This is a genomic window from Methylocaldum sp. 14B, from assembly GCF_002005105.1.
Taxonomy (GTDB): Bacteria; Pseudomonadota; Gammaproteobacteria; order Methylococcales; family Methylococcaceae; genus Methylocaldum.
The window spans coordinates 1-57671 of the sequence record NZ_MSCV01000037.1; the positions used below are offsets into that span (position 1 = coordinate 1).

The 57671-nt window shown below is 55.9% G+C and carries 42 protein-coding genes and 1 pseudogene; 20 read left to right on the forward strand and 23 right to left on the reverse strand.

Features of this window, described 5'->3' with window-relative positions:
• Positions 1-416: 416 nt before the first annotated feature.
• A pseudogene (locus B2A78_RS21370) lies at positions 417-587 on the forward strand (hypothetical protein); the annotation flags it as partial.
• A gap of 399 nt (positions 588-986) precedes the next feature.
• Here the strand turns inward: B2A78_RS21370 and B2A78_RS21375 are convergent.
• On the reverse strand, positions 987-1289 hold the full coding sequence (locus B2A78_RS21375; RefSeq protein WP_077732087.1) for a hypothetical protein: 303 nt from the start codon (positions 1287-1289) through the stop codon (positions 987-989).
• Between the two features lie 351 nt (positions 1290-1640).
• On the opposite strand from B2A78_RS21375, the gene B2A78_RS21380 reads away from it, so the two are divergent.
• On the forward strand, positions 1641-2090 hold the full coding sequence (locus tag B2A78_RS21380; protein ID WP_077732088.1) for a phosphate-starvation-inducible PsiE family protein: 450 nt from the start codon (positions 1641-1643) through the stop codon (positions 2088-2090).
• Positions 2091-2125: 35 nt separating this feature from the next.
• On the opposite strand, the gene B2A78_RS21385 is transcribed toward B2A78_RS21380, so the two are convergent.
• The gene (locus B2A78_RS21385; RefSeq protein WP_077732089.1) at positions 2126-2503 is read right to left on the reverse strand and encodes a hypothetical protein; all 378 of its coding nucleotides are present in this window, start codon (positions 2501-2503) and stop codon (positions 2126-2128) included.
• 1237 nt (positions 2504-3740) lie between these two features.
• On the opposite strand from B2A78_RS21385, the gene B2A78_RS21395 reads away from it, so the two are divergent.
• Entirely contained in the window at positions 3741-3911 is a 171-nt protein-coding gene (locus B2A78_RS21395; protein ID WP_077732138.1) for a rubredoxin, read from the forward strand.
• A 715-nt stretch (positions 3912-4626) separates the two neighbouring features.
• Here the strand turns inward: B2A78_RS21395 and B2A78_RS21400 are convergent.
• Entirely contained in the window at positions 4627-5721 is a 1095-nt protein-coding gene (locus B2A78_RS21400; RefSeq protein ID WP_168175508.1) for a triose-phosphate isomerase, read from the reverse strand.
• A gap of 1085 nt (positions 5722-6806) precedes the next feature.
• Here B2A78_RS21400 and B2A78_RS21405 point away from each other — a divergent pair.
• Positions 6807-7337: an HMA2 domain-containing protein gene (locus B2A78_RS21405; protein ID WP_077732092.1), complete on the forward strand. Its 531-nt coding sequence runs from the start codon at positions 6807-6809 to the stop codon at positions 7335-7337.
• Positions 7338-7467: 130 nt separating this feature from the next.
• Here the strand turns inward: B2A78_RS21405 and cmoA are convergent, their stop codons facing one another.
• Together cmoA and B2A78_RS21415 are read right to left on the reverse strand one after the other, a co-directional pair.
• Positions 7468-8193: a carboxy-S-adenosyl-L-methionine synthase CmoA gene (gene cmoA / locus B2A78_RS21410; RefSeq protein ID WP_077732139.1), complete on the reverse strand. Its 726-nt coding sequence runs from the start codon at positions 8191-8193 to the stop codon at positions 7468-7470.
• Between the two features lie 5 nt (positions 8194-8198).
• Positions 8199-9089 (reverse strand): CPBP family intramembrane glutamic endopeptidase, encoded by an 891-nt coding sequence (locus B2A78_RS21415; protein ID WP_168175509.1) that lies wholly within the window; start codon positions 9087-9089, stop codon positions 8199-8201.
• A 535-nt stretch (positions 9090-9624) separates the two neighbouring features.
• On the opposite strand from B2A78_RS21415, the gene B2A78_RS21420 reads away from it, so the two are divergent.
• From B2A78_RS21420 to B2A78_RS21445, 7 genes are all read left to right on the forward strand, one after another.
• On the forward strand, positions 9625-10125 hold the full coding sequence (locus tag B2A78_RS21420; RefSeq protein ID WP_166642435.1) for an ElyC/SanA/YdcF family protein: 501 nt from the start codon (positions 9625-9627) through the stop codon (positions 10123-10125).
• Positions 10126-10496: 371 nt separating this feature from the next.
• Positions 10497-11348 (forward strand): hypothetical protein, encoded by an 852-nt coding sequence (locus tag B2A78_RS21425; protein WP_077732095.1) that lies wholly within the window; start codon positions 10497-10499, stop codon positions 11346-11348.
• A gap of 671 nt (positions 11349-12019) precedes the next feature.
• Positions 12020-12613: a hypothetical protein gene (locus tag B2A78_RS21430; protein WP_168175510.1), complete on the forward strand. Its 594-nt coding sequence runs from the start codon at positions 12020-12022 to the stop codon at positions 12611-12613.
• Positions 12614-12636: 23 nt separating this feature from the next.
• Positions 12637-12771 carry a hypothetical protein gene (locus tag B2A78_RS26950; protein ID WP_276205414.1) on the forward strand — a complete coding sequence of 45 codons (135 nt, stop codon included), beginning with the start codon at positions 12637-12639 and terminating at the stop codon, positions 12769-12771.
• Positions 12772-12830: 59 nt separating this feature from the next.
• Positions 12831-13895 carry a glycosyltransferase gene (locus B2A78_RS21435; protein WP_168175511.1) on the forward strand — a complete coding sequence of 355 codons (1065 nt, stop codon included), beginning with the start codon at positions 12831-12833 and terminating at the stop codon, positions 13893-13895.
• A gap of 114 nt (positions 13896-14009) precedes the next feature.
• On the forward strand, positions 14010-15179 hold the full coding sequence (locus B2A78_RS21440) for a GNAT family N-acetyltransferase (RefSeq protein ID WP_077732098.1): 1170 nt from the start codon (positions 14010-14012) through the stop codon (positions 15177-15179).
• A 167-nt stretch (positions 15180-15346) separates the two neighbouring features.
• Positions 15347-16504 (forward strand): glycosyltransferase family 2 protein, encoded by a 1158-nt coding sequence (locus B2A78_RS21445; protein WP_077732099.1) that lies wholly within the window; start codon positions 15347-15349, stop codon positions 16502-16504.
• 338 nt (positions 16505-16842) lie between these two features.
• On the opposite strand, the gene B2A78_RS21450 is transcribed toward B2A78_RS21445, so the two are convergent.
• The 3 genes from B2A78_RS21450 to B2A78_RS21465 form a co-directional block, all read right to left on the reverse strand.
• Positions 16843-18231, reverse strand: a complete 1389-nt coding sequence (locus B2A78_RS21450; RefSeq protein ID WP_240502629.1) for a hypothetical protein — start codon at positions 18229-18231, stop codon at positions 16843-16845.
• 77 nt (positions 18232-18308) lie between these two features.
• Positions 18309-19811: an O-antigen ligase family protein gene (locus B2A78_RS21455; RefSeq protein WP_139841052.1), complete on the reverse strand. Its 1503-nt coding sequence runs from the start codon at positions 19809-19811 to the stop codon at positions 18309-18311.
• A gap of 774 nt (positions 19812-20585) precedes the next feature.
• Positions 20586-21458, reverse strand: coding sequence for a hypothetical protein (locus B2A78_RS21465; protein WP_077732103.1), 873 nt, complete (start codon positions 21456-21458; stop codon positions 20586-20588).
• 1015 nt (positions 21459-22473) lie between these two features.
• On the opposite strand from B2A78_RS21465, the gene B2A78_RS21475 reads away from it, so the two are divergent.
• Positions 22474-23919: a lipopolysaccharide biosynthesis protein gene (locus tag B2A78_RS21475; RefSeq protein WP_077732105.1), complete on the forward strand. Its 1446-nt coding sequence runs from the start codon at positions 22474-22476 to the stop codon at positions 23917-23919.
• Positions 23920-24018: 99 nt separating this feature from the next.
• Positions 24019-24756, forward strand: a complete 738-nt coding sequence (locus B2A78_RS21480) for a polysaccharide biosynthesis/export family protein (protein ID WP_077732106.1) — start codon at positions 24019-24021, stop codon at positions 24754-24756.
• 443 nt (positions 24757-25199) lie between these two features.
• Here B2A78_RS21480 and B2A78_RS21485 read toward each other — a convergent pair whose 3' ends face one another.
• A complete protein-coding gene (locus B2A78_RS21485) occupies positions 25200-26249 on the reverse strand; it encodes a hypothetical protein (protein WP_077732107.1) in 1050 nt (349 codons plus the stop codon).
• Between the two features lie 1292 nt (positions 26250-27541).
• Here B2A78_RS21485 and B2A78_RS21490 point away from each other — a divergent pair.
• Genes B2A78_RS21490 through B2A78_RS21500 form a run of 3 tightly spaced genes read left to right on the forward strand, consistent with a single transcriptional unit; the run spans position 27542 to position 31123 of the window.
• Positions 27542-28837 carry a glycosyltransferase family 4 protein gene (locus tag B2A78_RS21490; protein WP_077732108.1) on the forward strand — a complete coding sequence of 432 codons (1296 nt, stop codon included), beginning with the start codon at positions 27542-27544 and terminating at the stop codon, positions 28835-28837.
• Positions 28834-29985, forward strand: coding sequence for a GNAT family N-acetyltransferase (locus tag B2A78_RS21495; RefSeq protein ID WP_077732109.1), 1152 nt, complete (start codon positions 28834-28836; stop codon positions 29983-29985). The genes B2A78_RS21490 and B2A78_RS21495 overlap by 4 nt, the downstream gene beginning before the upstream one ends.
• 13 nt (positions 29986-29998) lie before the next feature.
• Positions 29999-31123, forward strand: a complete 1125-nt coding sequence (locus B2A78_RS21500; RefSeq protein WP_168175513.1) for a glycosyltransferase — start codon at positions 29999-30001, stop codon at positions 31121-31123.
• Between the two features lie 50 nt (positions 31124-31173).
• On the opposite strand, the gene B2A78_RS21505 is transcribed toward B2A78_RS21500, so the two are convergent.
• Complete coding sequence (locus B2A78_RS21505) at positions 31174-32211, reverse strand: polysaccharide deacetylase family protein (RefSeq protein ID WP_077732111.1); 1038 nt, start codon at positions 32209-32211, stop codon at positions 31174-31176.
• A 577-nt stretch (positions 32212-32788) separates the two neighbouring features.
• Here B2A78_RS21505 and B2A78_RS21510 point away from each other — a divergent pair.
• A complete protein-coding gene (locus tag B2A78_RS21510; protein WP_086133894.1) occupies positions 32789-34024 on the forward strand; it encodes an anion transporter in 1236 nt (411 codons plus the stop codon).
• 206 nt (positions 34025-34230) lie between these two features.
• Here the strand turns inward: B2A78_RS21510 and B2A78_RS21520 are convergent, their stop codons facing one another.
• The 4 genes from B2A78_RS21520 to B2A78_RS21535 all read right to left on the reverse strand — a co-directional run bounded on the left by B2A78_RS21520 (position 34231) and on the right by B2A78_RS21535 (position 39628).
• On the reverse strand, positions 34231-35478 hold the full coding sequence (locus B2A78_RS21520) for a PepSY-associated TM helix domain-containing protein (RefSeq protein WP_077732113.1): 1248 nt from the start codon (positions 35476-35478) through the stop codon (positions 34231-34233).
• Between the two features lie 77 nt (positions 35479-35555).
• Positions 35556-38021: a TonB-dependent receptor gene (locus B2A78_RS21525; protein WP_077732114.1), complete on the reverse strand. Its 2466-nt coding sequence runs from the start codon at positions 38019-38021 to the stop codon at positions 35556-35558.
• Positions 38022-38132: 111 nt separating this feature from the next.
• The gene (locus B2A78_RS21530; protein WP_077732115.1) at positions 38133-39098 is read right to left on the reverse strand and encodes a FecR family protein; all 966 of its coding nucleotides are present in this window, start codon (positions 39096-39098) and stop codon (positions 38133-38135) included.
• The gene (locus tag B2A78_RS21535; RefSeq protein ID WP_077732116.1) at positions 39098-39628 is read right to left on the reverse strand and encodes a sigma-70 family RNA polymerase sigma factor; all 531 of its coding nucleotides are present in this window, start codon (positions 39626-39628) and stop codon (positions 39098-39100) included. The genes B2A78_RS21530 and B2A78_RS21535 overlap by 1 nt, the downstream gene beginning before the upstream one ends.
• Positions 39629-40081: 453 nt before the next feature.
• Between B2A78_RS21535 and B2A78_RS21540 the strand changes: the two genes are divergently transcribed.
• The gene (locus B2A78_RS21540) at positions 40082-41314 is read left to right on the forward strand and encodes an amidohydrolase family protein (RefSeq protein WP_240502626.1); all 1233 of its coding nucleotides are present in this window, start codon (positions 40082-40084) and stop codon (positions 41312-41314) included.
• On the opposite strand, the gene B2A78_RS21545 is transcribed toward B2A78_RS21540, so the two are convergent.
• From B2A78_RS21545 to B2A78_RS21560, 4 genes are all read right to left on the reverse strand, one after another.
• Positions 41295-42587, reverse strand: coding sequence for a PepSY-associated TM helix domain-containing protein (locus B2A78_RS21545; RefSeq protein WP_077732118.1), 1293 nt, complete (start codon positions 42585-42587; stop codon positions 41295-41297). The genes B2A78_RS21540 and B2A78_RS21545 overlap by 20 nt on opposite strands.
• Positions 42588-42602: 15 nt before the next feature.
• Positions 42603-45143, reverse strand: a complete 2541-nt coding sequence (locus tag B2A78_RS21550; RefSeq protein ID WP_077732119.1) for a TonB-dependent receptor — start codon at positions 45141-45143, stop codon at positions 42603-42605.
• 345 nt (positions 45144-45488) lie between these two features.
• Positions 45489-46451: a FecR family protein gene (locus tag B2A78_RS21555; RefSeq protein WP_077732120.1), complete on the reverse strand. Its 963-nt coding sequence runs from the start codon at positions 46449-46451 to the stop codon at positions 45489-45491.
• A gap of 74 nt (positions 46452-46525) precedes the next feature.
• Complete coding sequence (locus B2A78_RS21560; protein ID WP_077732121.1) at positions 46526-47047, reverse strand: sigma-70 family RNA polymerase sigma factor; 522 nt, start codon at positions 47045-47047, stop codon at positions 46526-46528.
• Between the two features lie 698 nt (positions 47048-47745).
• Between B2A78_RS21560 and smbP the strand changes: the two genes are divergently transcribed.
• Positions 47746-48081 (forward strand): small metal-binding protein SmbP, encoded by a 336-nt coding sequence (smbP, locus tag B2A78_RS21565; protein ID WP_077732122.1) that lies wholly within the window; start codon positions 47746-47748, stop codon positions 48079-48081.
• Between the two features lie 657 nt (positions 48082-48738).
• Positions 48739-49146, forward strand: a complete 408-nt coding sequence (locus B2A78_RS21575; RefSeq protein WP_077732124.1) for a cytochrome c — start codon at positions 48739-48741, stop codon at positions 49144-49146.
• Between the two features lie 102 nt (positions 49147-49248).
• On the opposite strand, the gene B2A78_RS21580 is transcribed toward B2A78_RS21575, so the two are convergent.
• The 5 genes from B2A78_RS21580 to B2A78_RS21605 form a co-directional block, all read right to left on the reverse strand.
• Positions 49249-50472: a hypothetical protein gene (locus B2A78_RS21580; protein WP_077732125.1), complete on the reverse strand. Its 1224-nt coding sequence runs from the start codon at positions 50470-50472 to the stop codon at positions 49249-49251.
• A 787-nt stretch (positions 50473-51259) separates the two neighbouring features.
• Positions 51260-53716, reverse strand: a complete 2457-nt coding sequence (locus tag B2A78_RS21590) for a TonB-dependent receptor (RefSeq protein WP_077732127.1) — start codon at positions 53714-53716, stop codon at positions 51260-51262.
• Positions 53717-54240: 524 nt separating this feature from the next.
• Entirely contained in the window at positions 54241-55281 is a 1041-nt protein-coding gene (locus B2A78_RS21595) for a FecR family protein (protein ID WP_077732128.1), read from the reverse strand.
• 69 nt (positions 55282-55350) lie between these two features.
• Positions 55351-55908, reverse strand: coding sequence for an RNA polymerase sigma factor (locus tag B2A78_RS21600; protein WP_240502627.1), 558 nt, complete (start codon positions 55906-55908; stop codon positions 55351-55353).
• Positions 55909-56008: 100 nt separating this feature from the next.
• Positions 56009-57241, reverse strand: coding sequence for a PepSY-associated TM helix domain-containing protein (locus B2A78_RS21605; RefSeq protein ID WP_077732130.1), 1233 nt, complete (start codon positions 57239-57241; stop codon positions 56009-56011).
• Between the last annotated feature and the right edge of the window lie 430 nt (positions 57242-57671).

Sequence of the window (57671 nt, forward strand, 5' to 3'; positions counted from 1 at the left end):
AAGTTTTTTGAGGTCGCGCGGCCAATCCGGCGGCGCGGCAGCGGGTGGTCGATCGGGTTCAACGTGAGTGCCTGGCCGGAGTTCGGGAACCGTGCGACTGGGCAGATTTTGAGGACGGGGCGGCCGGTGTGCATTCGTTACCGTGGCCTTGAGAGTTCGGCGCATCCGCCCGCAGCGCCTCTAAGTCAGCTTTCTTCCTGAGTAGTAGCCGTCTTTCTTTCCCCAAAATGCGTGCATTCGAAGGCGTCCAGCCGGATCCTTCACGCAACTCCCTTCCCGCCTTGAAAGTCTCCTTAATCAGGCAAGCGCCGCATGGAAACATTTCCGAGTGGTGACGAATCGTGGCCTTCATAACTGTTCCTAGATGACCCGTTACCTCAGGCCTATGCCCAGTTCGGCCAAGGCGTGGCTGGGTAGGGGATGTGAATGGCGATGGCAAACCCGATGTTCTGATAGGGGCGTCCGCGCAAGACGTGGGCGTCATAGACCATATCCGCGGCAACGATACGGTCAACGGCGGCCCTCACGCCGACCGTGATGTCTGTGCAGCCGATCAGGGCGATACCGTTCTCAACTGTAATCCGTAATGTAGGCCAAGCATTTTTTGGCTGAGAGACAGTGGTAGCCGGAATCGTGAGCTCGGGTGCCGCTGGCCGCCATCCGTTCGCCTTGCGGGATTATCGCTGCCGCTTGGGTCGATGTTTGCCGCCGCAGTGGAAAGTTACATAGTGCCGAATCACCAGATCGTCGCCGGACGAGTGAAAAGGCTTTTCCCTAATTCCAAGCAAAGACGGGCTGAGCTTGTGGCTTTCCATCCAAATCGAAGGGATTGGGAAGATGCTGGAAGTACCGGATGGTCGATTTCTGAATCATTTCAAAATTCTGGATAGAACGCTTACGACTGCCATCGTCCGACTCGCAACCGTAAAGACGTACGTTGCTAACGGAGGGCGCTGGCGTTCATTGCTCCACCGACGTCCTGTAGTTCAAAGCGTTCGTTTCCGGCCGCGCTTCATTTCATCCAGCAGCCGCTCGTTGACGCTTCGCGCGTGCTCGATATTCCAGATTCGGATTGCTTCGTCGAGATCGACTTTACCTTCGTCGACCATTTTGCAGAGCCCGATTCGTAGGGCATAAAGCTTGATGATCAGCGGATCTTCCGGGGTGTCGGCGAGGTGCTTTTCCCATTCGGCCGTTTTTTGCGGATCTTTGCAGTAATTGACCGGACGCTCTTCGGCATGGAGGCAGAGCGGTAGGGTGAATGTCAAAAACAAGGGCCAGTATTTCATGAGGTTTTCTCCACGGGTATCTGGGGTTGTCCGCTATTTGGCCCATCTCGGTGAGAATCAGTAAGAATGGGGGAAAGCGACAGAGTACCGTAAACGGAAGACATCATAAGGGCGGTCTGTCGTTATCGTAATATTCCGGGAGTCGATAACCGGCATCCGGAAGGCAACGGAGTGTTGCCTGCTTATTTCCGCCTTGAATTGTGAACCCGCGGGACCCATACAGAATTGGCGCGGGAGACACTTGCATGCCACTCCGCAATTCTTGCGTCGAACGGCGGATTGGGGTGGCGAATGCACAGTCGACAATATCGTTTAAAACGTTTACGCGCAGTTTCTGACTCGGTGACCTAAATGCAGATCTCTAATAGGTGGAAAGCGACGAAGGAGGAATGGGCGATTCTTTCCTACTACCAGCGTTTCGAGAGTTTGGTTGCGTTTGTCCTGACGATCGTGATCGGATTGACCATTCTGGTAGCGCTGTATCAGCTTACGACCGATGTCGTACTGGGCCTGGTGCGTGGCGTGCTGGATCCGTTCGATCATGACGTGTTTCAAAAAATCTTCGGCGAAATCATGACACTTTTGATTGCGCTGGAGTTCAATCACACCCTTCAATACGTGGTCAGAAGGGAGCAGAGCATCGTTCAGACCAAAGTAGTCGTGCTGATTGCCCTTTTGGCCGTAGTTCGCAAGTTCATTATTCTCGAAGTTCAAGACGTGAGTGCCGGTCATCTGCTGGGTTTGGCAGCGATTACCCTGGTTTTGGGTCTGACTTACTGGCTGATCCGAGAGGCAGTATAAGACGGAGAGGAAGTCCGGGATTTTATTCAGTCTTTTTATGGCGGGCTAAGCACCAGGATAGGCCAGTTGGTATCGGTGGGATAACAATGCCAAATGAGCGATTCTTCTTGAAACTTGGCGAACAGCTGTTCCTCTGCGTATACCACGCCGTCCACACATGAAACATAAGCAAACGGTCCGAACCATTCCGATGGTTCGCCAGCGGCATTCTCAAACGAAATTCGCACCGGCTCTTTGCAATCGTATCGCGTAAAGTGTCGGCCTTGAGTTTCCCAAAAATGATTGCGATAGGCTGCCACGATGTTTCCTTGCGGCCCTTGGTGAATGACGTTGCCGCCGACGCGAAACCAAGGCGCCGGTCCGATCTGTTCGGGCCGACCTCCCGCGCCGCTGTCGAATGTCAATCGAATCATAAGCTTTCTTCTATCGAGCTTTCATAATATAGGCATCGGACGTGGGCCAAAGTTTTTGCTGACAATCACGCCTTGAACGTTTCTTTATCATGGAGTATCGACATGGCAGTTGTGCGGTTTTCAGCGTGCTTCGGTTTAGACGCGTAGCGCAGGCCGCTGACGCATGCGGCAAAGTGCTCACCGCTCGAGTGCAGATATAACGCCTGACCGCTGCTGACGACAGCGCATCTCCTCGGCGTCCGCTGCTCTCAATCTGCCCTCTTTGATCAGCCTCGCAGCATCGCCTTGGAGTTTCGGGCCTGCTTTATTGCGCTCCTCGATTTCTGCTATTTTATGAAATGCGAGCTTCATTTTTTCAGCCTAATTGATGCCGGACAGGCGTGATCTTCGATGAACTCCACTCACTTGGAGTGATCTCATAAATTGACTGTGAAACCAATTAGGGATTACCCATATGAAACCAGGTGCCATAGTTAATGCTACATTCAATAACTGTCATTGTATTGCCAGAATTACTGGTGTTGGCAAAAAGTATGGAGAACCCTTCTTTCATATTATATTAATCTCGCCATGTGTCATGGATACCGGAACTATACCGGCAGGAACCAGAACCTGGGTATGGCCAGAGATGGTTACGCTCGGAGTAAATGATGCCAATTAGGTTTTATCTTTTCCGGTTATAAACAAAGTGGCGATGGGCAAAGCAGCTGCAGATCAGACAAACGGGTTGGCGGTAGCATTGTCCATCGCCGGCAGTATCCAGACTTTTGATGTTCAAGAGACGTGTCGAATGCGTCACAACGCGCGACAAATCGCGCCACCCGCTGTACTCGGTTGGTCATTCGGGCGCTATGTGTTAGGGTGCGATCCATTCTTCTCAATATTCCGTTGCATACTCCATGACTGACGAGTCATCCGAAACGGCACCCGTTCGACTGCGTTGGGAGAAGGAATCCCGGTATTATGAGATTCATCTACAACTGGACCTGTGGGGCGATTGGGTACTGACCCGAATCTGGGGGCGTCGTGGGTCGCCCATGGGCCAGATGAAACATATGCCGTGCCCGTCATACGACGATGCGGTCGCGAAGTTGTCGAACGTCCGCAATCAGCGTAAGCGGCGAGGATATGAGCCGGTGTTGGTATGACTCGTTTCAACCCGCGCGAATCGATATTGCTTGAGTGGCTCATCCTTCTTTTCCGTATCCTGAAACCTTTATTAGAACCGAGAGCTTTCATGTCCGATTTCAAGAAATACCATTGTTTGGAATGCGAACACATCTATGATGAAGCACAAGGCGATCCTGACAGTGGTATTGCGCCGGGCACTCGTTGGGAAGACATTCCCGACGATTGGGAATGTCCGATATGCGGAGCGCCGAAAAGCTTTTTCAAATTGATGGAGTGATCTTCCGTAAACGATTCGCGAGATTCTGCCGATCGGTTCGAGGGGAAGGCTGGCTTCTTGATCGAAGCTGGTATAAAAGAAAGAGCCGATCCGCTACAAGAAGACCCGCAACGGGATTACTCTTTATAGATCATGGTCGTTCTGTCGCGAGCCTTGATCTACCATTTAGATTCAAACTTTCAATTCGAGCTTGATATTTTCTGGTCAAACGCGAAGGCATAGCATGCTAAGACTACGCCAGGCAACGACAGAAGGCCCGCAATACCAGGTATAGGCTTCACGAATATACTAAGCGCTATACTCCCACGGTCCGATGTAATTTCCCAGTTTATCGGGAGCCAGGGGATTATTGGAAGGCAAATATTGTTCCGGCAGTTAATTGGAATCCTGTTTTGTGCGGCTTTCCGATTTTCCAAGGGTAGCCTGTGTAGGATGGGCTGAGCGAAGTGACAAATCGGCAGGATCGCCGATTTGCACGGCAGCGCCGCCCGCAGGGGGGCCGCGCAGGGATGGCGTGGCATGAGCCCCATCGATCGCGAACGATGCCTGTCCTGAGCTCAGTCGAAGGGCCTGTCCTGAGCCCGGTCGAAGGGGGCTTCCCGATGATCAGTACATCCTACGGACTGCATTTGTCGAAAATCGCGCTTTGTGCCGAAGCAATTACTCGGCACCGATATGAGAACTGCCGGGACTGAGTGAGCCGCGACAGCGGGGCTCAATAACAGGGACATTCCAAGCCAAACCGGATGATTTGCGCGAAATCCCATGCTTTTAGACTCGCTCCGCCCACCAAGGCGCCGTCTACCCCTGCAATACTCATGATCTCGGCGATATTGTCGGGTTTCACGTTTCCGCCATACAGAATTCTGATCGTCGATGCGATTTGCTCGCCGTACAGGTCCATGATCAAATTCCTGATAAAGTCGTGCACTTCGCTGATCTGTTCCAGTTTTGCGGGTTTTGCGCCCTCTCCGACGGCCCAGACGGGTTCGTAGGCAATCACGACTTCGCTCGCGGTCCTCGGCGAGACGACCTCAAACGCCAGCCTTAACTGCCGATCCAGCAGATTGAAGGTCTCATGGGTTTCTCTGGCTTCCTTGTTTTCGCCGACGCAGAGAATCACCTGAAGTCCGTGGGCCAAGGAAGCCTGAACCTTTTTCTGTATGACTTCGTCGCTTTCGCCGGCCCGCTCGATCAGCTCTTCTTCCAGAAACCGCTGTATTCCCGTCAAAACGTCTTGGTTTGCTTCCGAAGCCAAGTGTTCGAGGGCCGCGAGAATTTGCCGGTCGCCGTCGTCCTTGGTCCTGAGCAGCTCCAATTCCTGCAAGAGAAAACTTTTGGACAACCGTTTTGCGATACTGGGTCCGAATCCGAAATATTTGCCGAGATTGGTCCGGCGATCCGAATGTCCGATGATGACGCGGTCGACGCCGATCGACGCGAGCATTTCGGCTGAGATCTCTCCGGTAAATGCGCCTTTGGATTCGAAGAACGTGTCCTGTGCCAGCAGGAAGACGTTCCGCCCAAGACCGTATTCCGTCCGGAGAAAATCCGGCTTGATGTAATCGGCTAGCGTAGAGAGTCCGGTGAAGGGAGGAGCTAAGCCGATATCGACGTCTTTTACGCCTTTGCAAAGATCGAAGATTCTCGCGGCGAGCGCGACGCCGGACCGTGGGATCACGTTCATTTTCCAATTGCCGGCCAGGAACGGCCGGATCGCTCCGGGATCGCCGATCTCCGCCTCGATCTTCTGCCATTGATTTGCCGTTCTTTGGCGATAATAGTTCCGATATACGCTTGCCGTTTTCATGATTTGTTTTTCCTTCTGATCCGGTGTCGCGGTCTCATCCGCCATCCGCGTGATGGGGCGCCGCCGTTCGATTTATCATGGGGACTGTGCGCGCATAATACAACTCGACCTTATTGTAGCGTCCGGTCGCATACCGATGAGTTGCTCAAGCGTTCGGCGTGCCGAATCGACAGCGCACTCGCATGACTTACTCCACATTTTTTTCCTTGCGTCTCGCTTTTTCGGCTTTTTTCTCGAAGTTATCCACTGTCAAGACTTGACATGCGTATTCTGTGTCAGTCGTCACTTACAAGCAGTCCATAAGTACTTGATTTGAAGTTGGCGCCTTAAAAAAATGCGTAATATCAATGAGATATATCAATAAGTCATAATGGTGCGCCGTCCTGTAAAGAACTTGGTCAGCTTAATGTAAGGGCTTGAACAGCCGATATCGGCAAGCTTTGTCCACGGACTTATCCACAGGGTTGTCCACGGAAATTGTGGATGAGCGGAAGGCAACTGAAGCTCGGGCCGACGCACGAGATTGCTGTGGGGCGAAACGCCTTAGAGAATTTTCCGATTCGGTGTCAGGGAGTCCAATATGTAGGTCGGCAATCCCTTGCCGACTTATCGGCTCGGCAAAGGACTTTGTGGGAAGGGGCGTCCTGGCGCTCCCAGGACGACCGTTTGCGATTGGAAGGGTCGCGACTAAAGCGACCGTTTGCGATTGGAAGGGTCGCGACTAAAGCGACCGTTTGCGATTGGGAAGGGATTGCCGACCGACGTTCTTCCCGCCCGACACGAATCCGTACACCGGGATGAAAAACGCTCTAATCGATACACATGCGGGTTGGGGTCCCCGGCACTGTTGCCGCGATGGTCCGGACGATGGAATTGACCCTGCCGATAACTTCAAAATCCGTGAGTTTAGATCTGCCGGGATAGGTTCGGCATGGCACTAAAGTGATTGGCAACGAGCGTTTTGAGGCTCTGCGGCGGACCTCTCTCTATCGATCGATCGAGGATTACGTTGAGAGCGGGAGATTGCCATTAAGAATCACTGTCTCAATGGTATTGGGCACGATCCGATTGGAGACAACGGCCTCATGAACTCACCCGCAACTCATCAAGCCCGGATCGTCAGCGCCGTGCCGGGCCGGCTGCGAATAAAATCTCGCGGTACCTATCGCAACCCGGCATTACTGAATCGAATAAAGGGCGATTTGGAAGCAAAGCGCGAGATTTCCGGAGTGTACGTCAATCCGACCACCGGAAGCGTTACGGTCCATTACGATTCCGGCCGCTGCGATAGAGCCGGGATACTCAAGTGGCTTCAGGATATCGATGTCCTCGCGGAAGACCTGATGCGTGCACGTTCCGCAGTTCCGGCAACTGCGGAACCCTTGACCGTGATTGAAGCGATCGATGATTTGAATACGCGTATGAGCCGCTGGACAGGGCTTCCGATCGATCTTCGGACGGTGTTGCCGCTGGCGCTTGCCGGAGCCGGGCTCTGGTCCATTGTTCGGAACGGGCTCATGATCGAAAAGGTGCCCGGCTGGCTATTGCTCTGGATGGGGTTCGACCTGTTCGTCAAAACCCGGCCGCACGACCGGGCACGGTCGCCGAGACGTTGAGCGTATTCCGGGCCGGAGGCATTCGGGCTAGTCGTCCCGGTCGGCTGCTCGAGGGAAGTCGCATTGCGGCTGGAAAGCAGACCGCTGCGTACTCGGAACGTCGGCGATCGTCGCGCCGGCGAATCGGAAATCATTTCAATGCCAGCATCCCGCAGAAGTTGTACCAGCGGAAAAAGACGTCGCACGATTTGAAGCCATTCCGCAGCAATAGCTCGCGATTTTCCTCGAGATGGTAGGGAATCAGGACGTTTTCCAATGCTTCCCGCTTTTGGGAAATTTCGAGCTCGCTGTAGCCGTTGCGCTTCTTGAACTCGTAATAATGCTTGATAAACAGACGGTTGATGGTCGAGTCCTGACTGAGCACTTTTTCGACCAGAATGAGGCAGCCGCCGTCGTTCAATCCGTGAGCGATGCTCGAAATAACGCGGTCACGGTTGAGCGGACGGACGAATTGCAGCGTCAAGTTCAGGATGACCACAGAGGCGTTCAGAATGGGAACGCCGTCGTCCAGGCTCAGGCAGATCAGCTCGTAAGTGTGTGAAATACTGTTTTCTTGCAGCTTTTTCCGCGCCTTTTTCAACATATCGGGCGAGGAGTCCACGCCGATAAAGGCAACTTCTGCCGGAACGACCGGATCGAGCCCGATGAACGTCGTGCCGGTCGAACAGCCCAGGTCGTAAAGATTGGTTCCGGGGACGGCAAAATCTCCCGCGATCTCTCCGATCATGCGTTGAATTTCCGCATAGAAGGGGACCGAGCGATCCAGCATGTCGTCGAAAACCTCGGCGGTATCCTTTCCGAAATCGAAATCCGTCACCATTGGACGCTTTTCTTTGAATAAATCGTCTTTAGTCATCGTATTCAAATGGGCTCTTTCGCTAATCTGCCCGGCGACCGCCGATCCTTTTCAGGGCCGGACCGGCGGCGGATGCGGATCACGAGCAGCACGATCAGGGCGCTCATCCAGGCAGCGGTGAGATAACCGATCATCCCGTCGTAAGACCCGGTCAAAAACGACCAGTATCCGTTCGGAACGCCGTTCGTTGCCGCTTTGGTGGTCTTGATGACGCAGACCCACCCGGCATGTATGCCGATGCAGTAGCCCAAGCCCAAGGGAAAAGCCACCCGAATCCAGGCGAGAAAGACTGCCGCGAGGAATAACGCGAGAAAAGAGGAGGGATCCAGGGTTGGAAGAGTGGCCAGGGCATCCCCTACGATTCGAAAACCTGTAGTCCAGTCGACATCGGCCGCTGCGGGTTTCAAGTCGCTGCGCAAGAAATGGAGTAGGGCGAAATAAAAGGAACTGATGGCGACGGCCGATAGGGTTCCGGCCGCTTTTCGAAGTGCGGCGAACAGAACGCCGCGGAAAATCGTTTCTTCTATGATTGCCACGACCAATCCTATGCCGAGTGCCTTAAGTGCGGTCATTCCGAGGCGATGGGCGTTCGACCAGGCATCCATATCGATCTCGCGAACGTCCAGGGCGATCAACGCCAAGGCATGAAGGGCGAGCATGGCGGCTCCCAACGGAACACCGACCGCGACCTGGCGAGACAGCTCGGACTTGGTTCCCACCCCGATGTCCGGACGGCGCAGGCTGAAGAATTTCGCCGCCGGAATGATGCTGAGAAGGAGAAGCAAATGACCGCTGCGGTTTACCAGGGTATGAAACCCGATGGCACCATCCGTGATCCAAAAGATCGGGTAGGCGAAAAACGCGGCGAGCGAGGCGCAAAGAAGTATGACCAACAAAGGTGCCAGCACCGCTGAACTAACGATTCTTAGGGAAAGCATGACAAAGGATTTGAAACATTGATGCGCTAAAGCCGATGGCGCGTTAAATGGTCGAAAGTCTATCTCATATGGCGCATGGTGGGTAAAACGGCACCGTTCGGTGGGAAGCCGAGCGTTTCCGAACCCCCTGCTGGGTACAAATGCACGAGCCTGCGAGGCGGCGCTCCTTATGTCGCATCGGGCTTGAGCGACGATTCACCAAAGCAGTATTAATCGCGCCGTCTCCACCTCCGGTGCGGGCGGCCTCGATCGATATCTCTGTGCCTGCACAAGGGTGCCTTTAGGAATGGACATGCAAGAAACGGATTTTACGCGGCGTAGGCTATGTCTTGGTCTGATTCACCGACGTTCATGTTGGTTGCCTACCGCTCACGGTTGGATGGTTCTTTTTCTCGTTTCCTTGAGTTCCGCCGCTTTCATCGTTGGTAGGATCCATCCTTTTTTATCGATCAGCGACCCGATTTCCGGGGGCGGCCTTGTGGCAGAGGGATGGATGCCGGATTACGCGATGGAGCAAGTGATTGCCGAATTCGAACGCGGTCGATACACCCGGCTCTACGTCACCGGCGGCCCTATCGAGAGAGGACGGTTGCTCCAGAAATACGGAACGTCCGCCGAGGCCGGCGCCGCCATGTTGGTCGAACTGGGGCTGGATGCGGATGTAGTCCAGCCGGTTCCGGCGCCGCGGAGCAGGACGGATCGGACGTACATATCCGCTATCGCTCTACGAAACTGGTTTGCTCGGAACGGGATTGAGGAACGCTCGCTGACCGTTGTGTCGCTCGGGGTTCACGCCCGCCGAAGCCGCCTGTTGTTCCAGACGGCTATCGGGCGGTCTATCCCCGTTGGTGTCATCGCCGTCGAGGATGAAAGTCACGACCCGATGCGCTGGTGGCGGTCCAGCGAGGGATTTCGAACCGTAACGGACGAGGCGATCGCTTATCTTTACACTACCCTGATTTTTTATCCTGGAAGGGAGATCATGGCTCGGTAGTGTGACTTGCCGTCTCTACCCCGATCGCTCGAGGTCTTTCCCGTTATGAAGCCTCGATGTGGCGTTCGCTCGTCGCTCTCCACATTGCAAAAAGACGTTCCGTTGGTCTCTTACGGTTTTAAAGAGGGCGGCTCTTGTTTAGAATCGATCAAAAAAGGAGTGTCATGAATAAACAGGATGTTTTGAGGTACTGCCTAGTCAGTATCGTTTTGGGAGCATGTTGCGGTTGCTCTTGGGTTGGCGCCGCGACGCCGCGAGCAGTTGATGATCCGACCGCTCTGCGCGCCAGAGGATCGAAAACAACTAATCCATCTCCGGCAACTACGCGCTATGTTCGTCCGTTCGGCCCGAACGCGCCCTGGAACCGACCGGTGGACGGGCTGCCGCGCCATCCCCAGTCCGATGCCTTGACCAATCGCCTGTGGCAATATTCGCCGTCGCGGGTCGGCAATTTCAATCTGTCCTTCAGCGGGTATACCTATCCGGTGTACATGGCCGGCACCGCGAAAGGCTCTTACCCAGTCCGAGCGCCATCATGGAACAAACTCAACGGTACCAAGATCCCCTGGAGCCCGGATTGGAAGCCCGCGACCGGCTCCGATAGCCAGGTGATCATCCTCGACCCGGACAGCGGGCGCGAATGGGATTTGTGGCAGGCGAGTTTCGATGGGGCCGCCGTCCATGTTTCGAACGGCAATCTGGTGCCGGGCTCGTATTTGACCAAGGAAGACGGCTTCAAGCCCTCGCGCGGCTGCGGCATTCCCTACCTCGCCATGCTGGTGAGACCGGAGGAGATTGCCCAGGGCAAGATCGAGCACGCGCTGTCGATGCCGAGCCGGAACACCGCGAAGACCTTCGTGGCGCCGGCCACCAAGTCGGACGGTCGGGTTACCCAGAACGGTATGCCCATGGGCACCCGGTTTGCGCTGAACATCACCGATGCCGAGATCGACGAGTGGGTGAACGCCCTACCGAGCCAATTGACCGGCCAGACCCGTCGGGCGGCGCGGATCATCGCCGTGGCCCTTAGGGATTACGGCTGGTTCATCTCCGACACGGCCGGCGGCGCGCACTTCCAGTTCGAGGACAACGCCACCGCCAAAGCCAAATGGGAGGCGCTGGGCTTGGGGGAGAAATCGATTGGCTGGAAAAACTACCCTACCGATCTGCTCGATGGCTTGCTGACCAAACAGCGTATCTACGCAATCGTTCCTAGTAACTGATACAAGATGTACCGACCGCAGGCTCGGTTGTGGCTGGTGCTCGGACGAAAGAAAGAGAAGGGGAAGCGACGGCCGAGTGTAACACCTGAGGACACGCTGACTCGTGTAAGTAGCCTTTCTTAGGTAGTTGTTCGAGTTTTATATCAGTGGTTTAACCAGCACAATGCACCTACGTATTCGGGTGCACAGGGATGTTTCAAATGGCCGAAAAAGTGACCGGTCTAGACTCTGATCCAGTCGGTATCTCAGTTTATGCTCAAACTCGTTAAGTTGAGCTTTGCATATTGGTTTTGTTTTTAAGGAGCCTTTAGTGGGCTTCTTAGTTTCGAAATAGGTTGTTTTAGTCGCAACCCTCGCCAGGTAGCTTGATAGGTTAACTCAACGAGTAGGGTTATGCCGGAGTCTGCTGTTGGCAACGACGCTTTGGATTTTTCCCAAGGCAAGGAACGTCGGATAGATGCTGTAACCACCCAACACAGAAACAATAAGAAACACCCGTGGGAGTCAGTAATTTGGTACGACTACATTCGGCTTTGAAGGCAGCCTCGTTGTGGGCTATGAGTTATGCGTCCGGGGTGCACACGCAATATACCCGATTTGCGCTTATCGGGCATGCACGCACGGGTTCAAACCTCTTGTTGGACGTATTCCGGTCCAGCTCTGAGGTCGAGATGTTCCATGAGATATTTAGCTCGGATAACCGGATTATCGGGCAAGGTTTTAATGAAGGTATATCTCGTCTATATAACGAATATGCACGCTGCGTCCGCGCGGTCGGGTGCAAGATTTTTTATAACCACTTGACCAACCAAGAATGGACTGAATTCCAGAAATTGAAGGAATTCAAGATCATCCACTTGATGCGCCGTAATCGCTTGAGGACACTGGTGTCCCTGGCCATCGCATTCAAAACCGATATTTGGCTGCAGAGGAATTTGCGGAAAAAAGTTCCGGTTGACCGAAAGAAAGTCCACCTGGAACCGGGAAATTTAGTTGCGCAAATAATGCAGATCCAAAATTGGGAATCCCAAACACGTGGTCGATTCGCAGACCACGATATGCTCGAAATTTATTATGAAGATTTGGTGGACGACTTCGATAACATAGCCTCGAAGGCAATAAACTTCGTAGGCGCCAAACAATGGAATTCAAATAGGATCGCGTATAGGAAGCAGAATCCGGAGCCGCTCCATCAGCTTATTTCGAACTTCGACGAAGTTAGGGGGGCGTTGAAGAATACGCCATGGGAAAGATACCTTGAATGAGTTTTCCGAACGAGGGAGTGACCATGGATATCGTAAAAATTTCGCAGAAGCTGCTGACTGAAATTGGAGCTCAACTCGATATACATCGCTCGGAGAAAGATATTTTGCCGATTTTAGGTCAAAGGAATTTTAGAGCTAATTCGTCAACAGCTTTTTGAAGGCCATGCTTCGAAATGACCCCATTTTGATTGTTGATTTAGCGAAATACTACGGAGGCGTGGATGTACGCGTTACCGCCTTAGCGCGAATGCTTCACGGCGAACGTCCTTACGCCGTCGCGACTTTGAAGGGCTCGGCATTGCATCATCGCCTGGAAGCCGCTGATTTAGTCTCGTTCCCCGTGCCGTTTTCACGGGGCGATCCGAGAATATTGCTCTATTTGTATCGCCTAATTCGAAAAGGCGGGTATAAGGTAGTGGATACTCATAATCCGCAATCCCAGTTTTGGGGGGGATTGGCCGCAACATGGGCGGGTGCAAGAAGTATTTGCACTGTTCACAGTGCGTATGGGCTGGAATACGCCAACACTCTGAAAGGGCGGCTATACGAGCTGGTTTTGCAGTTGAGCTATCGGCTCGGTTTTCACTTTATCGCCGTATCGGAATCGGTACACCAATATCTCGCCGAACTAGGCATTCCATCGACACGAATTTCGCTAATCCACAACGCCATAGAATATACCGAGGAAACATCGGCCGGGCGGGCTGCTCCATTCTTCAAGGAGCTAGGATGGAGTTCCGACGTGTTCGTAGTCACGGTAGTCGGCCGGCTCGAATCCGTAAAAGGTCACAGGTTCTTGTTCGAGGCATTGGCACGCCTGGCGAAGTCCAGGCCTCGGCTACGGTGCCTGGTCGTGGGAGATGGCTATCTGCGCAGCGAATATGAAGAACTGGTAAGGAAGGCGGATCTCGAACAGATTGTCCACTTTGCAGGCTTTCGCAACGATGTCTCCGTCCTCTTAAGCGGCAGCGACGTGTTTTGTTTGCCTTCTCTTTCCGAAGGTCTGCCGTATGCGGTCCTGGAGGCATGCAATCATCGTCTCCCCTTGCTTTTGAGCGGAGTGGGAGGGCTAGCCGAGCTATTCGACCACGGAAAAACCGCGTTTCTTGTTCCGCCAGCGGATGTGGATGCACTGGCGAGAGGAATTTGTTGGCTCATGGATTATCCGGTCGAGGCAAACGGTTTAGGCGAAGCCGCTTTTCACGCTGTGAAGCAGAAGTCCGGTACTAGGCAGATGTACGGGAAGACCTTGGAAATTTATCAATCTGGTTTACCTCTATAGGCACTGAGATATTTCGAGTTAAACCGGTGACTACGAAACGATCGAAATATCACGGGTTTTGCATCATTAACCAATGGAACGGCTAACCGTAAGAAAAAGGCAAGGGATTGCATAATGCGCAGTATTTCGGAAAAGGTAACTATCAAAACGTTCCGAGGGATATCCGGTCTCGAGGAAATCGCAACCGAGTGGGAGTTCATAACGAAGGTCATGGATGGCAAGCGATTTTTTCACCTCGCGGACTGGTACCGTTGTTATCTAAATGCTCTGGAAGACCAGCCCGATACGGTGTTATTCACGGTGGTATATGTAAGCGACAATCCGGAAGCCATTTTCCCACTGAAGATATCATCGCAACGAATATTCGGGCTGAAGATGAGGGTGCTGCAACTCCCGAGCCATCCGCACATGTGCCTCAATGATTTTGTGGTTGCTAAACCCGAACGCGTAAAAACTTACGTGCCTCTCGTTTTAAAACATCTGAAAGAAGTGCCAGGCCTTTCCTGGGACTATATTTATCTCCCGCGTGTCCTTGAAGAATCAGCCGCAGTCACTGCACTAGCTGAACAGTCTAATATCTGGAATGTTCGAAGATCCTGTGGGCAATGCGACTATATAGTTATGCGTCCTTATAATCTAATGTTTCAAGGGTTTTCGAAAACTTTCAGAAATAATATGAGACGAGCAAAAAAGCGTGCCGAAGATTTAGGAAACATAACCTACACGTCTGCATCAAAGCATCCGGAACTCGGCATGGCTTACGAGGCTTTTTTAGATGTTGAAGCCTCTGGTTGGAAAGGTAGAAAAGGATCTGGTACAGCCATAAAACTAGACAAAAAGCTCGAGTCCTTTTATAGGCTGCTAATGGAACACTACTCCCGATCAGGCGGATGCGAAATTCATATTATGTGGCATGATAAAAAGCCTATATCTGTGGAGTTCAGTCTCATTACGGATAGTACCCTTTATACCGTAAAGATCGGTTATGATGAAAACTATTCATTCTGTAGTCCAGGTCATCTGCTTCGCGAATATCTTATGAATTATTATGAGAACAAGGGTGGAATTAGTTTTAATAATTTGATTACGGATGCATCATGGCATAGTGGATGGAAGCCCCAATTTTACAACGTATTTCACTACTATCTATGTAGGCCGACCGTGCGAGGATGGATTGCTTACGTATATCAAAAAGCACTTCTTGAGATTCGCCCGGTATGGTTGGTGTTGAAGCCGAAGTTGAGGAATTTGAATATCATACCCGGGCGATTCGCTCGTGCTTGACTAATAGGCAAAGGAGTCGCAATTCGTTGAGTAAATACGTAGCAAGTGAAACTTCATGTGTCGTATTAGCAAGGTTGTTTAGAGTGGCCGATAGTTCGATGATTTAGGCCATTCATGAACCTTTCGACACTGTCATCAATGCCGTTAGACAAAGACATCAAGGGATTATGATGTTATCAATTTTTTGGTTATGTCTAGGCTTAATTTGTTACGTCTATATCGGATACCCCATCTTAATTACAGCGCTTGCCTCGGTAAGACAACGTCGAATCGACGCAGCGCCGATTCACCCGACAGTCAGCTTGATTGTTTGCGCTTACAATGAAGAGGATATTATAGGCAGGAAAATTGAGAATAGTCTGTCATTGAATTACCCGGCGCATCTGCTCGAGGTGATAGTGGTTAATGATGGGTCGACGGATAGAACGTCATCAATAATCAGTAAATATACCGATAAACCGGATATCACTATTGTTCACTCCCCTGTGCGGGAAGGGAAGGCTGCCGCGATGAATCGGGCCGCCGCTCTAGCCAAGGGTGAAATCCTGATTTTTTCGGACGCACGTGCCATTTATCGTGCCGATAGTCTAAAGCTTCTGGTTCGGAATTTTAATGATCCAGAGGTCGGATGCGTTAATGGCAACAGGCGTTTGCACAAAAACAGATCGCCGATCTTCGGCTCCGAGAAATCGTATTGGGGCTACGAGGCTTACATTAAAACGAAGGAAACTCAATGCGGGTCGACCGTCAGTGTCAGCGGGGCGATGCTCGCCATTCGCGCATCGATATTCGAGCCTATACCGACCAATATGATTCTCGATGATGCCTGCCTCGCCATGCAGACATTGCGGAAAGGATTTCGAGTCATCTACGATCCGGCGGCGCTGTGTTTCCAAAGTTCGGCGATGTCCACGCGCGACGAGGTTTTGCGAAGGCAGCGCATTACAGCCGGACGCTTTCAGATGCTCCTGGATGCTCGGGCATTATGGCCATGGAACGACAAGCTCGCAATTTTCGAATTGGTATCTCATAAGGTCATGCGTCTCTTCCTGCCGTTCTTCAGTGCCGGTGTCTTTCTTTCCAGCGCGGGATTGATGTTTTTACCGGATACTCCCGAAATAGTGATTGCATTATTTTGGGCCCAAATCGCATTTGGTTTCCTGGCCGTTATTGGATGGATCTCGGAAAAGTTCGGTTGGAAGGTAGGGCTGTTGGGGATTTGGTATTACATCGCGAGCGGAAATTTTGCGTCCTTCCGCGGTCTGGTGAGGTATTCGAAAGGTAGGCAGACCGTTCTTTGGGAGAAAGCGCGCCGTACGGAGTGAGGGCAGATTCGTTCTGCGAGCGCTTTCCTTTTCGATGGTGAGTTCGGTCTGCTGATGAAGCGGTTACGACTCCGGCAAGCGGATCGCAGCTTCCAAGGACGTTCGATCAGTGTTGTGGCTGTGGGGCGTGGGGCGCACGGATGCCCTGAGGCCCATCGAGACGGCACGACGATAGTCCGCAGGAAGTCAGGCGCCGACGGATCGTCCATCGAAAGGAGGTGCACAGCCGTCGAGCGGGGTAGGGCGGCCTCGAGACCGCCCATCCGCTGACGACAGCGGGTTTACCCAGCCGAGTGTGTCCACTGTTCCCAAATGCCGGCCACTCCGTTCGAAGGTCTTTATGGGGACGGGATTCGAGCCAGGACCGGCACGCCGAGCTTTTCTTCGACACCTTCCGGTGTGTAAAGCCCGCGTCGCTTCAACTCAGCAAAGTAGGCCACGATGAAGGCAGCCAAAAGCCCAAAAAGCGCACCAACCATTACCTTTAAGAGTCTTGCCGCGTTTAATGGCTTCGGAGATATCGTGGGCTCCTGGAAGACGCGGACATTGGTAACTTTCTTGAGGTCCAGTTCTTCGGAAATCTTGGTTTCCTCGAGTTTGCTCAGATAATCACGATAGAGGCCTTCCTTTACCGCTAGCCGCGTTTCAAGATTAAGCAATTCTCCCTTATGCATATTGATGACCGATAGTTGATCGTTGACCTGCCTCAGGGTCTGCTCGGCATCCTTAATGGTTGTCTGGACGCTCAGCAATTCGGGCTCGAGGTGGGTCGTTTCCAGTTCCAGCGCCCAGTAAGCCTGGTTCGGCTGACGCCGAATCTGCGCCGCTTTTTCCTCTTCGTTCTGGCGCATGAATGCCTTCACGTTATCGATGTCTTGTCGAACTTCACTCACGGTCCTGCTGTTTTCATTGTATCTCCGCAAAAGCTCCTGCTCCTTCAGCTGAAGCTCGAGGAGCCTTTGCTGCGCAAAGTCCACCCCCGTGGACAACGGATCATTCCGCGGAACCCTGTTTTTCAACTTTTGCAGAGCGGCCAATTTATGAGACAGTTCATTAGCCCTCGATTTGGAAAGCCGGAGCGTTTCCTCTACGGCTGACTGTCTTTGCAACAGTAACCGTATCTGTTCGTCGACGTTAATTATCCCGTACTGTTGCTTGAAGTCGCGTAGACTCTGCGTGGCTTCTTGCAGGCCTACGGTGTACTCGGCGAGTTTTTGCTCGAAAAACGGAGCGCGGGACTCTCCGTAAATTCGGACGTGCTTATCGATAAAACTGTTAACGAGCAAGTCGACGACCCGCTTCGCGACAACCGAATCCGGATGGGCAAAATAGACGTGGATGACGCCCGAATTTTTCACGCTTTTGACGGCGAGAGCTTTGTCGAAATTCAATAGCGCCGCATCCATTACGGATTGATCCTGAGGATTTGCGTCTTTAAGTTCAGGGTATAGCGTTTTGATGCCTATCGAAGTGATTACTTTTTGCCGTAAGTCTGTGCTATTCAGAAGCTCCGACTCCGTGTTGAGCAATTCCTCCATTTTGAATTCACGCCTAGAGCTACTATAGGGGCCGCTGAATTCAGGTATGTATTTGTACTCACGACCCAGGTTGAACAACAACGCGGCATGTGCCTCATAAACCGGTTTTTCAAGAATTGCGGTAATTGCTCCAGCCGATAAGGCTACTAAGAAAGCCACCAAAGCCTTGCGTTTATGCCTGATCACCATGGCGACCAAATTAGAATCTCGTATTTGACGATTAGAGAGCATCACTGTTATATCCCTATAGTGAGTTATTGAAAAAGTTAAGTAGAGAGCGAACGCTTACCAGAGTGAGCCATTTCCCACTCGGCTGCTTGCGGTAAAGAAAGGGCAATTCCCATCAGAATCCAAAAATATTTTGGATAAGAGTCGTGCAGAAACAAGCTGCTCACAAGAAAACCGAAAACTCCTATGCTAAAGGCAGTTACCAAAGTTGCATAGTCGTGGCGTCCTGCTTGTTCGAACGTGTATCTTGCCTGCTTCAGGCTCTTGACCATAAACCATAGCAGAGCTCCGAAACTCACCAAACCGATAAGTCCTCGTTCAGCGGCTATCTGAAGATAAAGACTATGTGCGTTTCGATTTTCGCCGCGATTCATAAGGTGTAAGTCCTGGCTATAGCGCTGGAAATTGAAAACATAATTACCGGCTCCAACTCCGAACAACGGGTTATCCGCGAACATACGCAACGCGATTTGCATCTCCGCCTTGCGTCCGTCGACCGAAATGTCTGCGGCGCTGGTTTCGGATGGATCTTTCTCTCCGGAAAACGTGGCGACCATATCGTTTATACGAGTGACATAAGCACTCGGAGCAAGGGCGAGCAGGCAGATTAGTACGGCGAGGCCTGATGTTAACACCTTGGGAGAAACGCGAATGTGCATAAGTGCAAGGCACAGCATTCCGAATATGCCCACAAGTGCGCCGCGAGAGTAGGTGAGACTGATGGCCAGGAGTACCAAAGCGAGCGTAATTGCCGCTAGCGGGCGAAGCAACCGAATGGGTTCGTTTAACAGCCGCTCGATACATAATGGCACTATGGGTAGAAGGATGAGGGCATAGAAATTGGGGTCGGTCAAAGGGCCCGATATCCGATAATCGCCCAATTCCTTTGCGAGCTCATCATATTCGGCATTTGCAAATCCAGCGAACTTGAACCAATAAGCACCAGTAACAAATTGGGCAAAATTCATGGATACTAAGAATAGTGCACCGAATCCTAGTGCCCAAATCAAGAGCCTAAACGAGGCGGCAGTTCGTGATATTAGTATTATGAGAATACAAATCATTCCTTCCCTGATGTTATTGAAGACGAATTCCTGTGCGTCCCGAAAGTAGTCCGAATAGGATAACGACGCCAAGACGAGCAGCATGTATATCAGGACGAGCAGGGCCGGTTTGGCGGCTCCAACGGGTCTATCGCCACCGATGAAGCGAAGCGTGAATGCGGTGAGCAGCGCGGCGCCGTACAACTTAGTCGGCGATGGTGCACCGTGCTCGATGGCGACATCCGAGGCATTCGTATAAATGATGAATGTCAATGCCGCCAAACCCCAGTCGGTACGTGCAAAAGTGAGAACGGCGGCTGGAATTCCGACAAACACGACAATGAACATCAGTGCCAATTGAAGAGCTTCCAGTTGGGAAATCAATACAACCGGCACCAGCGCACTCGTGCCTAGGGCCAAAAGATCCCATTTTTGTGCGGCGATCCGCCGCCCGATCCCTTCAGGTTGGGATAGCCAAGTCCATGGTTTTGCAGACACTCTTTTCTCCTTATGTTCGATCGAAAATTGCACTGTTCTCCCTTAAGGGAACAATTTGCATCGCGAGCCCGTCCGGCTCAGTTTGCTAACAACCGAGTGAGCGCCGGGTCAGTATTACCTGGAAAGTTCGCAGAAGGATTTCCAGGTCGAGTCGGAGACAGGCTCGCTGAATGTAAGCGATATCGAGTTGTGAGCGTTCGTCGAACTCAGTCTTATTTCTACCCAGAATCTGCCACAAGCCCGTGATTCCCGGTATCGCATCCAGGCGTTCGGTTTGCCAGAGCCGGTAGGTTTCGGGGTGGAAAGATGTCGGCCGTGGTCCGACTAACGTCATTTGGCCGAACAAGAGATTAAAAATTTGCGGGAGTTCATCCAGGCTTGTTTTCCGCAATATCTTTCCTACGCGGGTTATCCGCGGGTCATTCTGGATTTTGAAGTCCGGCCACTGTAGTTCGTTCAAGTGCATGAGTTCACATTTGAGCGCTTCAGCATTTGGAACCATGGTTCTGAATTTATAGATACAAAACCGATAGCCGTTCTTACCGGTCCGTTCTTGTAAGAAGAATATGGGATCTCGTGGAGATTCCAGTTTAATGAACAATGAAATAATTAATATTAGCGGTATCCACAATGGACTCGTAAGTATTACAAATAGCATGTCGAATAGCCGCTTGGCTATCAAGTAACCCTGGTTGTTGGAGATTCTTAGTCTTGGCTTGAATCGACCTAACCAGTCGAGATCATTTCCATATCGCTCTCTTAGCGTTGGGGTAATCATGCAGCTTGCTCCTCGGTTTCTTCGACAGGCAGGGGCTGCTTGCCATCCACGATATTTGACTCGGCGGTTTTGATTAAGGCTTCAAGTGTGAACCCATCGCTTGGAAAAGACGCTGCACCAACCGATACGGGAAGGTCCAGATCCTTCTTGGCGCTCGTTTGTATCCGTTGAGCCACGGTATTGCATGCTTCGAGACTTGTTGACGGACACATGATTAACAACCGGGAGTCATGCTCGGTACACATTACGATCATGTCGCTGCGTCGAAACCCGGCGACGATCCGGTTTATCAACTTTACCGTCAGATAGCGCTTCAAGTAGCGTTCGGCAAGCTCATGAAATATCATTTTTCGATAGTGGGATAGCGAGTATTTGTTAAGGTTTTCCTTCACGTCTAATACGATAACGCTAAGCGGATTTCCGGATCGCCTGCTTTGATAAAGATATGTATTGATTTCATTCATGGAGTCCGGGAGCTTGGCGATCGGTTTATGCAGATCTTTCAAGAGCATGCTTTCCAGTTCCTCTGAAACGTAAGCCATCCACCTGGCGACGGCATGGGAGAAATACACCGATATACTCAGAAGAATGGTTTCTAAAAAACCGAAGATGTAATTATTGTATTGGGTATTATGGCGTGCCGATAAAGCGAGGTTTGTACTTATAACTAATAGGAGAGGCAGGTATATGGAATGTTTGGTCCAGAATTTCCAGCCCGCCACGATAGTGAGCACCGACAAGGCGGCTAAAATTTTTGTGGGAGTGGAGATGCTGGCGATCGAACCCGTTCCCGGATCTAAGGTATTTAGGCCGAAAAGTATAAAGACAGTCGTAAGCAGACCAAGCAAGTCCTTTGAAATAGATTTCATTTGCAAACACTCCTTTTCTGCAAACTTTATTCTCTCTATCTGTCCGTTAAGATTCTCCGAATAGTGAGAGGGCGCTGCATCAAGTCCTTGTGCTGCGCGCAATCGCTGTATGTATTTTTACCTCCGATAAATTGAACGATAAGCCGTCAGGATAGCTCCAAGGCGGCGGGTTTGACTTCCGCGCTTCGGCCGGCTGTGCGCAGGCGCTAAATTCACCTTGGGTGCAGCGGAATGAATGTCGACGTCGACAGCTCGAGCGATCGGGACCGCTTCAAAGCCGTCATAATGCAGATCGAAAGTTTTGCTGCACTCCGACAAATTTAGATGAGCTAGAGGACGGTATTCAACATCGTGATGCAGGAACGGCCAGGCAACGAGACCGGCCGGAGAGTAACGCGGCCGCGACAATCCGCCTGCATGGCAGTGCCTCGGGTTCGCGTGAATGGGGGTGCTGTCCATCGCCAGACTCCAAAAGTCGATTATCCTCCCTGGGACGGACCGGGACTGCGCGAAGTCCGGCCGAATGCGTTCACTATATCAAACAGTCGCGTAATCAGAATAGACAAAAATCAACAAAAAATCGGCTTTTCGAAGCTCGATATCACTAAGAATAACTTTGTTTGAATCTTTCCGCTGCCCCGGCAGTCCAACTGGCCGATAGAGGTTCAACTAAGTCATAGCAACTGAGCCGGTTTCGAAACATGCGAGGACGGGCCAGTGTAACAAAGGCGTTAAGCCGCCACTCGCTTCGGTCGAGATAACAGCCAGGAGGAACTCGGCGTGATGCACGCAACGGGCGAAGTGTATCAACAATGCAATAGGGAATCGCATCTCTTGGCGTATCGGCAAGATTTATATTAGAGTACGAAGCGCCAGTCGGTTTGTGTATCGCACGATGAACAAGGAGGGCAAACCGGTAGGGTTCTGCCTTAATAGTGCTGTAAGCAGAGTTGGGACTTATGACATGACGTCATAAGAATGGCCTGCGAACGAATTCGCGACAAGGGATTGAACAATGATTCATGCTGGCAGAAAGACCGTACATGCCGTGGCGTGGAACTACGCGTCTTTTGCACTGAGCAAAGGCGTCGTACTGATCACCATGGCAGTACTTACCCGGCTCTTGCCACCCGAAACCTTCGGGATAGTCAGTCTAGCGACAATCATCATTTCATACTTTTCGCTGCTGCAAGACTTGGGTTTAGGAAGCGCCCTGATACAGCAGCGAAACGATGTACAGGAAGCGGCGAACACCGTTTACGCCGCGAATCTGGTCATCGGAATTCTTTTTTTTCTTTTTACCTTCGCCATAGCTCCGGCGGTTGCCGTCTTTTTTCGCGCACCGGCGGTCGAGCCGATGTTGCGGATACTTGCTTTGACGTTCCTCATCGATCCTTTCGGTTCGGTCCACATTGCGCTTCTTCAGCGGGATTTGGCGTTTCGCAAAAAGCTGATACCGGATCTCGGGCGATTGCTTATCAAAGCAGTTGTCACGATCGTTCTTGCCGTCAAAGGATTCGGGGCATGGTCGCTGATCATCGGACAGCTATCGAGTTCGCTTTCGGGCGTCATCCTAGCGCGCATCGCACTGCGGCAAAAACTCAGGATGCGCATCAAAAAGCCACAGCTTGGCCGCCTTTTGAAGTTCAGCATACCCTTCATGGCATTTAACCTGATTAACGCACTTGTATCGAATATCGAGTTTATCGTTATTGGACGAACCCTCGGAGATGCGGCGCTCGGGATATATTCGATAACTTATCGTATCGTCGATCTACTGATTATGAATGTGTGGGTGGTATTGGCGGGAGCGATGTTTCCCGCGTTAGCGACGATACAGCACCAGCCCCACTTGCTGCGACGAGCATTTCTTTCGGTAACCCAATACGTTCAGGTTTTTATTGTTCCGATCTCTCTCGGTCTCATTATCACAGCGGAACCTATAGTCAAGGTTTTGCTCGGGGCTCAGTGGTTGGGCGCGATTCCGATTCTCCGGTTGCTGCCTGTTGCATTTCTTATTTTCTCGATCGGAACGACAGCGGGTGATATCTATAAGGCAATTGGACGCCCGGCACTGTTGTTAAAAATGGGCATACTACACATCATAATACTGATTCCTTTACTTCTCGTGGGTGTTCAATACCAGCTCGTAGGGGTGGCATTGAGCCTAATCGCAACGGCATTCCTAGTAAAAATCGTTCATTTGTTCGTAATCGTACGGGTGATAGGGGTTACGGTGTCGGAATTGATGCGCGCACTCAGGCCGGCGTTTGTCGGCGGGACCGCGCTCACCATTGTTACCACCCCGCTGGTCTACAGCATCGGCGATCAGCCTCCCGTGGTGCAACTGTTGGTTGCCGGAGTAACGGGAGCCGCCGCTTATTTCGGAACACTATGGCTTTTAGAAAAGGAGGTCGTTATTAAGGGAGCAAATACGATACTCGATGCCGTCAGGCGTTAAGGCAGCGAAAGAATGCTAGATGTCGAGCTTTCGTAAACCAGGTACCGAATTACGTCACGTATTTTTGTAAACCACGACTTATCTAATGGACAGGATGCTATGAACGGAGTCAACCCGATTGCGCGAGGTCGCAAAGCTATTTCCGGTCGTCTGGCAGGGCTGATGACGCTGATCATCATCATGGGCTGCTATGGGTGTACGGTTAACCGGCCCGTCCTTGATCCCAGCGTAGCATTGGCCGAGGTGGAGAGCAGGTATGAGGTTCCGCCTAATTACATCATTCAGCCCGGAGATCAGCTGGACGTGAAATTCTTTTATACCCCTGAGTTCAACGAGTCGGTAATCGTGCGGCCGGATGGCAAGATTTCTCTCCAACTGATCGACGACGTGCAGGCGGCAGGGATAAACCCGGCGAAGCTCGACGAAGTCTTGACGAACGCCTATTCCGGAGAGTTGAAAGATCCTGCCGTCACGGTGCTTGTCCGGACGCTTACCGAGCCGAGGGTCTACTTGGCGGGCGACATCGCAAAGCCCGGATTCATCACGGTAAGAAACAAGATCGGGGTCCTCCAAGCCATAGACGAAGCCGGGGGATTCCTGGAGACTGCAAATATCAACGATGTCACCGTCATCCGAAAAGGACCCAACAACCAACCGTTGACGCATGAAGTCGATGTGGAAAATATCCTCGACGGCGAGTTAAGCGATTCGGATTTTCTGCTTCAGCCTACGGATGTCGTTTTTGTGCCGAAGCGCGGGGTGGCGAAGGTTGCGGGTTTCATGGATCAAATCCGGAAAATACTGATGCTCAACGGGCTCTTCATACCGCTGTTTTGAGGTTTGAGGAAAGGACCAGCAGTATCTGGAACGATTTAGGACCGTCGGCGGACTGTTCCGCCTATGAGATCGCGAGCGACTCGCGCCTCATGACGCATGAGCAGCCTGAGGGAAAGGTTGGCGAAACCGATTTTTCCGGTGTTCGGTTGATCTATGAATGCATCCCGGGGCGAGAAAAATCCCGCCCGAGGATGGATCGACGTGGCCGAGTGTCGAAACCCGGCTGAGGGAGAGTTCGGAGTAGAGCTGGGCCCACCGACGATTATCGCCTCTCGCAATCGAATCGCGGGGAGGCGGATACGGCGACGTGGGTTCAGAACTGCTCGGCTTGGGCTAGCCCAGTCGGTATTTACCCTGCGTGCGGTCTCACTTTGAGAGGGAACGGACGAACTGTCTTATCTCGAGAAAACGCGCACGCAGGGTTTCCGTACCGATAAGCTCGATCAGTATTGGTCGCTAGGAGCTATCGCATAGATACGCTGTTTGGTCAGCAAGCCATCGAGCAGATCGGTGGGATAGTTCTTATAGTTGATGTATTGCTCTCCCAAGCCCAGCGCCTCCCATTTGGCTTTGGCGGTGGCGTTGTCCTCGAACTGGAAGTGCGCGCCGCCGGCCGTGTCGGAGATGAACCAGCCGTAATCCCTAAGCGCTACGGCGATGATCCGCGCCGCCTGGCGGGTCTGGTCCGACAATTCGCTCGGCAAGGAGTTCACCCACTCGTCGATCTCGGCATCGGTGATGTTCAGCGCAAACCGGGTGCCCATGGGCATACCGTTCTGGGTAACCCGACCGTCCGACTTGGTGGCCGGCGCTACGAAGGTCTTCGCGGTGTTCCGGCTCGGCATCGACAGCGCGTGCTCGATCTTGCCCTGGGCAATCTCCTCCGGTCTCACCAGCATGGCGAGATAGGAAATGCCGCAGCCGCGCGAGGGTTTGAAGCCGTCTTCCTTGGTCAAATACGAGCCCGGCACCAGATTGCCGTTCGAGATGCGAATCCGGGAGCCGTTAAAGTTCACCTGCCACAAATCCCACTCCTGCCCGCTGTCCGGGTCGAGGATGATCACCTGGCCATCGGAGCCGGTCGCGGGCTTCCAGTCCGGGCTCCAGGGGATCTTGGTACCGTTGAGGTTACCCATCCCCGCCTGGACCTGGTAAGAGCCCTTCGCGGTGCTGGCCATGTACACCGGATAGGTATAGCCGCTGAAGGACAGATTGAAATTGCCGACCCGCGACGGCGAATATTGCCACAGGCGATTGGTCAAGGCATCGGACTGGGGATGACGCGGCAGCCCGTCCACCGGTCGGTTCCAGGGCGCGTTCGGGCCGAACGGACGAACATAATCGTCGGCGGCACCGGCCGATTGAGCCATGACCAGGGTCGCTGCTATCGACAGGCCATGGACGGCTTTGCGTACGATTCTATGGCTGCGACCGTCGGCAACTCGTTTTTCGGCGCATTTGGCTGAAGGAAGGTAAGAGTTTACAAATTTCATGGTTTCTCCCGTGGGATTTTTTCGCTACAAATTCGAGGCATAGCGGCTCTTCGCGGCCATGCCAGGTTATGTAAGCTTCAGTGCGACGGCTGATCTAAACCGCCGTAATCACCGAGCTTTAGCGTCCCTGGGACCAACTCCATCATTCCTGACAGGTTCAGCGTTGGTCGAACTACCGGCTGTTCAAGCAGTTCCATTCGTTTTCCAAAAGTACGAGCACCCCCCCTTTTAAGCTATGGCTGAATCCCATGTGTCTTAAGTACCGCTTCGAATAACTCAGTGATGAAAAAGGCATCAGCCACGTTTGATGAAGGCAAACGTCGGTGACATTCATTACTGGGTTATTCAAGGCTGATTGAGTAGGCCCGAATGTTTTTCGGGGGAACTGCTCTGGGAGCAGCGTGTTGCCCTACTCACGGGGTCGGATATCCGAGACCGCCAATTACCTAAGGGGCACAAAGGCAAGCATGTTTAACGCTTCAGTTTCCAAGCAAAAAAGCGCAAGTGGATTGAAGTAAAACCAATTTTTGTTGTCGGGTAGTCGCTCGTCACTTGCGTAGCCGATGAAAGCATGTGCCGTGCCAATATCGATCAAACCTAGAGCTGACGCGGGATTGGCTTTTTGGGGGTGTCGCCGACTACGTAGAATTACTTATCAATCGACGCTGATATGCGACAGAGGATCGCTCCTATCCAAAAAGATGTGTGGTTCGATGGAAGAGGACGCGCCGGGCGTATGCAGCGAAAATGGGGTCACTGGAGGGGGCGGAAATGACACCCGAAACGCATGTAAGGGATCGGAAAGTCGAGGGGTCGCCGGAGAGCGACGGTTAAGCACATACCCCTTGCACCATAGAAAGGCGACACAAGTCGTGATTGTTCGTCTTTTCTCATCCGACGACTGTTTGATATAGTGAAAAACGTTTCGGCCGGACCGTTCTCGTTCCCGGCCCATTCAAGGAGGATAGTCGACTTGCGGAGAGTCTGGCGATGGACAGCGCACCGTTTCCGCTTCATCTAAACCCGAGGTCCCATTGGGGGCCAGCATTCGCTGCTCCGTCCGACGGGTGCTATTCCTCGGAGCAAATCGCCATTCCCTCGATCGCGTGCGGAATTCAAGTTGAGGGAAACCGTAATCTCGCTGACTAGCCAAGGTTTTTGATCTTCCGTGTGGGGTTTATCGAGGGCGGAAATCGCCGGGCCTCACGGTTGTTGGATCATCGAGCGACTCATGGCGTCAGTGCTGATACAGGGAAGTTGTCGGTACCTTATATATAAGACAGGGATTTAAGATGAGGATATTTGTCGTCGAGCCTACGGGCCAGGGAGGGTTGGTGCACTATGCCTACGAGTTATGCACCGGACTCGCGAATGCCGGAGCGGACGTCACTTTAGTGACCGCAGATGAGTATGAACTCAGCGGCTGTCCGCATAATTTTCGTGTCGACAAGCGATTGCATCTGTGGAAGATCGTCGATTCGCGCGCAGTGCGAAAGCAGCCGCGAGGAGTCCTGGCGAAAACCTGGCGCCGGTTCTGGTGGACCGGCCGAAGAGTGTTGAGGTTTTCTCGACTACTCGGCCAGTGGATTCGCCTGACGAATTATCTGATCGCCGAGAAACCCGACGTCATTCTGTTTGGACGGTTCTATTTTCCCGGAGTCTCGCTTTTTCTTCGAAGGCTTAAGCGTCATGGCCTGGTTTTGGCGGACGTGTGCCATGAGTACGAGTTTCGCGATCCGAGCTTGTCTCGAATCAATGCCCTGATCGATCGGACGACGGGGTTTTTCGAGAAAACCGTATATAAAGCGTTCTCCGCCGTGTTCATCCACGGGGAAATAAATCGGGATCGGTTCTTGGCCGAGCTCGAAGTGCCTTCCGAGCGCGTCCACATCATCCAGCACGGGGTGTCCAGTCTATTTTTCAGTCAGGCCCAAAAGGTCGGCTTAGCCGAGCGTTATGGCATCGAGGCTTCCGACCGGGTGGTACTGTTTTTCGGCAATCTTCGGGTGAGCAAGGGCGTTCCCGATCTCCTTCGCGCCTTTGCTTTGATCGAGAGCGATAAATATCGAGCCAAATTGGTTGTCGCGGGCTACCCGACGCAATCGGTCGACGTAAACGAATTGCGCAGACTGGCCCGGGAGTTAGGAATAGAGCGGCGCACGATTTTCGATATTCGTTACATACCCAACCATGAGGTGAGCGAATTGATTCAGCTCGCTACGGTTGTGGCCTTTCCGTATCTCAGCGCCACTCAAAGCGGGCCGCTGATGATAGCCCACGCTTTCGGTCGGCCGGTCGTGGCGACCTCGGTCGGCAATTTTCCGGAGGTGGTAAAAGACGGAATCACCGGTCTCCTTGTGCCGCCCGCGTCTCCGCCGGCCTTGGCCGATGCACTTGGAAAGATTTTAGCGGCCCCGGATCTCGCCGAAAAAATGGGCAAGGATGCCAAAGCGCTCGCCGAGAGACGGTACAGTTGGAATTCCGTAGCCAGAGACATGTTGACGGTACTCCAAGACATCGCCTTGGGACCCGCCGTCCGCGGAAAGACAGCTTCATCGGCAAACGACGCACGGACGGTAATACGATGATCAAGATCGAGATCGTTCAATCGGAAGAGGGATTTCTCGCGCTCGCATCGGAATGGAATGCCTTGCTCGACGCATCCGGGCTGGGAAATATATTCCTCACCTGGGAGTGGATATCCACATGGTGGACCTGCTTCGGCCGAGGACGCTATAAGCCGTGGGTCATTACAGCTCGCGACGGAAACGATGGCCGGCTGGTCGGGCTGTTGCCGCTCGCTTTGCAAACGGTAAATCTCGCCGGTCTCCGCCTGCGGCAACTATCGTTCATGGCCGGCGACCGGGTCATCGACCATCTCGACGTGATCGCTAAACCAAGCCATAGCCATGCGGCAATGCCATTCTTCGTCGATTGCCTGGTCGGAAAGTCGGTCGAGCACGATATCGTCCGGCTCGATGCCATGAAAGCCGATTCGGCCTTTGTCAAGGCACTCCTCGATACCATCGAGCAACGGCCTGATGATGCTAGCCACATGGCGATCGACTCGGTCTGCCCTTATCTTTCGCTTCCCGATACGTGGGACGGTTATTGGGCCTCGATCGGAAAACAAAGCCGATATAACTTCACCCGCAAGGCCAAACGGCTTCAGGCCCGAGCGAGCGGGCCGGTCAGCTATCGAAGGGTCGAAACGAAAGCAGAGCTTTCAGATGCTATCCGTGAGCTCGTGCGTTTGCATCAGGCCAGGCAGCAGCAAAAGGGTAACCCCGGAGCGTTCGCGCAGAAGCGGGCGATCGAGTTTCATACCGCGGTTGCCGAGCGTTTTCTGGACAAAGGATGGCTTCGGCTGTACTTGCTTACCGTCGGGAGCCAAGTGATCGCGGCCATCTATTGCTACAAATTCGGCGGCAAATTCAGCTTTTACCAATCGGGCTACGACCCAGCTTGGGCCGAGTGCAGCCCGGGCGCCTTAATCATGCTGCATGCGGTTCGAGAGGCAATCAGCGAGGGTACCGAGGAATTCGACTTTCTTCGCGGCGAGGAGCCTTACAAGTCGTTATGGACCAGCACGGCGAGGACGGACCTGCGTTTACGGATCGCCACGAGCATGCCTGGCTGGCTGATTCTCAGAGCATATCAGCTGGCCTACCAGGGCCGCCGCGCCATCAAGGCGAATCTCGGTTGGGGTAACCGCCATGCCAAAGCCGCATCCTGACCGCATACTGTTCATGATCGATTCTCTTGGTATGGGAGGTGCCGAGCGGATGCTGTTCAATTATCTCCAGCATCTCGACAGGAATCGATACGAGCCCCGTGTTTGCGTGTTTCGGGTCCGTGACGGAAATCCCATTGCCGCCGAAATCGAGAGGTTGGGGGTGCCGGTGGATCTGCTGCCGGCTTCGGGTATCCGCGATTTCATGAATGTGGTGTCTCTCGTGCGCTATCTCCGGCGTCACGGAATCGATCTGGTACATACCCAGCTCGAAACGGTCACGGTACACGGCGGTATTGCCGCCAAAATCGTCGGTCTTCCGACTGTGCACACTCTGCATACATTTGCCTATCCCGAAGCGACGTCAAAAGAAATCCGTAGAAGCGAAGTCGCGTGGTTTGCCCTGAGAAACTTTCACGACAAAATCATCGCGGTTTCTGCGGCGGTCGGCGATTATGCCGTGGCCAAAGGGCGTGTGCCGCCGGAAAGGATTTCGGTGCTCTACAACGGAATCGATACGAGTTCCTTTCGCCGTCGCAATGAAGCAGACCGAGCGGCAGTGCGCAAGACCTTCGGGATACCGGCGGATGCGGCATTGGTCGTCACGGTTGCGGTATTGCGTCGGGAAAAGGGAATCCAATTCCTGATCGAAGCGTGGCCGGACATCCTCGAAGCCGTGCCGAACGCCTATTATCTGATCGTCGGTGCCGGCCCTTTCGAAAGTCAGTTGAAGTCGCTCGCCACGACTTACAAATTAACGAATCGAGTGTTATTTGCCGGTGCTCGCAACGATATTCCGGAGATATTGGGAGGCAGCGACCTTTTCGTGCTTCCCACACTCGACGATGTGCTTCCGACCGTGTTGGCCGAAGCGATGGCGAGCGGTTTGCCGATCGTGGCGAGCCGTGTCGGCGGAGTCCCCGAGATGGTGGAACCCGGCAAGAACGGTTTGCTTGTCGCTCCTGCCGACCAAACGCAACTGGCGGAAGCCTGTGTTCGTCTGCTGCGTACGCCAGACGAGGCGCTGCGGCTGGCGCAGGGCGGACAAGACGTCGCCGAGGCGCGTTTTAATGTTCGAAATCAGGTGCGAAAGCTCGAAAACATCTATCAGGAACTTCTGGAGCGGACAAATTCCTCCTGATAACTTGGTATTCGAGCGCCGCCGTCGGCGAACCTGGTGCCATTCGTCGTTCAGCTGACCTCCGCATTGGAACGATAAAGTACATGGTGCACCTTGCATTGGAACGACATTCGAGTTAGACCGGGGTGGACGCCATAGCGTCTAAGTTCCAGCATTGGCGTATGTGCCGTATTCGGTCCCTGAATGGTTGTTGCTGCTGCGAGGATTCCGAAGTCTTTAAGAATATGAATTATTTTGTAATCGTAATCGGTGGACCCACCGTTCGGGTATGCGAATAACCGGCAAGCTTGGCCCGTCCAGTCGGATATCGAACCAATACTTTCATCGATTTCATCACGTGCTGCCTTAAGCGGAACTCTCGTAAGGATCGAATGAGAAGCCGTGTGAGCCCCAAAATGGATTAGCCCGGAGTTAGTCATGGCAGTTATCGCGTCCCGATCCATGATCCGAAAATCCGATGAGGAATCGAGAAGACTGCTATCAACCTCGAGCTTCTCGATAATTCGCTCGAGCTGTTCCAGAAGATCGCAGTGTTCCAGTTTCTTGAGGTAACACTGTAGTTTTCTCGATGCAATGGCCTTGGCGTTTACTGTGGATAGGTTAAATTTAAGGCCTTGCCATTCAAGAGTCGGCATAAACGTATTTGCGATCGCCTGAATCAAGCGGCAAAACCAAATCGTCTTCGAAGTTCCGACAAAGCCGGTGTTTACGAATACCGTTGCCGGAAAATGGAATTCCCGCAGGATCGGAAAAGCGACGTCAAAGACATTTTGATAACCGTCGTCGAACGTAATGACCACGGTCGGACGGTCGATGGATCCGGATCGCAGCCGCTGAATCGCGTCCGGCAAAGCGGCGACTCGGCAATACTTGGCGAGGTATTCCATCTGCTCTCGAAACTGAGCTTCGGTAATAAAGCAGTAATCCGGCACCGATAACGGCCGCCGCACTACGCCATGATACATTAGTATCGAGAGTTTGTTTTTGTATAACGATCTTGGCAAAAGCCAAGATAATCGAAAAGCAGACTCGGTTAATGTAAGAGAATCCCGCTCGATCGGTTTGATAACTGATTCTGGGTTTGACATATAGCAATCCTGCCATGGCTTTAAAGTCCATTTTAAAGTCACTCTCGTTAGCCGATGATATTCCGGTTAACGATGGATCCCGAGTGTATCAGGTGAATCTCAGCATGATCAATGAAGATGAGGCAATCATAACGGACAGAGGAATATTATGTACAGTAAAAACCACTCGAAAAACGGTTTTGATGATTCAGGAGCGAGCAAGATATGGCCGATGCTTCAACGGAGTATGGAACACGCATCTATGACTCCTGCCGGGACCGATATCTCATGAGCGGACAGTCATGTTACTCGACTAACTAAGTATCATACGGGCTATTTTTGAATTCCGGAAATTATGTAAGCAATACATTACGAGTGATCGGCCGGTGTGACAAAAAGACGATTCCTTGAGATTAAGCCGAGCCGGTTGTGTTTCTACCGAATATCGAGATAAACACCGTTACGCCTGTCGTTTTTCGATGAATACCGCGGTCCGGCCGCAGGCAGCCGGATTTGCCGCGACACGGGCAGGTATCGAGCTCCGGAAGGTGCCGCCAGGTTATACTTCGCGCCATTTTGCGGAATCGGACCTTCAATCGTGATCGCTACGATCGTTATCGTTTTCTCCCTCGTTTATATCGGCATGATTTTGGGCGGCTTGCCTTTTCTCCAGCTCGATCGGACAGGCATTGCGGTGCTCGGCGCGATCGCTCTGATTGCCACCGAGTCGCTCACGCTCGAGGAAGCGGGCAGGGCGCTTCATGTTCCCACCCTGATTCTTCTTTTCTCGTTCATGGTCATTTCGGCTCAGTTGCGGCTGGGCGGATTTTATACGCTGGTGACGGAAAAACTCGGCACGCTCCGGGTGAGTCCAGCTGTGTTCTTGGCGGCCCTGATCGCTGCGGCGGCGGGGCTTTCCAGCGTGTTCAGCAATGACGTCGTCTGTCTCGCGACGGCCCCGGTATTGATCGATGTCTGTGTGAATCGTCGCCTCGATCCGGTGCCTTTTCTGCTCGCCTTATCCTGCTCGTCCAATATCGGCTCGGCCGTCACGCTCATCGGAAATCCGCAAAACATGCTGATCGGCGAGACCCTGAAAATGTCGTTCGTCGATTATCTTCGAGACGCCGCGGTTCCGGTGGGCCTGGGGCTTGCGATAACCTGGCTGCTGATCGCGCTGTGCTGGCGCGGACGTTGGGAGTTCGAGCCGAGCCGGATCGGAGTCGACCAAGACCCGCGTCTCGAACGGCATGCGCGTTTCGATCCTTGGCAGACGACAAAAGGGCTAAGCGTTGCAGCTGCGCTGTTCGCGGCGTTTCTGTTTTCCGGTTGGCCGCGCGAAATATTGGCTTTAGGCGGCGCCGGCGTACTGTTGCTGTCGCGGAAACTTCATTCGAGACATATGCTCGGTCTCGTGGATTGGCAGATCATCCTGATGTTCATCGGGCTATTCATAGTCAACCATGCCCTGGAGATGACGGAGCTGCCCAGGCAGGCCGTGTCGGCCTTGGCGAACGCCGGACTCGACTTGCACGATCTCGGGCCGCTTTATGGCGCATCCTTCCTGCTCAGCAACGTCGTGTCCAATGTACCTGCCGTGATGTTGCTCCTGCCCATGGCCATCCATCCGGACGCGGGGCTGCTCCTTGCCTTGTCGAGCACCTTCGCGGGCAATCTGCTGATCATCGGAAGCATCGCGAACATCATCGTCGTGGACGCAGCGGCACGCCGGAACATCGTGATCACCTGGCGACGTCATGCCATGGTGGGGGTGCCGGTAACCCTGCTTACCATTGCTATCGGTGCCGCGTGGTACTGGTCGAGAATGAGATGATGCCGATGGTCCTTGCTTGGGATAAGGGAGATCGTCCCGTCTTGCATCACGCGCAACGACACGCCGCCGACCTCATTGCGCGCATTCGAAAACTGCAAACTTCCAGAGTTCCGGGAGTTGTGATGTCCGAATGGAAAGCATTGTCGATTACTTCACCCGCTAATCCGGTCGGCTCTCTGAATTCGACGGCAGGTTGAGATCGTTCCTCACCCGAATCCACGGTTCTGTGCCGGTTTCTTGAACTGCCTGGCCCGCCGCTTCTGTAGCCAGCGGATGATCCCGGTGACGTACAGCACCGGACAGGCGAGGCCGGAGAGGAACACCAGGATGCGGCCGGGTAAGCCGAAGACTTTTCCGGAATGCAGCGGCCATTGCCATTGCACGAACACGTCGCCGCCGCTGCCATGGGCGGGATCTCGCACCTGCAGGAGCTCGCCGCTGCGCCGGTCGAGCACCAGACAGCGGGAATCGAGCACGTGGGGGCGCAATTCGGGGATGTCTCGGTAGCAAGCGGTGAAGAGCCCCTCGTCGCTTGGGGAAAACGAATAGAACTGCGGCACGCCGCCCGGATATTCCGACCGCGCCAGGGCGGCTTCCAAATTGATTGAAGGCATATTCGTGCCCGGATTGCCCGATGCGGTGGGCTCCGGCGTCAGGGGCGAAAAGCGTTCCACCAGCCAGCGGAACTGCGCGGGAAGGTTGAAGTAAAGGCCCGACACGAGGAGGGCCAGAAGCACGATCACGGGGTAAAACCCCGAGACCTGATGCAGGTCATGGTTGAAACGTACCGTGCTGGCGCGGCGCTTGATGGTGAATACCCGCCGCCATTTGCCATCCAGCGGCCACCAGAGAATCAGGCCGCTGAGGACGGAAACGACCGACAGCGCGGCCATCGCTCCCACCAGAATGACGCCGAAGTCCTTTAGCAGCAGAGCGTAGTGGAGCTTGAAGACAAAGCCGATGAGGCAATGCCGGAGCGGATTCCGGGTGTGGTAGAAGACGCGCCGGCCTACCGCTTCAGCCGTGTAGGGATTCACGGCGATGTTGAGCGCGGCCGCTTCCTCCGGCGGCGGTGTCGGTGTCTGTTCGGGATAGTAGAAGCTGAACACGTAATTCATGCCCGCACCGTCCGGCGCGTCGAGCCAGCCCGACTCCCAGCCCGGCGCCGCGGCTCGCTCGGCTGCGGCGAGAATCTCGTCCAAGGGCCTGCGCTCTGGTCCGGGCGGGATCGATGCGCGGTACAGGTCAGGGTTCAGGGACTCGTCGATTTCATGCCAGAACACCAGCACCGAGCCGGTGACTCCGATCACCGCCAGGAACAAACCGAGCCCCAGCCCCAGCCAAAGGTGGACTTTCAGCCAAAGCCTGCGCCGGGCCTGGAGACGTCTCAGCCGGCGGCTTCTCCCGCTTTCGCGAACCCTTCGATGGGTGGAGGGGGTGACGGTTCGATTCATGTTCGGTTCCTGTCTCCCGTCTCGTCCGGTTTCCCGGAACGATGAACGAGACGGGATATTCCGGTGGCGGTGTTCGTTCAATACTCCAGACGTAACGACCCCAGGACGGTCAACGGCTCGCCGACGGTGATTCCTGCGCGTGGTGCGCCATCCAGCATGTTGGTCGCTTTGAAGTAAGTCTTGTCCAGAATATTGGTGACATTCACTTGCGCCGTTAGCCGCGTCGGCCCGACATTGAAGCGATAAGCCGCCATGGCGTCCCAGCGCACGTAACCGGGTAGCTGAAAGCTGTTTTCGTTATCTCCCTCCCGCTGACCGGCGACATAGGCACCAGTGCCCAGGCTCAGCCCTTTGACGAATTCGAACGGCAGGTCGTATTTGACCCAGAGGCTGCCCGAGTTCTCCGGAACGTTGGGAAGCCGATTGCCTTCGTTGTCGGGGAATTGGTTGTCCCGCTTGATTCGGGCATCGGTGAACGCATAGGTTCCGATAACGCTTAGATCCTCGGTAATCCTGCCGGCCACATCCAGCTCGATACCCTGGCTGCGCGCCTGTCCCTGTGTCTTATAGAAGGTACTGTTAGCCGAATTCGCCACATCGACCGCCTGGATGTTCTCCTTGGTGAGGTGGTAATACGCCAGGCTGGCGATGAGACGGCCGTCCCAGAATTCGGTCTTGGTTCCGATCTCGTACTGCGTGCCGGTTTCCGGCGTCAGGATCTCGCCGCTGAAGGAACGGCCCAGGTTGCTGCCGATGGACTCCACGAAGTTTCCGTATAGCGATAACCATTCGAAAGGACGGTAGAGGATGCCGACACGCGGGCTGAAAAACTGGGTTTCCAAGGCATCGAACTGGTTCTGGGTGAAGAGCAAGTGGTTCCAGCGGTTGGTGTTCTTCTGATGAATCCAGTCGTAGCGTCCGCCGCCCAGGATATGCAGTTGATCGAACAGGGTGATCTGATCCTGGAAGTACAGCCCGTACCACTCTTCCAGGGATGCCGTGTCGTAGTTGAAGCTCCGGCGCGACGGAAAACGATGGGTGTCGAAATTGAACGCGGGATTTCCCCGCGGGTTGAACGGGTCGAAGCCGTCCATGCCTGGAGGCCAGGGCAAGCAGTTGCCGGACTGTCCGGGGCCGGCGCAACCTTCGCCGAGTTCCTGGCGCCGATAATAATCGCCGCCGAGCAGGAGATTGTGCTTGACGCCGAAGGTTTCAAACTTTCCGTTCAAATCCAGGCTCGTGGCATAGGTGCGCCGGGGATTTTCGACCTGCCACAAGCCGCGATGATATTCGTCGTTGCCGAAATCGACGACCGGTCGATAACTTTCCCGGTAATCCCGGTCATCGTAGATAAAAGTGTGTTTGAGTGCCCAGTCATCGTTGAAGGCATGGGACCAGTTGAAATCCAGCAATATTCCGTCGTGTTGCGTGAAATCGCCTCGGTCGCCCATGAACTGACTGCGCTTGACCTTGGCCGGGCGATCACCGAGGGCGACGATGCCGCTGTCGATGACCGAATTTTCGTGGGTGTATTCCAGGGCCAGATTGAAAGTGGTTCGTTCACCGAGTTTCCAGCTGATCGAAGGAGCGAAAAATACCCGTTCCTGATCCACGAAGTCGCGAAATGAATCCGAATTGAGATAGGCCAGATTGACGCGATAGTTCAAGCCATCGGTCAAAGGCCCGGTCGCGTCTATGGTCGTTCGATAGAAATCATAGGAGCCGAACTGCTGCTGCAGCGCATAGTACGGTTGATCGAGCGGCTGCTTGGTCACCAGGTTCACCATCCCGCCCGGCTGAATACGGCCGTAGAGAACGGAGGATGGCCCCTTCAGAACCTCGATCTGCTGCAAATGCGCCGTTTCGAACGTGGTTCGCCCCAAGCGGACGCCATTGCGGTAAATCTGGGCATCGGCGGTGAAGCCACGGATCGTGAAGTTTTCGCGCAGATCGCCAAAACCGAAATTCTTCTGCACGCCGCTGACGTTTTTGATGGCATCTTCCACGCGCACCACCTGCTGATCCTCCATCACCTGTCTAGTCACCGTCTGGATCGACACGGGAGTCTCCATGATCGGTGTGTCGGTTTTAGTCGCGGTGGAGGTGCGGATCGCGGCATAGCCGGGGTTTTCGTCCTCCGCCGAATCGGTAACGGATACCAGGTCCAGGGCGACGCTGGCGTCCTTCGGCGCCTGCGGGTCCTCCTTCACCGCCACCAGCGTCTTGTCCACCCATTCGTGACGCAGGCCGTTCCGGGCCAGCACCCGCTTCAAGGCCTCGTCGGCCGTCATGCGCCCGCGCACCGCCTGGGTCTTGAGTCCTTGCACCGCGGCGTCGGCGTACATGAGCTTGATGCCGGATGTGTCGGCCACGCTGTCCAGGGCGGCGGACAGCGGCTGTGCGGGCAAATCGAAATCGAAGCGGTCGGCGCCCGCAAGGGCGTCGCGTCCGGCCAAGGCGAAAATCAGCGCCAGAGCGGACGGTTTCGGAAGTGCTTTCCCCCGATGCCCCGGCTTGCGAACGGGGCGGTCGCTATGGACCATGGTCGTCTCCTTTGTTGTGGTTATGGGTCTTGCGACGGCTGATCGTCTTCAAAACTCCTTAACGAAGGAGAGCGGGCAAACCGGACATTTTTTTGTAGAAGGGGGAAGAACTCATCTCCGCGTGGACCGCTCCAGCACAATCGTGTCGCCGCTCGAGCGCTCCGCCCGGACCGGCAAAATTTTCTCGACGGCATTGAGGAAGGGGGCCAGATCGTCGGCATCGAAAGCGCCGCTCAGGGTCTCCCGGCCGAGGGCGGGGTCGGCGATAACGAAGCGCACCGGGTGATAGCGTTCCAGTTCGGCGGCAACTTCGGCCAGCGGGGCGTGCCTGAATACCAGGCGGCCGTGGGTCCAGGCTTCGATCTGCTCCGCGTCCGCCCGTTGCCGGTATCCGAGCCCGGTGCTCTCGCGGTAGCAGTTCCGTTCACCCGCCTTCAGCCGCTGTGTCTTGGCATGGCGCGCATCTTCCAGCTCGACCTCGCCTTCCAGCACGGCTATCGTGACCTGTTCCGGCCATTTGCGAACGTCGAACCGGGTGCCGACATCGCGGATCGACAGATCTCCGGACTCCACCACGAAAGGATGGTGCGCATCGTGGGTCACGCTGAACAAGGCTTCGCCGGATTCCAGCTCGACTTTCCGGCTCCATCTCGACCAGTGCACGGCGATCCGGGTGGAAGTGTTGAGATCGATGCGGGAACCGTCGGCCAGCGTCACGCTGCGCCTTTCGCCCATGGCCGTGGCGTAGCGGGTGGTTTCGACCCGGAATTCATACCACCATCCCGCGGTCAGCACAGCCGTCAGCAAGACGGACAGGAGGAGGGTCGGCAGGGCCGAGGGATGGGGGCGTGCCCGGCGGGCTTCGTCGAGGCCGGGCACGGGAATCTTCCGCAAACTGTCCATGCTGGCCCACACCTGCTCGGCCTCCGCGTAGGCCGCCCGGTGCTTTTCGCTTTGCGCCAGCCAGGCGGAGAACCGGGTACGATCCTCGTTGCTGCAATTTTCCGATTGCAGGCTTACGAACCACTCCAAGGCCTGTTTCAGAATGCGATCGTGAGGTCCGTCGAACGGGGGCATCAGCGGAAATTCCCGTTTAACCCGAACTGCGGATCCTGCATGCGCCGGTGACAATGCAGCATCGCCTTGACCAACTGGCGCTGTACAGTCTTTTCGGAAATCCCGAGACGCGCCGCGATTTCGCCGTAGCTCAAGTCGTCGATCTTCCGCAGCAGAAACACGTGCCGGCACTTTCCGGGCAACGATGCGATGGCGTCCAGCAGGATTTCGCACTGCTGACGGAGCGATGCCAGTTCGTCGGGAGAAAGCTTGGGGCAGGTGAGATCGTCGGCCAGGGAATCGGCGCTGACGAAGGTTTGCCGGTTTTGCCGCAAATAATCGATGGCAAGGCGCTCCGCCGTGCGGAACAGGTAGGCCGGCAGGTTGTCCCCATGCGCCAGCGCGTCCTTGCGCACCAGGCGGAGATAAGTCTCCTGGCTCAGATCCTGCGCGGTTTCCGGACACTGCACGCGGCGCACCAGAAAGGCCACGATCGGATCGCGGTAATCGCGAAAAAGCCGGAAAATCTGGTCGTGGGTGAGGGAGGACATGAATGGCGTCGGATGGATCGGAGGAAACGGTTGGTCTCGGTCCAGGTTAATACCTGGACTGAAAAAGCAAGCTCGATGCCATCCGTACACGGCAGCGCAAGCCCTGTAGGAAAGTCTTTATGCAACAGTGCCATACGAAAATCCCGTGGTTCCGGATCGGGAGCGTGCCGCTATCCGGCGCAGTCCGTATGTGTCATTTGCCGCAGTGGGAATCGGCGGAAAGATCGTGTGTCACGGGGGCAATCCCCCCGACCGCCTCGGATAAAACGGCCGGACCATGCGCCTATTGCCTTGGCGGAGCGCCTGGCCGATGCGCGATTCCCGGAACTTTCCGCAGTGGTACATATCTTGCCCGTAACATTTCCGGCCATAGGGGAGGCATTCGCCCGGATTCCGGTCGATCACTTTCGGTCCCGACAGATCCGCAAAAACCGCAAGACACGAGGACATTACGTGGATTCCAAAGCCATCATCCGGTTCGGATTACGGCAAAATCCGATTCTGACCGTGCTTCTGCTTATCGGCATCATCGGGGCGTTCCCGCAGCAGACGCGGGCTGCGGGCAACGGTTCCAAGCCGCTGATCCTGCAAGCTGCACGGGTATTCGACGGCGTCAATATGAATACCGATTACGCGGTTCTGATCGTCGACGGCAAGGTGGCGGGCGCGGGGCCGTCACGGCAGGTGCGCAATAACGGCGCGCGCATCGTCGATCTTGGCGATGCCACCCTGCTTCCCGGTTTCATCGAGTTGCACGGCCATTTGGCCTTCCAGAACGTGCCGCGCGAAACGGTGCTGCGCCACGGTGTCACCACCGTCCGCGACGTGGGCGGGCCCTTGCTGGCGCCCTCCGGCGGCGACGGGAGGCTACGCCTGTTGACGGCCGGTCCCATCATCACCGTGCCCGGCGGCTATCCCATCCCGGTGTTCGGCCAGCCCGGTCATGGCCATGGGCACGGCGAGGTGGCGGCGCCGGTCGAATCCGTCGAGCAGGCTCGGCAACTCGTGCAACACCTGGTTGCCGGCAGTGCGGCCGTCATCAAGATCGCACTGGAACCCGGCGGCGAAGAGGGCGCGTCCTGGAGCACGGGACATCCGGCGTCGCCGCCGCCGCCCTGGCCGATGCCGTCCCTGGAAATCGTCCGCGCCGTAGTGGAGGAGGCGCATAAGCTGGGCAAACAGGTATCGGCCCACGTGGCGGAACCCAAGGGCGTAGCGCGAGCACTGGCGGCCGGCGTCGACGAGTGGGCCCATGTCCCCTGCGAGCCCATACCCGACGAATTGCTCGACGAGGCCGTTCAACAAGGCGTCAGGATCATCACGACTATCGATACGCTGTCTCATTGCCGCGGGATACACGCGAATGCCGCCAAATTGGCGAGCCTGGGCGCCCAGCTTTACTACGGCGCCGAAATCGCCCATACGGAAATTCCCTGGGGCATCGATGCCCAGGAGCTTCATCTGATGGCGCACCTGACCGGGATGACGCCCCTGGAGGTGTTCCGTACCGCCACGTCCAAAGCGGGAGAAGTCTTGGGTCTCGCTCCGCTCGGCACCCTGAGCGTCGGTGCTCCCGCCGACCTCATCGCGGTCAAGGGTAATGCGCTGGAAAACTTCAAACGCCTGGAATCCCCGGATTGGGTGATGTCGGGAGGAAAAATCGTCGTCAATTACTTCGGCCGGTAATTCGATTCCTCGCCTCCCCCCAACCCGCGGGCCGGGGCGGCTTTTTGGACCGCTTTGCCCGCCGCTTCTGCAGCCAGCGGACGACACCGGTGACGTACAGCACCGGGCAGGCGAGGCCGGTGACAAAGATCAGGATGCGGCCGGGCCAGCCGAAGACTTTGCCTGAATGGAGCGGCCACATCCAGTCCAGAAACGTGTCGCCGGCGGCGGTTCGGGTGTCGGGATCGTGGACCGTCAATATCGCACCGGAATATTGATCCACCGTCAACCGCCGCTCCGACCAAAAACGGCTGAGACCGGGTACGTCCCTTATGCTGATGGTGTAGACACCCGTTTCGCCTTCTGGAAGGCGCAGCCAATTGACCCTTCCCTCGGGATAGCTCCGGCGGACGCTGGCCAGGGCGCGATCCAAACCGATGGGAGAGCGTCCCGCCGCCGGGGATGATTGCGGATTGTCCGTAAAAGACCGGCTGTTCGGCGAAAGCAGTTTGACCGGCACCTTGAAATGATCGGGCAGGTTCATGTACACGCCGGACAGGAGCACCGCCAGCATGATCAAGGCGGTGTAAAAGCCGAAGGTTTGGTGAACATCGTGATTGAGGCGCTCGGGACTGGCAGCCCGCTTGATGGTCAATGCCCGCCGCCATTTGCCGGTCAGCGGCCACCATACGATCAAGCCGGTGAGCACCGAAATGATCGAAATCACGCCCATGATTCCGACGACGACCGCGCCGGTATTACCCGCCAGCAGGGCAAAATGCAACTGGAACATGAAAGGCACGAAGCCGTCCGGAAGCCACCGGCCCCGTTCGATCACGGCCCGTGTTCCGGTCACCTCGGCCGTGTAGGGGTTGACGAAGACATGCCGGAGTTCGGGCGTGGATTCGTTGTCGGTGACAACGCGGTAGAAGAATTGATACGCCCGCCGGTCATGCCGGGGGTAAATGATCGAGCCGATTTGCGCTCGGTCCGGCATCACCGAGCGAGCCGCTTCGACGATGTCGTCCACCGGGCGGAAATGTTCTTGTCCCTCTACCAGATTCGCCAACGCAATGACGCCGGGATTCAGCCAGTCGTCGGTTTCCTCGTAGAAGACGAGAACGCTGCCGGTAATGCCGAAGATCGCGAGACAGAATCCGAGTATCAGCCCCAGCCAGCCGTGGACTTCGAGCCACAATTTTCGACGCGCCTTGAGCCGCGACAAGCGCGCGGCCCGCCATGCGTCGACGCCATTCGGGGATTGCCGTACGACGCTCATCCATCGATTCATCATTCCTCCCTCATTCGATCAAAATTCCAGCCGAATCGAACCCATCGCGGTCAGCGGGGCGCCCGGATAGATGCCGACACGTGGCGGCGCGTTCTGGAAAGGATCGGTCGATTCGTAATAGGTCTTGTCCAACAGGTTGCGGATATTGAACTGCGCGACCAGGTTCGAACCGCCGAGCGGGTAGCGATAGGCGGCAAAGGCGTCCAAGCGGACGTAACCCGGCAAGACAAAGGTATTGTCGTCGTCGCCTTCCCGCTGACCGGCGACGAACACGCCGGCGCCGAAACTCAAGCCGTTCAGAGGTGCGTAGCGGCGGATATCGTACTTGAGCCAGAGACTGCCCGCATGCTCGGGCACGTTGTTCAGGCGATTGCCCTGAAGCCCCGAGTTGTCTTTCGTGATGCGTGCGTCGGTAAAGGCATAGCTGCCGATGAGGCTGAGTTCGTCGGTGATCTGTCCGGACACATCCAGCTCGATGCCTTGGCTGCGCGCTTCTCCGATCGGGGCGACGGCGAACGGGTCGGGGCTGCTGAAATCCCGAGTCAAGATGTTTTCCTTGGTCAGATGATAATAGGCTAGAGTTGTCGTCAAGCGCTGGTCGAAAAGCTCGGTTTTGACACCGGCTTCGAATTGTTCGCCGATTTCCGGATCGACCGTGGCGCCACTGCCCGTAACGCCGTTGTTCGCGCCGAACGAAGTGGTCCAGTTGCCGTAAACGCTCAGCCAGTACCAGGGCTGATAGAGAATGCCCACTCTGGGGCTGAAACCTTCATCTTCGCGTGAGGGAAGGCTGGCTTCGGCCGCTCTGAAGGAATCGCCCCGGCCGCGTCCGGTCGTCGCCCAGTCGTAACGGCCGCCCCCGAGGATGTGGATCTTATCCCAAAGCGTGATGTGGTCCTGGAAATACACGCCGTACCATTCATCCCTGAAGTAGGAATGATTGCTTCCCGCTGGAAAAGGCGTCGCCAAAGCATTCGCATAAAACGAACGATCGATGCCGTAGACCGGATTGTAAATATCGATTTCCAGACCAGGCACGGGATTCATGAAATCTCCCCGGGTCAAGTAGGTGCCTGTCGATCGCAAGAAGTCGAAACCGACCAGGGTTTGATGCCGGGTTCCCCAAAGCTCCAAATTCCCGGTCAGGTCGAGGTTGGTGGTATAGGTTTCCGCGGCGGCAACCTGAGAAAAGATATTGCGGAGATAGGTTCGATTGCCGGCGCTGGGATCGAAGAACTGTTGCACGGTAAAGACATTCGCCGGTTTGACGGAAAAATTGTCGTCATCGTTAAACGAAGCCAAGAACCGGTTACGTATAGTCCAGGTTTCGTTAAAGGCATGGCTTAAAGTAAAGCCGAGATTCACCCTCGACAAGGTATCGATCGGATCGCCCGGATCGATGAAGGAGCGGCTGATGGGAATAGACGCCGGGCGGTCGCCGATGGCGAACAGAGCCCGATCGACCTGGTATTCCTGATACAAGGCTTCGACTTCTAGGGTCATTTCCGTGGCGTCGGCGGGGCGCCAGGTCACGGAGGGCTGCACCAGAATTCGGTCGTTGAAATTGAAATCGCGGAACGATTCATTGTTCTGATAAGCGCCGGCAAAGCGGTAGCTCCAGGACCGATCCCCGGTAATCGCTCCGGTCGCGTCCCATTCCGTCCGATAGAAATCGTAAGAGCCGAAACGCTGTTCCAATGAATAATAGGGCGCATCCTCGGGCCGTTTGGTCACGACATTGATCATTCCGCCCGGCTCGATGCGGCCGAACAAAATGGCCGCGGGGCCTTTCAATACCTCGACGCTTTTCAGATTGGCCGTATCGAACTCGGTGGCTCCTCCAATAGAAACGCCGCTGGCGACGAGGCCGTTACGAAACACCCGATCGTTTCTAAATCCCCGGATTATATAGCCGTTCCCAAGGCCTAAACTCGATTGCGGGCGTACGCCGCTGACGTTTTCCAATGCATCCTTTATGCGCGTGGTTTGTTGATCCTGCATGACTGCGCGGGGTACCACCTGTACCGAAACCGGCGTGTCCATGATGGGCGTGTCGGTCTTGGTGGCGGAGAAGCTGCGGGCTACGGTGTAGCTGCCCCGATCTGTTTCTTCCAGCGCCTCGTCTTTCACCATAACGGGGGACAGATGCACTTCCTGGTTGTCAGCCATGGCCGGACGGATCGGCTCCCGAGCCCGTTCCAGCGTGACGGCCCTAGCCCCGGTATGACGATAGACGAGGCCGGTTCCGGCAAGGAGCTTTCTCAGGGCTTCAGACGGCGGATAGCGTCCGGCGACGCCGGGGGAACGCGCGCCCTTCGCGAGCTCCGCCGGGAAGCCGACCTGCCAGTCTGTGACGGCTATGAATTCGTTCAGCGCGTCTTCCAACGGCTGGGCGGGAATCGAAAACGGCATCGCCTGCTCGCTCCGGGCGGCAGCTTCGGCAGCCGAGGCTCGCGGGGAGAAGGACAATGGCGGAAAAGTCAGCGCGATGCCAATGGCGACTCGAGTGAGCGTCCGTGAGAGGATGACGGTGGACTGATGATTTGTTGTTCTTGTCATGAATGCTCCCAATGCCGGTGTCGTATGCCTGATTCAGGCTCTGGTTACCGAGACGTTTTAGGGGGTGGGAGCACACACCTCGCGACGAAAGAATTTTCATCGCGCATTCAGCGTCTTTGTCGGCAAAGGATTGCCGACCTACATTTTGGGCCGGGATAAGCCGCCGTAGGTCGCGAATCCCTTCGCGACATTGCGCCGCTCGACCCGCGGCTTGGTCTTGATTTCCAAGACGGTATCTATAGTTTCGGCGACCTTGAAATGGGCGATTGCAACCTACGGTCATTTCACGGGCTACGGCAAGCGAAACGCGTTTCCGGCATACCCAGGGGCACGCCGATTAACGCTCTAACGCACTACCGTCAGATAGGGCGAGACGGTCGTGACGCGGGCGCCGGCGATGTCCGCGAGGGCACGGACCACGGCGGCGGTGTCGTCGAGCTTGTAGTTGCCGGTGACGCGGGTCTCCGCAAGCCTCCCGCTGGCGATGACGATGACGCCGGGATGATAGCGGTCGATTTCATTCAATACGTACGCCAAGGATTGATCCTTAAAAATCAGCCGCTTGTTGAGCCAGGCGAAGGCGCGTCCTGGGTCGATGGTCTCCGGCGGCGTGACCGTTTCCTTTGAGATCGATACGCGCTGCCCCGCCGTTACCTTAACGCTTGCGCCTTTCTCGTTGCCGCAGGCGACGATGCCGCTGTCGACGGCGACCGAGGTTGTCTCCCCGGCCAGAACCGCGAACCGGGTGCCCACCACCCGCACGGTCGCGTTGCCGGTGCTGACGATGAAAGGCCGTGCGCTGTCGGGCCGGACCTCGAAATAGGCCTCGCCGGCCAGAAGGCGAACGCCGCGCCGATCGTTGTTGAAATCGAGCACCAGGGTGGAATCGGTATTCAGGACGACGGTGGAACCGTCCGCCAGCGCGATGCGGCGCTGTTCGCCGGCTACCGTAGTGTAATCGGCGCGCCAGCGGTCGATGAGCTCGGATGCAGCCGCAATCCAGCCGGCCAGCAGCAGGACGGAGGCGGCCGAGGCCCAACGGCGGGCCGTTCGCCGCCGGCTTCGGGCGACGACCGGCGGGACCGCGGCGGGAAATCTTGCCAGCGCCTCGGATAAAGCCGGGGAATTCCACAGCTTCTCCACGCGGGCGTAGGCCTCGGTATTTTCGGGCTTGGCTGCATGCCAGGCCAGGAAGGCTTCCCGCTCGGCCGCGCCGGTTTCGCTGTCCCGCAGCCGCGCGAACCATGTCAGCGCCTCGGCTAGCGGCGTGCCGGGCGCCTTGGGATCGTCGTCGCCGTTGGAAGTCATGAAGAGGATAGGGTCCGCGTGAAATGGAGGCGTTATAGGATAAGACGTTCGAGGCGTGCCGGAACACACTGGCGTCAGAAGATATCGTCTCCCAAAACGGATACGAGATGAGCCAGCGCCGCATGGACATTTTTTTCCACGGCGCTGCGGGACAGGCCGATATGGCTGGCTATGCGTTCGTAAGGCCAGTGATGGAGCTTGTGCAGTATCAGAATTTGCCGCCGACGCTCGGATAGGCCAGCCAAGGCTTCGAACAGCCTTTCGACATCCTGCTGCGTTGCGGCATGCTGCTCCGGTGTCGGAGCCGAAGCCGGAATTTCGGCAACGATCTCCGGATCGGCTTCCGGACAATCCGTCCGGCTGCGGACCTTCGCCTTGCGCAAATGATCGAGAGCCAGATTGCGCGCGGTTTGGTAAAGAAAGGCTTTCAGGTAGGTGACGTGTTGGCTCTCCGCCGCGCCCATCACGCGCACATAAGCTTCCTGTGCCAGATCCTCGGCAGTCTGCCGGCAGCCCACCATACGGAACAGAGTGTGAACGAGCGTTTCCCGGTGATCCAGGAACAAATCGCTGACGCAGGCGGAAGAATGGTCCATTGACGGCGGACGGGGTTACGGCTGGTTTTTGTTATTTCGGACTTGAGCGAGGCCACTTTCTCGTGGTGGCAAAGAGCTCAAGCAATACAAATGCCATGGGAAGCGGGCCGGAAACCTTGCGGTTGGGCGATACATGAACCGGATTGCTGTGTGAATTGCCGCACCTGGTGTGGCATAGCTCGGGTAGCCGGCTTGGCGGGCAAGATAAGACGCGAATTTTGAAATGATCTCTACTGCCACGAGACGTCGAGAAACGCCTTACCCTGATCTACGATCTTTGCCTGCCGCTCCTTCAACCAGCGGATTAAACCGAACACGAGCACCGCCGACAGGGTCAGACAGTATTAGAGTCGAACGTCTGCTGTAATCGGCGTCGGGTTTATTAATCAGGCCCGTAAATACCCTCCTGGTATTTCGGGCCGCCGCCCAGGCCCGGTACACGCCCGGCCTGGGCTCACGCGGCTTGTCGCCGCGCCGGGGCATCCCTGCCCCGGATTAACCCGGCCTATATTTATAGGCCGGGTTAATAAAAGGGCTTTGTCCCGGACGACATACCCGGTTTCTCGTGTCCCGGTTTCGATACTAATGTCACTCTTTCGTGCGGCATTATGATTCTGTTAGGCTTAGCGTGCCCTGTGTTGTTTACGGCATGGGGTAGGACATGTCGATTCCGATGAATAGCACCTAAGGAGGCAAAAATGAAGACGAAGATCATTCCATTGATGGGCGCGTTGGTTTTGACTGCGAGCGGGATGGCTTACGCCTGGGACGCGCATACGGACCAGGCCATCGAGCACGCGGCGCAGGCCCTGGCCCACGGCCAGGATAATCATGCGCCACAGGCGACCCAGCATGCCGAAGAAGCGCTCACCCATGCCAAGGCCGCCGAGAAGTATCACGATGAAGCGACTAAGCACGTGAAAGAGGCGATCAACCACCTCAATCAGGCGGTCGAGCACGGTAAGATGGGACACGCCGATATCGCCGCCCAGCATTCCGACGAAGCGTTGAAGCACCTAAAAATGGCAAGATAAGAACTTTCGCTTCAATGCAAGCGGGCAGGTGCGCATTCTCTGTCCGCTTTTTTTGTCCCTACACCTTCAAAAGCGGCATTTGGCGAGAACGGCGAGCGCCGCTCGACCTTTACCTCAGAACAGCCCTCTCCTGAGGGGGTTACGCTCGAAGACTCATAGCAAACTGGAAAGCGTTCCAGCCGTTCCCCTTGCGCATCATGGATCGGTTCTCTCGAATTGCGTGTGTTCCCGCACAACTGGGTGACAGCCCTCAATTCCTTCCCGAAGAACAGGGCGACCAAGCCACACGATGCTTGGCCAGCAAGGCTTCCGGCGTTTGGCACCGATTTTGTAATCAATTTTGGTGCATAACCTCAACTTGTACTGTGGCGGATGATTGAACGAGTGCCAGGTATTCCCCGGCATCGCTCTCCCATCCGCCGTTTTTTTGCATGGGTTGGGTATGCCCGAGTTCGAATCGGGAGCCGACGACTCGCGAATCGAGCCGATTCCATCGCGACTGATGCAAATTGAGCTCTCCTCGAAAGGGGGGGGTGCGAGCGGAACGATGAGAGAAAGACGCTTTGCCGTTGCTCTTGCGCCGTTGCAGCGCTTCCGGCAGGGAAGGAATCAAAATGCATCCGTCCTGGCTGTTCAATCAATACTAAAGGAGACCTTATGCAAAGAATCGATACGCTATTCGCTCTGAGGAGACTGGCCGCAGCCGGTGCGCTTGTGCTTGCCGCTTCGGTCTGCTCGATCGCTCATGCGGAAGCGCCTTATAAAGTCGAAGGAAAAGCGGTGGACAAAGCGACTTTCAATGGGTGGAAACTCTACAAGCGCCAACGCTGCGAGACTTGCCATGGACCGACCGCGGAAGGAGGGGCCGCTTTTCCCAATCTGGTGACCGGCTTGAAGAACATGAGCGCGGACGATTTTAAAGCGACCGTGCTCAACGGGCGCAACAACATGCCGGCCTTTAGCGGCAACAAGGCGGTGGTCGACGGAATCGACGGCCTGTACGCTTACCTGAAGGGGCGCTCGGATGGGGCGATCCCTGTCGGCGAACTACAGGAAATGCCGTAGGCTGAAAACCGCCACGAGGCCGGGGAGCCCGATGGCAGACCGGCCTCGATCCGTCCGGCCGCGTTCGCCGTCGAGACAACACCGCTGCCGTTCATGGATTCGTTACTCCCCGAGATCTTCGGCATTCGCCGTCAGGGCGGCCACCGGTGTTCCGACGAGTCTCACCCGCTGCTGCGCCACATCGGTCCAGGCTGCGTAAATCTCATCGCCCGCCTGCGCCAGGCTGATATGGCGGCTCGGCCAACGCGGGAATCCTCCGCGGTACAGGCTTGTACGGCCCAACAGGGTGCCGTCTGGCCGCAGCCGGGCCATCCACAGTTCTTCGTCTGGACCCGCCCGTCCCCGCCAAGCCGCGATAGCCGAACCATCCTCCAAAAGCAGCGTGTCGACGTAGCCGTTCGCATCGGCGCCAAGCTCGACGGGTTCGCCGAAATGCGCGCCCTGGTTGGCTGAAAACGCCGCTTTTACCCGCCCCACGCCGTCCGCTGCGGTGAACCAGGCGACCACCGTCCGTCCATCTTGCGAAGCCACGGCGGGGCCGTTGCTCGGACAACCCTCGATGGCCCACCGGTCGGCATGCACGATTCCATTCGAACGGATGCCGCCCGAGCTCCAGCGAATTAGGGCGATATCCCGGAGCTCGCCTGCGAGATGATCACGGTAAGTCGTCGATAGCGTGTTCCCATCGGTTACCGTCCGGGTCTCGCAACAGGAGCAGACGTCGGGATCGAGCGTCGTTTCGGCGCTCGCGCGTCCGTCGGCGCCGATCAGCGTGGCCATAAGGCGATAACGATCCGGATGCCGCCGGTCGGTCCACACCAGCGCGAATCCACCATTTTCCAGGGGAGCGGCGGACATTTGGGCATCGTAGATGCGAGCGGCGGCGGGGTAGGGGCGTTGCGGTTTGCTCCACTGGCGCCCGCCGTCCTTGGATATCGAGACATGAATGTCGGCCGCGTAGCGATCCTTGGCCCGGTCCTGATAGGTCATCCATACCGCGGCCAATGCGCCACCCTTCAGTCCGACCACGAGCGGCGGCGCGGCGAACTTGTAGCAGCCCGCGACGACCGTATGCGGCGCGGCCCAGATTCCGCGCTCGCGAACGGCGAAACGGAAGCGACTCGACTGTTCGTCGCCTTCCACCCAGCTCAACAAAAGCCGCTCTCGGTCGAGTTGAGTCAGATGGTGTTGGCGGCTGCCCTGCGCCGCTGGAGTATCGATTTCGCGCACGAGCGTTTCCGACCCCATCGAGGGGGCTACGGCAAAAGAAGCCAGCCACAACACCCCCGCAAAAAAACGTGAAAAGAACGAATGCTTCGTTTTCATGGTGACTTCCTTGAGTCTTGCGCTAATTCGTCCGGCCATGGCTTACATGGCACACTCGGAACTTGGGCATGCTGCAACGGTTCGGCCGGAGTTGGAGGAGGTGGAATATCTTTTCGAAGCCATATCCTGCTCGATTCCACGTGTGGGGAATAAAGACAAGTCGCTGAAAACCGGACAAATCCACAGAGTGGTCGCGGCCACCCTTTCCCCTGAGCACTCCCAAGCGCTCGGAAAGGCTGACCGCTAGTCGGCACAAAAATAGAAACAAACTTCGCGCCAGATATTATCTCATCGTTATTTCAATGGCTTAGGGAAGGACTGGGTTTTAGAAGGGCGGGCCATTAACGCATTTGCCGCACTGCGCCGAGTGAAATGCCGCACGGTCCATGCGACAAAATGTCCTATTGGATCAATGAGTTAGGCGGCGTACGATAATCCCATCTCGTAGCAGTCATTGGTTTTCCTCCGGGACCCAACCGTACGAGTGCGTGAGATCTCCTCATTCGATCGGGATGCCGTTCAGTCGACATCCCGTTTTTTATTCCCTGCCATAACCCGAGTCACGACACTCCGATTGCAGCACTCGTAGCAGGGCGCAAATTCCTTATCCCGCAAGCAACGGACATACGGGCTATTTCATGATCATAGCCGCGAAAGATCGGCTTGCCTGTCGCGCTACAATCTCCGGGGTCGGGATCGTCCGGCCGTTCCTAACGGGCAGAGGAAGCGGCTGCCGAACGGTCCGTCGACATCTGTCTGAGTCTCGGCGGAAAAAGAAAGATCTGCTTCAAAACTCCACCCGCACCGAGCCCAGCACCGTAAACGGCGAGGCAGGTACGACCGCGAGCCTGGGCGCGACATTCACGAACGGATCGGTCGACTCGTAATAGGCTTTGTCGAGCAGGTTGCGCAGGTTCAGTTGCGCGGTCACGCGGGACGGGCCCATGGTCCAGCGGTAAGCGGCGGCGGCGTCGAGCCGCACATAGCCTGGCATCTTGAACGTGTTCTCGTTGTCTCCGTCGCGCTGACCGGCCGCGAACACCCCGACCCCCAGTGAAAATCCGTTGGACGCATCGAATCCGTTGATGTCGTATTTGAGCCACAGGCTTCCGGAGTTGTAGGGCACATTCGGCATGCGATTGCCCTGGTTGTCCGAGTTATCCTTGGTGATCTCGGCGTCCGTGTAGGCGTAGTTGCCGATCAGGCTGACGTAATCCGTGATCCTTCCGGAAATGTCCAGTTCCATGCCTTTGCTCCGCGCCTCGCCGATGGTGTCGCTATCGGTTGGGTCGGCCGTACTGAGGTCGGGGGTGAGAATGTTCTTCTTGTTGATGTTGTAGAAGGCAAGAGTCGCGGTCATCCGGCCGTCGAAGAATTCGGTCTTGACGCCGGCTTCGTACTGCTCGCCGGTTTCCGGCGTTACATTCCCGAAGCCCGGTATATTGTTGTTCGATCCGAACGATTCCGCCCAGTTGCCGTAGATGCTCAACCAGGACCAAGGCTGGTAGAGAATGCCCACCCGCGGGCTGAACTCGTCATCCTTTCGGTTCCGTCGGGCGTCGTCCGCCGCGGAATAGGAAGTGTCCGAATAGCCGCGTCCGATCGTCGCCCAATCGTAGCGACCACCGCCCATAATGTGGAGTTTTTCCCAGAGCACGATGTGGTCCTGAAAGTAGACGCCGAACCATTGTTCCTCGGCGCGAGAGTAGAGCGGGAACGCCAGGCGGTCCTTGTCGAACAGGGCGGCGTCTATGTTGTAGCTGGGGTTGAAAATATCGATGGCGAGCGCCGGATCGCCCGCAAAATAGTCGCCGCGAGCATGATACTTTTCCGAGTTCTGGTAATAATCGAAGCCTACCAGGACTTCATGTTCGGTGTCCCACAGGTCCAGTTTTCCGGTGAGATCCAGGTTGGTGGCGTAGACGTCCTGGTCCGACCGCTGGTGAAACAGGTTGCGGTCCAGCGTGCGGTTGTCGCTGCGCAGGGCCGAAGCGTCGAACTGGGGCGAAGGCGTGATGTCCAGATTGTCGGCATGGTAATACCGCGCCAGAAAACGGTTGCGCAAGGTCCAGTCATCGTTGAAGCGGTGGGTGAGATTGAAACCGACGTAGACGTTGGAGATGTTGTCGACGGGATCGTCCGGGTCGTCCAGCGCTCGGCGAATCGGAATGGGTGCCGGGCGTTTCCCGATGACGGGGATGCCGTAGTCGATTTCCCGATCCTCGTTGAAACCTTCCACCTCGATCGAGATTTCGGTGGCGTCGCTGATCCGCCAGGTCAGGCTCGGGTTGACCTGAATCCGATTCATGGTGTGGAACTCCCGAAACGAGTCGCTGTCCTGATAAGCGCCGGTAAAACGGTAGAGCAGCGCTCCATCCTGGGTCACCGGCCCGGTTGCGTCCCAGAGGGTGCGGTAAAAATCGAAGTTGCCGAACTGCTGCTCCAGAGAATAATAAGCCTGGTCCAACGGCTTCTTGGTGGTCAGGTTGATCAGGCCGCCCGGCTGAATGCGGCCATAGAGCACCCCGGCGGGGCCTTTCAGTACTTCCAGGGACTGCAGGTTGGCGGTATCGAAGCTGGTGAAGCCCACCCTCAGTCCGTTCCGGTATTGGTTGAAGTCCTGAAAACCGCGGATGATGAAGCCGTTGAATACGCCCAAGGAAGGTTGCGGGCGCACGCTGCTCACGTTTTCGAGCGCTTCCTTTAAATCGGGGGTTTTCTGATCGTCCATCACCGCTCGCGGGACCGCCTGCACCGACACGGGTGTATCCATGATCGGCGTATCGGTCTTGGTGGCGGTGGAGGTGCGGGTTACGGTATAGCTTTGGCCGTCCTCCTCGGTCACCACCTCGCCTTTCACCATGATCGGGGACAGTTGCACTTCTTGCCTATCGACCGCGGGCGCGGGCTTTTCGGCTCGGGCGAGGGTGACCGTGCCGCCGGGCGTCACGCTGTAGGTCAGCGGCGTGCCGGCCAACAGCCGGTCCAGCGCTATTTCGGGCGGGTACTCGCCTTTGAGTCCTCCCGTTTTCAAGCCTTCCGTCATTTCGCTACCGTACAGAAGCTGCCGTCCGCTCTGTTTGCCGAATGCGAGCAAGGCGCTGTTCAAAGGCTGCGGAGGAATGTCGAAACGGGTGTTTTCCGCGGCACCGGCGGTGAAGGCGGACAGTAAGGGCAGGCCGAACACCAGCACGCGGCATTGGTTGCGGGGCCGATCGTTCCTGAGTCGGGACGGCTGGGACATGCGGTTTTTCTCCTGATCTTCTTGCTTTTTTTCGGTGGGCAAAATAGTCGGCCCACGAGAGCTATGACGGAGTCGGAGAAAAAAACCACATGGCGTAACCGACGGCGGATTTTACGCTGGGTCCCAAACTCCGGTTCAGGACCCATGTCGAGAAGTTCCGGCTTCCCGATTTGGAACCCAGAGCATTTTCATACCTACTGTACGGGCACTCGCGCGTAGGTTGCGAATCCCTTCGCGACACGACGCCGCTTGGCCGAGCGCCTTCGTCGGCAAGGGGTTGCCGACCTACAACTTCTAAAGCTCATGCGCGGCGCGGAACCGTCGCAAACCGAAAATCTCATGGCGCCCGATGGACGCGACAGGTAGGACGGTCGCGCGGGAATACCTCTCGGGGTGAAATTATAAAATTCAGTCTAACGTCCTTGCCGCAGCCCGTATGTAGAGCAGCGAAATACGGGGTGTCACGGCTTCGCTCGTCCCGGATTTCGCTTCACTTCATCCGGGCTACGGGCCTCGCAACTTGCTCAGCGCAGAATCACCCAGTAATCCGTCAGGCGGGTGATGCGCAGCGGCGTGGTTTCGGCGATGGCGTCGATCACCCTGTCGGTGTCGGCGAGACGGAAGAGCCCGCTCAAGCGCCGGTCGGCGAACGATTCGTTGAGCAGAGTCACCCGTCCTTTCCTGTATCGGTTGAGCGTGGCGACCACCTCGGCCAGAGGGGTTTGATCGAAGATCAGATAGCCTTCGCGCCAGGCGGCGGCATGATCGACTCCGCTTTTCCGCAGGACGACCCGGCCGTCCGCTTCGAGGCTGGCGGCTTGACCGGCTTTCAGCGAGACGCGCTGGCGGAACGTGCTGGCCTCGACCACGCCCTCCAGCATCGCGATTTCGGTCTTTTCTTCCGACTGCCTGACGGTAAAGGCCGTACCCACCGCCTTGGCTTCGCCGTGGCGGCTGGCAGCGACGAACGGACGCGCCGGGTCCTTGGCCACTTCAAAAAACGCTTCGCCGCGAAGCAGTTCGATCCGCCGCGTCGAATGCTCGAAGCGAACCGCGACGGCGCTGTCGGAATTCAAACTGGCGCGGGAACCGTCGGGCAGCAGAACATCATGAATTTCGCCCTTGGCGGTTCGATAATCGGCCTGCAGCGCGAGCATGGGGTCGAGAAAAACCAGGCCAGCGATCAGAATGAAAAGGCATGCGATGGCCCAGCCGAGGCGCACGGAGTGGCGCGGAAAGGCGGTGCCGCGCGAACGGCTTAGGGCAGGATCGGTCTCAGATCGCAATCGTCGCGGTCTCACTATCGCTTCCGCGAGGTTTGCGCGAGCAGTTTCCAAGGGCAGGGGAGACGATCCGGACAGCGGCCGGCCGCGCAGCGGTTCCAGCCCCTCCCAAAGCGCGAGCGCGTTGCGCCAAGCTGCCTCGTGCTCCGGGCTTTGCGAGCGCCAACGCTCGAGTCGCTGTGTTTCGGCCGTTGTCGGCGTGCGCGTCTTCAGAACGATCAGCCCGTCGAGCGCCTCGCTTACCAAACGGTCGGGATCGTGGGAGGGTGGGGATTCGGGCATAAAACGGCCGTTGTCTTAGGAGACTCGTGAAGATAGACGAGCCACCGCGAAAAAACCACACGCCACGAGCTAATCTTCGTGTACGCGGCGATTCAAATGCAGCAGCGTGCGTCTCAGATGCTCCTCCACCGTGCGCAGGGAAACGCCGAGCCGCTCCGCGATTTCCCGCTGTTTCAAGCCTTCGAACCGGCTCAGATAAAAAATGCGTTGGCTCAGTGGCGGAAGCTCCTCCAGCGCCGCCGTCGCCCGGTCGAGCTGCTCCGAGGCGAGCGTCGCGGCCTCGCCGGTCCGTTCCTCCGTCGGAAGAACGCTGGGATCGTCCTCGTCCAAATCGGCCAAAAAGCTTGGCCGGTTTTTGCCGTAGCGGTGATGGTCCGTAATCAGATTCAGCGCGGTCCTGAACAAATAAGCGCGGGGATTGGCGATGCGGCTCAAGTCGCCGCTCCGCCAGAGCCGCACGAAGGATTCCTGGCAAAGGTCGTCCGCAGTTTGAGCGCAACCCAGTCGGCCGAGCAGGAAGCTCAGGAGTTCCTGGCGGCAGTCCCGGAAAAGCTGAACTAGCAGTTGATGATCGGAAGACAGCATGGGTATCGAGAAAAAGGGACTCCTCGATACAGCAAACCTCATGCCGAATCATGTAAACGATTGATCGGAAAAGGCTGGATCGGTAGGCTCGGCTGTTTCGCTGCAAGCGACTGCGGCAAATCACACAGTGCTCTTCCAGCGGTCAGATTTCATTTGTTCGCGGCTGATCGCGAAGCCGTCGGTCCGCTACGCCGGTCGTGCGCCGCGCCGCCTTCCGTTTTTGCAGCCAACGGATCACCCCCGTCACGTACAGCACCGGACAGGCGAGGCCGGTGACAAATACCAGAATGCGGCCTGTCATGCCGAAGGCGTGGCCGGAATGGAGCGGCCATTGCCAGTGGGTGAAGACTTCTCCTGCCGTTCCCGTAGCGGGATCGTCCACGTCCAGGATTTTTCCGGTATAGCGGTCCATCACGACGCAGCGGCGGCTGAGAAGACTGCCGGGCTCCGCCACGTCGTGCTTGCACACGGTGTAGGTGCTGGTCGGCTCCGGCGCGCCGTAGATCCAGTCCGGGCGGCCGCTGGGATAGCGGGTATCGGCGATGGCGACGGCCTGTGCCATGCCGATGGGCTCACCATCCGCAATCGGGGTGGAGCGAAACCAATAGCGGTAGGTGACCGGCGAGAACAGTTCCAGAACCGGCACCACATGCCGCGGCAGGTTCATGTAGATGCCGGAGAACAGCACGGGAATCATGATGAGCGTGGTGTAGAAGCCGAAAGCCTTGTGCAGATCGAAATTGAGGCGTTCGGCGCTGGCTCGGCGCTTGATCGTGAGCGCCTGCAGCCATTTGCCGGTCAGCGGCCACCAGACGATGAGGCCGGTTAGCACCGAAATGATGAGCAAGGCTCCGAGAATGCCCACGAGCACATAGCCGATCCTTTCGCCGAGAAAAAAGGCGTAATGCAGCTCGAACACGAATCCGATGAACGTCCTCGGAAAAGTGCTGTCCGAGCGCTTCATCAGGCGCCGACCGATCACCTCGGCGGTGTAAGGATCGACCGCGACTTCCCAATTTTCCGATTCACCCTCCGGCAGGGCCGGCACCTGGAATCGCAGGCGGAACACCGCCGTGTCATTGCGCGGGTAGTTGGCGAAGGTCAATTTGGCGTCGGCCGGCATGGCCCGGATGCCGGCCGCGAAGATGTCCTCCAGTGGACGGTAATTTGCCTTTCCTCCAGGGCGAGCTTCGATCGTCAGCAGTTTCGGATTCAGCAGTTCGTCGATTTCCTGATGGAACACCAGGATGCTGCCGGTAATCCCGAATATCACCAGCGTCGCGCCAGCGACGAGTCCCAGCCAGAGATGCACTTCCAGCCACAGTTTCCTTCGGGTTTTCAGATTGGCGAGACGCCTTAAATTCTGGAGGGACATGGTCGATTTCCGATTTGAAGTCGCAAATTGTAGGGACGTAGATGTATCGCCGGGTTATGTCTTTCGTGAGGCCTCATGGATCTAATTCCAAATCGCTTTCAATAAGGCATTCATTTTTGTAGGGTGGGTTAGGCCGCGAGGCCGTAACCCACCGAACGGCCTCGAATCGGTGGGTTACGCGGAGCCTGTCCTGAGCTTGTCGAAGGGCCTGTCCCAAGCGGAGACTAGGGGCTAACTCACCCTACGATGAATGTTCACTCGAATGCCGACTAAATAAGACGAATGACAGAAAGAAAACCCCACCGGCATCCGGCCGGTTTGGCCGTCGAGTTCGCGCATTTCGAACGCCGGGAACGGTTGTCACCTTGTTCCGCCTTGTATCGGTGTTTGCGCCGGTTCCCAAGCTTTGGGCTTGGGAACCGGGTCTTGC

Excerpts from the sequence above, each read along its gene's own strand:
- B2A78_RS21520 (WP_077732113.1), bottom strand. The coding sequence starts at position 35,478 with ATGAATCGAACCGTCACCCCCTCCACCCATCGAAGGGTTCGCGAAAGC.
- B2A78_RS21405 (WP_077732092.1), top strand. The coding sequence starts at position 6,807 with ATGAACTCACCCGCAACTCATCAAGCCCGGATCGTCAGCGCCGTGCCG.
- B2A78_RS21525 (WP_077732114.1), bottom strand. The coding sequence starts at position 38,021 with ATGGTCCATAGCGACCGCCCCGTTCGCAAGCCGGGGCATCGGGGGAAA.
- B2A78_RS21485 (WP_077732107.1), bottom strand. The coding sequence starts at position 26,249 with ATGAAATTTGTAAACTCTTACCTTCCTTCAGCCAAATGCGCCGAAAAA.
- B2A78_RS21380 (WP_077732088.1), top strand. The coding sequence starts at position 1,641 with ATGCAGATCTCTAATAGGTGGAAAGCGACGAAGGAGGAATGGGCGATT.
- smbP (WP_077732122.1), top strand. The coding sequence starts at position 47,746 with ATGAAGACGAAGATCATTCCATTGATGGGCGCGTTGGTTTTGACTGCG.
- B2A78_RS21490 (WP_077732108.1), top strand. The coding sequence starts at position 27,542 with ATGAGGATATTTGTCGTCGAGCCTACGGGCCAGGGAGGGTTGGTGCAC.
- B2A78_RS21500 (WP_168175513.1), top strand. The coding sequence starts at position 29,999 with ATGATCGATTCTCTTGGTATGGGAGGTGCCGAGCGGATGCTGTTCAAT.
- B2A78_RS21590 (WP_077732127.1), bottom strand. The coding sequence starts at position 53,716 with ATGTCCCAGCCGTCCCGACTCAGGAACGATCGGCCCCGCAACCAATGC.
- B2A78_RS21545 (WP_077732118.1), bottom strand. The coding sequence starts at position 42,587 with ATGATGAATCGATGGATGAGCGTCGTACGGCAATCCCCGAATGGCGTC.
- B2A78_RS21550 (WP_077732119.1), bottom strand. The coding sequence starts at position 45,143 with ATGACAAGAACAACAAATCATCAGTCCACCGTCATCCTCTCACGGACG.
- B2A78_RS21475 (WP_077732105.1), top strand. The coding sequence starts at position 22,474 with ATGATTCATGCTGGCAGAAAGACCGTACATGCCGTGGCGTGGAACTAC.
- B2A78_RS21530 (WP_077732115.1), bottom strand. The coding sequence starts at position 39,098 with ATGCCCCCGTTCGACGGACCTCACGATCGCATTCTGAAACAGGCCTTG.
- B2A78_RS21480 (WP_077732106.1), top strand. The coding sequence starts at position 24,019 with ATGAACGGAGTCAACCCGATTGCGCGAGGTCGCAAAGCTATTTCCGGT.
- B2A78_RS21505 (WP_077732111.1), bottom strand. The coding sequence starts at position 32,211 with ATGTCAAACCCAGAATCAGTTATCAAACCGATCGAGCGGGATTCTCTT.
- B2A78_RS21465 (WP_077732103.1), bottom strand. The coding sequence starts at position 21,458 with ATGAAATCTATTTCAAAGGACTTGCTTGGTCTGCTTACGACTGTCTTT.
- B2A78_RS21440 (WP_077732098.1), top strand. The coding sequence starts at position 14,010 with ATGCGCAGTATTTCGGAAAAGGTAACTATCAAAACGTTCCGAGGGATA.
- B2A78_RS21595 (WP_077732128.1), bottom strand. The coding sequence starts at position 55,281 with ATGCCCGAATCCCCACCCTCCCACGATCCCGACCGTTTGGTAAGCGAG.
- B2A78_RS21555 (WP_077732120.1), bottom strand. The coding sequence starts at position 46,451 with ATGACTTCCAACGGCGACGACGATCCCAAGGCGCCCGGCACGCCGCTA.
- B2A78_RS21430 (WP_168175510.1), top strand. The coding sequence starts at position 12,020 with ATGTTCCATGAGATATTTAGCTCGGATAACCGGATTATCGGGCAAGGT.
- B2A78_RS21575 (WP_077732124.1), top strand. The coding sequence starts at position 48,739 with ATGCAAAGAATCGATACGCTATTCGCTCTGAGGAGACTGGCCGCAGCC.
- B2A78_RS21375 (WP_077732087.1), bottom strand. The coding sequence starts at position 1,289 with ATGAAATACTGGCCCTTGTTTTTGACATTCACCCTACCGCTCTGCCTC.
- B2A78_RS21535 (WP_077732116.1), bottom strand. The coding sequence starts at position 39,628 with ATGTCCTCCCTCACCCACGACCAGATTTTCCGGCTTTTTCGCGATTAC.
- cmoA (WP_077732139.1), bottom strand. The coding sequence starts at position 8,193 with ATGACTAAAGACGATTTATTCAAAGAAAAGCGTCCAATGGTGACGGAT.
- B2A78_RS21450 (WP_240502629.1), bottom strand. The coding sequence starts at position 18,231 with ATGGTGATCAGGCATAAACGCAAGGCTTTGGTGGCTTTCTTAGTAGCC.
- B2A78_RS21495 (WP_077732109.1), top strand. The coding sequence starts at position 28,834 with ATGATCAAGATCGAGATCGTTCAATCGGAAGAGGGATTTCTCGCGCTC.
- B2A78_RS21445 (WP_077732099.1), top strand. The coding sequence starts at position 15,347 with ATGATGTTATCAATTTTTTGGTTATGTCTAGGCTTAATTTGTTACGTC.
- B2A78_RS21395 (WP_077732138.1), top strand. The coding sequence starts at position 3,741 with ATGTCCGATTTCAAGAAATACCATTGTTTGGAATGCGAACACATCTAT.
- B2A78_RS21560 (WP_077732121.1), bottom strand. The coding sequence starts at position 47,047 with ATGGACCATTCTTCCGCCTGCGTCAGCGATTTGTTCCTGGATCACCGG.
- B2A78_RS21600 (WP_240502627.1), bottom strand. The coding sequence starts at position 55,908 with ATGAGGTTTGCTGTATCGAGGAGTCCCTTTTTCTCGATACCCATGCTG.
- B2A78_RS21605 (WP_077732130.1), bottom strand. The coding sequence starts at position 57,241 with ATGTCCCTCCAGAATTTAAGGCGTCTCGCCAATCTGAAAACCCGAAGG.
- B2A78_RS21420 (WP_166642435.1), top strand. The coding sequence starts at position 9,625 with ATGCCGGATTACGCGATGGAGCAAGTGATTGCCGAATTCGAACGCGGT.
- B2A78_RS21385 (WP_077732089.1), bottom strand. The coding sequence starts at position 2,503 with ATGATTCGATTGACATTCGACAGCGGCGCGGGAGGTCGGCCCGAACAG.
- B2A78_RS21580 (WP_077732125.1), bottom strand. The coding sequence starts at position 50,472 with ATGAAAACGAAGCATTCGTTCTTTTCACGTTTTTTTGCGGGGGTGTTG.
- B2A78_RS21400 (WP_168175508.1), bottom strand. The coding sequence starts at position 5,721 with ATGAAAACGGCAAGCGTATATCGGAACTATTATCGCCAAAGAACGGCA.
- B2A78_RS26950 (WP_276205414.1), top strand. The coding sequence starts at position 12,637 with ATGGATATCGTAAAAATTTCGCAGAAGCTGCTGACTGAAATTGGAGCT.